Genomic DNA, 47,500 nt, shown 5'->3' with positions numbered 1-47,500 from the left:
GAGCGGTATGAACAATTATGTAAGGAGATTTTGGCATGACCATTTTAGCAATTGATACTTCTAATTATGCTTTAGGAGTCGCGCTTTTAAAAGAGACGGAAGTACTTGGCGAGTATATAACAAATTTGAAAAAGAACCATTCTGTCCGGATTATGCCTGCCATTCAGACATTAATGAAGGATTGTGAAAGGGTGCCGTCCAATTTAACGAAAATTGTAGTAGCTAAAGGCCCAGGATCTTATACCGGTGTTAGAATCGGCGTTACGATAGCAAAAACGCTGGCATGGACTTTAAACATTCCACTTGTTGGAATATCAAGCCTTGAAATTCTGGCAGCAGGGCCAGGTCGATATTTTGACGGGCTTATTTCCCCGATATTCGATGCGAGACGGGGACAGGTTTATACAGGTCTGTATCAAGTCGAGAATGGAGAGCTAAAAGTAATTGAGCCGGACCAACTAACAATGGCGGTTGACTGGGCAGGGAAGTTATCCGAATTGGACAAACCGGTTCTATTTGTCGGCAATGATTTGTCTATTCACCGTGAAAGAATAACAGAGAAACTAGGTTCTCAGGCCGTTTTTTCAAGCATAACAGAAAACAATCCCCGTCCATCCGAGCTGGCCATGCTGGGAAAAGACAAACAAGGGGAAGACGTACACACCTTTGTCCCTAATTACATTCGGTTAGCAGAAGCGGAAGCAAAGTGGTTAGAGGCGCAAGGGAAAACTTTATAAAGATAAGGATAGAGAAAGATGGAAGATTCTTATGTTTTTCGCTACATGAGGGAAGAGGATATCGATCAAGTATTAGAGGTTGAGCATGCATCATTTACAACCCCGTGGAGCAGGGAAGCATTTTATAATGAGATGCACAATAATAACTTTGCTGTTTATATCGTCCTCGAACATGAAAATAAAATTATTGGCTATTGTGGAGTCTGGGTTGTAATTGATGAAGGTCATGTGACGAATGTCGCGATTCTTCCTGAGTACCGCGGCAAAAAGCTTGGAGAGATGATGATGCGAAAGCTGATATCCGTCTGCCAGGAGAGGGGTGCAAGAAGCATGACATTAGAGGTAAGGGTAACGAATCATATCGCTCAGTCTCTTTATCGCAAACTAGGGTTTCAAAATGGCGGAATTCGGAAAAATTATTACTCAGATAATTTGGAGGATGCGCTGGTAATGTGGGTGAATTTATGAAAAATGATCAGTTGATATTAGGAATTGAAACAAGCTGTGATGAAACGGCGGTGGCAATTATCAAAAATGGCCGAGAGATAACGGCCAATGTGGTTGCCTCGCAGATCGAAAGTCATAAACGGTTTGGCGGGGTCGTACCGGAAATTGCCTCACGCCACCATGTTGAACAGATTACGATCGTGATAGAAGAGGCATTGAAGCAGGCGAATCTAACATTTACTGAAATTGATGCCGTTGCGGTAACGGAAGGGCCGGGTCTGGTGGGTGCCCTATTAATTGGCGTCAATGCCGCCAAAGCACTTGCGTTTGCTCATAATAAACCGCTTGTGCCGGTCCATCATATTGCCGGTCATATTTATGCAAACAGGCTGGTAACAGAGCTGAAATTCCCTTTGTTGGCTTTAGTGGTCTCAGGGGGCCATACGGAGCTTGTCTACATGAAAGAGCATGGACATTTTGAGGTAATTGGCGAAACAAGGGATGACGCAGCGGGTGAAGCCTATGATAAGGTAGCTAGAACATTGAATCTGCCATATCCAGGCGGTCCGCATATTGACCGTTTGGCCCATGAAGGCCGTCCTACTATTGATTTGCCCCGTGCCTGGCTGGAGGAAGGCTCCTATGATTTTAGCTTTAGCGGCTTAAAATCAGCGGTCATTAATACGGTTCATAATGCCGAGCAGCGTGGTGAGACGATTGCCCCGGAGAATCTGGCCGCGAGCTTTCAGGAAAGTGTCATTGATGTATTGGTGACGAAGACCGTAAGAGCCGTTGCAGAATATGGCGTCAACCAAATATTATTGGCAGGAGGAGTAGCAGCCAATAAGGGGCTTCGAGCAGCCCTGGAAAAGGCATTTTTAGATAAGGCGGATGTTGAATTAGTCATTCCTCCATTATCCTTATGCACAGACAACGCAGCCATGATAGCAGCTGCCGGAAGTGTCATGTTTGAAAAAGGAATTCGAGCAGACTTATCACTAAACGCGATACCTGGATTGGATATAGAAACATATAACACCTGACCTTTCCTAATAAGGAAGGGTTTTTTTAATAAAAGAATCTAATCAAACGTTTAATTGGTTTGGTTGATGAACTAATCAAACGTTTAATTGATATTGGCAATAAACTAATCAAACGTTTGATTGAAAACGGAAAATCCTTGAAATATAGGCATTTTAAGATTTAAACAAACATTTGATTGAATTTGGGCTAATATAAAAATAGCAATTTTGTGGATAAAAAATTTTTGAAAAAGTGGAAAATTCAAATGAATTGTGGATAATTCAGTGATTAATGTTGATAATGTGGATAAATAGGCGTTTTTTTGTGGATAATGTGGAAAAGTTAATTGGATAACTGAAATAATGGCATTTACAATGTGAATAATTCTGTGGAAAATTAGGCCTTTTGGATTACAAGCATAACAAATAACCGGACTCCAACAGTCCGGTTATCCACATTATTCTGCCAGCTCGGCCCATTCTTCCATTAATTCGTCAAGTTCGGCCTTAGCCTTTTCATTTTTTAAATTAATCTCTAAAACCTTTTCATGGTCCTGAAATACTTCTGGCTCGCATAATTGCTGTTCATAATTCTGAATCTGTTCTTCAAGCTCCGAAATGTGTTCCTCGATTTCTTCCAATTTACGTTTTCGCTGGCGTTCCAGTTTTTTCGTTTCTTTATCCTGTTGATAACTGTTTTTTTCAGCAGGCACAAAAGCAGAAACCTTCTTCTCGTAGGCTGCCAATGCAAGTGCCGTAAGTTCCTCCTGCTCTAGCTTTTTATCCACATAATAATCGTAGTCGCCGAGGTATTCTGTGCTGCCCTCAGGGCACAATTCTAGTACCTTGGTTGCGATTCTGTTAATAAAATAACGGTCGTGTGAAACAAACAAAATAGTACCTGGATAATCAATTAGAGCATTCTCAAGAACTTCCTTGCTGTCCAAATCCAAATGGTTGGTAGGTTCGTCCAATATTAATAAATTTGCTTTCTCGAGCATTAGCTTGGCAAGGGCTAGGCGGGCTTTTTCACCGCCGCTTAATGACAAAACGTTTTTAAGCACATCGTCACCGGAAAATAAGAAATTTCCAAGCACCGTACGGATTTCCTTTTCTGGTTTCAGTGGATATACATCCCATAGTTCGTTTAAGACGCGTTTATTGGAGGTAAGGTTGGCTTGTTCCTGATCGTAATACCCGATGGACAAATTGGTTCCGTATTGAATAGTTCCAGCCAAAGCGGGAAGCTTTTTAATAATTGTTTTTAAAAGGGTCGACTTCCCGATTCCGTTAGGGCCGACAAGGGCAATACTGTCGCCTTTATAGACACGAAAGGAAATATCCTCGGAAACCATCTCGCCATCATAGCCGACAGCAAGTGAATCAACAGTCAGTACATCATTGCCGCTTTGGCGCTCAATTTCAAATGAGAAGGAAGCGGATTTTTCATCCCCTGATGGCCGGTCCATGATTTCCATTTTTTCAAGTTTCTTCCGCCGGCTTTGCGCCCTCTTAGTAGTAGTGGCCCGTGCGATGTTGCGCTGGATGAAATCCTTTAAGGCGGCAATTTCCTCCTGCTGCTTTTCATAAAGCTTCATGTCGCGTTCATAATTGGCAGCTTTCTGCTCAAGATAAGAGCTATAATTACCGGTAAATCGCTGAATCAGACGGCGTGATAGTTCATACACCTCTGTAACCACTTTATCCAAAAAATAGCGGTCATGCGAAACAATTAAAATCGCGCCATCGTAGCCCTGCAGATATTGCTCCAGCCAGGAAAGGGTTTCGATATCCAAATGGTTGGTTGGCTCGTCCAAAATTAAAATATCAGGTCTTGTCAGCAGCAGTTTGCCTAGCGCAAGCCGTGTCTTTTGTCCGCCGCTTAGACTTGAAATCATTAATGTAGTATCAGAAAAATTTAACCCATGCAATACAGAGCGGATATCGGCTTCATATTGATAGCCGCCTTGCTCTTTAAACTTTATTTGCAATTCATCATATTCCTTTAATACCCGTTCGTATTTTCCTGGGTCCCCGAAAACAGCAGGATCGGCCATTTGCTCCTCCAGCTTCCGTAGCGTTTTTTCCATCGCCTGCAGGTTCTCAAAAACCGTCAGCATTTCCTCCCAAATGGACAAATTGGACTCCAAACCCGTATTTTGTGCCAAATAACCAACGGTAACATCCTTTGGTTTGATGATTTCGCCGCCGTCATAGCCCATTTCGCCGGCGATGATTTTCAATAACGTTGATTTCCCCGCTCCATTGCGTCCGACAAGGGCAACACGGTCACGGGTTTGTAATTCCAGTTTTATATTCGATAAAATAAGTTCAGCACCATAATATTTTTGTAGTTGGTTAACCTGTAATAAAATCATTTTTTTCACCTCTATTACCTTATGACTAGTGTACCGTATTACCCGAATGTCGGCAATGAAGTGAAATTTTTAATGGAATTATAAAAAAATATACCGATAGTTCAAAGTTTCACACACATGGACATAAAAATATTGTATTATTTTTTGTAGGAGGATTTTTTTATGGCTGAATTTACTCATTTTAATGAAGAAGGCCGGGCCAAGATGGTCGATGTCAGCGATAAGCCGGAAACGGCACGCACGGCACTTGCCCAGTCTAGCATAACAGTAAGCACTGAAATTTATGAAAAAATCACAAACCACGAAATGAAAAAGGGCGATGTCTTAGCAGTGGCCCAGGTTGCTGCGGTAATGGCGGCGAAAAAAACATGGGATATCATTCCAATGTGCCACCCGATCCCATTAACAGGTATCAATATTAGTTTTTCGTGGGAACAGGCCGGGCAGGAACAATATACACTGCATATTGCTGCATTAGTGAAAACCAAAGGCAGTACCGGAGTTGAGATGGAAGCGCTAACAGCCGCCTCTGTTTGTGCCCTGACCGTCTATGATATGTGTAAGGCAGTTGATAAAGGGATGGTGATCGGACCAACCTTTCTGGTAGAAAAAACCGGCGGCAAAAACGGTGATTTTAGAAGGAATATCTAATATATCCATTAAAATTGAAGGGTGGGAGAAATATGTCCAATGAAACGATGAAAATACCACAGGCAACAGCAAAGCGTCTGCCCTTATATTATCGATTTTTACAAAACCTTCATTCTTCTGGCAAGCAGAGGGTGTCATCTGCAGAATTGAGTGAAGCTGTAAAGGTGGACTCGGCCACGATTCGCAGGGATTTCTCTTATTTCGGAGCCCTTGGGAAAAAGGGGTACGGCTATAACGTAAACTACTTGTTATCGTTTTTCCGGAAAACTCTTGATCAAGATGAATTAACAAAGGTAGCGTTAATCGGGGTGGGTAATCTTGGCACAGCCTTTTTACACTACAATTTTTTAAAAAATAATAACACAAAAATCGCTTGCGCCTTCGATGTGGACCCTGAAAAAATTGGCGATTCAATAGGCGATGTTCCCGTTTATTCGATGGACGATATAGAACAGTATTTGATCGAGGAAAATATTTCGGTGGCGATTTTGACGGTGCCGGCTCCGGTTGCTCAGCAGATCACAGATAAACTTGTGAAAACGAACGTAAAAGGGATTTTAAACTTTACCCCAGCAAGACTGAATGTACCTTCATCGATCCGCGTGCATCATATTGACCTGGCGGTGGAGCTGCAGTCACTTGTTTACTTTTTAAAGCATTATCCAAACGACGAAGTCGAAGAATAAATAATAAATGGGCTTCTCGCCAAAATAGGTGAGAAGCCCATTTTTCGTTTGGAAACATTTTTCCTAAACAGATAACTATACAAAGGGAGTTAAAGTAAGTAAAATAAATATACAAATAAGTATCGTAATCCAATAGGAAAGATGGGGATTAAAATGGCAGAAACAGTTCGTTCAATCCCACGGCCGCTCGTGAAAACAAACCAGTGGACAATTGTTTTAAGTGTTGTGTTAACATGGTTATCCGGACAGGAATGGTTTTTGTTAGTGCCGTTTGTTGCCGGTTTGTCTGGCCTTTTATTCGGGTTTAATCCGATTATGCAAATAGCAAAACTGTTTTTAAGAAAGGACCCAAAGGCTTATATCCCTGAGGATTGGGAGCAGCAGCAATTTAATCAAAAAATTGCCGTATCGTGTTTGGGAATTGGATTTGTAGGATTCCTGCTGGGATGGAATGGTGTTGGCTATGTGTTCACAATTCTTGTCGCGGCGGCGGCCTTTGTGGCAATCCTAGGTTTTTGCATCGGATGCTTTATTCATTATCAGTGGAACCAATACCGTTATAGAAAGGCGCATCAATAAAGATAGGGGTCTGAATTTTTCAGACTCTTTTTTGTTTTTCTGCTTACATTTGACGCTAGTCCAAAGGATAAGGGGATTACAGTTGCAGTCGGAATTGTATTGACCTTGTCGCGGTTGGAAATTGGGATTGCCTGTGCTGGGTTTATGCTGCGGGCATCTCGAGAGGCAAACTTGTACAGCGATTTCCGAAGTATTATTGGGAAGAAGGTAAAAGACTATCCACTCACAGCAAGCAAGTTGAAACGGATCCAGCATGCCGCAGAGCGAACGACGGCGGGGGCATTCTTGCAGCTGGATAAGCCGCTTAATCCAGGAATTAAATTGGACCATCCAATTGAAGTTAGGAAAAATTATTTAATCTGCGTGAACTTGTCTTGCTGCAGAAAATATGTGCTACAAATGAGGGGGCGGAAATTTTACAGAAGGCTATCTCCGTGTTTGCTGGTCATGGCGTCATGGAGGAAATTTCGTCGCTGCCGCGTATCTTCCGCGATGTGGTCGTAAACGAACAGTGGGAGTGGCCGCGTGATCTGCTGCAAAAGCAAATCTCCGCGAGCAGCTGCCGAATGAGACTTATTCTGCGCTTCATTCTTTAAAGCTTACAGCTGATAGCTCTAACAGGGGTCAATTAATGGAGCGGGGCGAAACTTTATTGAAGGCATCAAGGACAATTTGAGTGAAATTGGGAGTGGAAATGTCCGTGATAGGCGGTATCAAGGACAATTTGAGTGAAATCGGGAGTGGAAATGTCCTTGATAGGCGGTATCAAGGACAATTTGAGTGAAATTGGGAGTGGAAATGTCCGTGATAGCCGGTATCAAGGACAATTTGAGTGAAATCGGGAGTGGAAATGTCCTTGATAGGCGGTATCAAGGACAATTTGAGTGAAATCGGGAGTGGAAATGTCCGTGATAGGCGGTCTCAAGGACAATTTGAGTGAAATCGGGAGTGGAAATGTCCGTGATAGGCGGTCTCAAGGACAATTTGAATGAAATCGGGAGTGGAAATGTCCGTGATAGGCGGTCTCAAGGACAATTTGAATGAAATCGGGAGTGGAAATGTCCTTGATAGGCGGAATGAAGGACAATTTGAGTGAAATCGGAAAGGAAAATGTCCTTCATAGACGGTATGAAGGACATTTTGAGTGAAAGCTGAAAGGGAAAAGTCCTTCATTAGCCGAATGAGGGACTTTTTAAGTGGATTCAGAAAGGAAAATGTCTTTCATTGGTCTTCTGTCAAGAAAGTGGACAGTAAAATTTGAGACTTTTAGAAATAAAACTACTACCGCACTTCGTTTGGTACGGTATTAGAAATGATCAGTCGAAAAGCATGACTGCTCATTTCCTAACACCAAATGGCTATATTATGAGGTATATGCAACTTCATCTTGCCGGTGGTTTCTCTCAAATTGATTCGGTGATTTGTGCCCTAAAGTAGAGTGTTTACGCTTTTCATTATAAAAACTACTAATATAATGATTAATAGCTTTTACGGCTTCAGCCCTGGTCTTAAAGCGTCTTCTGTAGATCAAATCTTTCTTGATCGTGGCATGAAAAGACTCAATACATGCATTGTCGTAAGGATCGCCCCTCCTGCTCATACTGATATGCATGTTTTTCCCTTTCAGGATGTCGATATAATCATTTGAACAATACTGGGACCCACGGTCCGAATGATGGATTAACCCTTCACTAGGCTGCCTTGTAACAATCGCCATATTCAATGCTTGTATGGATAGCTCTTTTTTCATATGTGAAGCCATACTCCAGCCTACGATTTTTCTTGAGAATAGATCCATAACGGATGATAAATAAACCCAGCCCTCAATCGTCCAAATGTACGTAATGTCAGTTACCCATGCTCGGTTGGGCTCTTCAACATTAAATTGGCGATTAAGCAGGTTAGGATAGATGTGTAAATCATGATTGGAATTAGTGGTAACGACAAACTTTTCTTTTGGTGTAGCTGTTAAACCCATCTCTTTCATCATACGGGCAACCGTCTTTTGAGAAATGGTATAACCCCACTCCACCAAGTCGGCATGGACCCTGGGACTCCCATACGTACCAAAGCTCTCGTGAAATGATTTACTTATTTTTTGCTTGATTTCTTTACGGTAAGCATCTTTCTCAGATTGAGGTTTATTCTGGATCCTTAGCCATTTATAATAGCCACTTGATGATACTTTCAGAACTTTGCACATCTTCGCCACGGCGTGCTCATCAGAGTGGGCTTGAATGAAGATATATATTACGCTTGGTTTTTCGTGAAGATGTGCATGGCCTTTTTTAGGATTTCGTTTTCCTCTTTCAATTTTTGTATCTCTTTTTCGTGTTGCTTTTTCAGTTTTTCAAGTTCTGTGGGTGTAAGATAGTTTTCTCCAGGTTTCCCAAGGGTTGTTTTCGCCCTGTAAGCTGCCACCCATCGACTAACAGTTTTAGGGGAGAGCTCGAGCTCAAAAGCTACCTGGGAGGCTTTTCTCCCCTCCTCAACGATTAACTTTGCAACATACTCTTTATACTCTTGAGAATGATGTTGACCCATGTGAACACGTCCTTTTAAATGATGATTGTATTATAAACTAAATCTCATTTTTACGTGTCCACTTTTTAGACTAACCTCATCATTGGTCCAATCAAAAATAAAAGACATCATTGTTTATTCATTTTATCCCTGTACTTAAAATGAATAGCAATCATCTTTAAGGCTGACCCAAAATCAAAGGTGGCGAGGATGACCAAAAGGTAGCTGAAGAAGCCCCAGCCATTGTTTTGGACATCATCGATTGCAAAATAGGTGAACAGTGCACCAAGTATTAAATAAATCAAACCGGAAAACAAAGGTGAACGTCTCATAGAAATCCTCCGATAAAGTTTTGAACTGCCTCTGCCTCACGCATCAGCCGCTCAATGTCATCCTTATAAACCGACTGAACAAGGACGACCATCGTGTTCATAGATACATGGGCGAAAATCGGCACCAGGATACGTTTAGTTTTTACATAAAGAAAGGCAAAGGTAAAGCCCATCGCCGAGTAAATAAGCAGATGCTCAGGCTCCATATGGACAAGCGCAAAGACCACCGAGCTGATTAGGGCAGAAATGAAGAAATTAAACCGCTTATAAAAAGCCCCAAAAATAATTTTTCGAAACACAATTTCTTCTAAAATAGGGCCGATAATACTCGTTACAAGAATGGCCAAAGGAAAGGCATTAATGATCGTGAGGATTTCCTGTGTATTTTTAGAGCCCAATTCAATCCCAATAAGGCGCTCAATGATGGCAGCCGTATATTGGGCAAATAGGGCAAGGAAAACCCCTAAAATCGCCCACTTTATTGAATGACCGATTGAAGTGTTTCTTTCACTATGGACCCCAGGCTTCATTTCTTTTCTTAGGATAACAAGAATGATGAGAAAGGCAAGGGTGAAACTTGTGATCAGCCAAACCGGTACCACAAATTCCTGCCTCCATCCAAAAAGGCGAAATCCAAACATAAATGCAGGAATCCCGGCAAAGCTGGAAAGCTGCATGGCAATATAAACAATAAGGACAATCCAGTATTCCTTTTTCAAATCAAAACTCCTTTTCCATCTATTTTTTCCAATCGAAATGTAATCAATCACTATTCTTCATTCTACCTTTAATGACAAATTAGTTTCAATTTTGAATGCCTGCTTTGAAAAGATTGAATAGAAATATGGATTTTATCCATACTTTATAAGGTGGAAAAAAAGGGTAACTTTTTTAAATAAATTTTATGCATCAGACTTGCAAAAGATTTTTAGATTGATTATTATAATAATTGTGTTAGCACTCATCATAGTCGAGTGCTAATAAATGACCGAATAACACATATTTGAGGAGGTTGTTTGAATGTTAAGACCATTAGGTGATCGCATCATCATCGAACTCGTTGAATCAGAAGAAAAAACTGCAAGCGGTATCGTATTACCGGATACAGCAAAGGAAAAGCCTCAGGAAGGAAAAGTTGTAGCTGTAGGTACTGGCCGTGTGCTTGACAATGGCGAGCGCGTAGCTGTTGAAGTTTCTGTTGGCGACCGCATTATCTTCTCAAAATACTCTGGTACTGAAGTGAAATACCAAGGTTCCGAATACTTAATTTTACGTGAAAACGATATCCTTGCTGTTGTAGGTGAGTAAATCCAACAGTTGAAAAATAAAAGTTTTTAAACATATGAGGAGGTTTTTTAACAATGGCTAAAGAGATTAAGTTTAGTGAAGACGCTCGCCGCGCGATGCTTCGCGGTGTTGATACACTTGCAGATGCAGTTAAAGTTACTCTTGGACCTAAAGGACGCAACGTGGTTCTTGAGAAAAAATTCGGTTCACCATTAATCACAAATGACGGTGTAACGATTGCAAAAGAAATCGAATTAGAAGATGCATTTGAAAACATGGGTGCAAAGCTTGTTGCTGAAGTAGCTAGCAAAACAAACGATGTTGCCGGTGACGGTACAACAACTGCAACAGTTCTTGCTCAAGCGATGATTCGCGAAGGCTTAAAGAACGTAACTGCTGGCGCTAACCCAATGGGTATCCGCAAAGGTATCGAAAAAGCAGTTACTGCCGCTGTTGCAGAACTTAAAGCTATTTCTAAACCAATTGAAGGCAAAGAATCTATCGCTCAAGTTGCCGCTATTTCTTCTGATGACAAAGAAGTTGGCCAATTAATCGCTGAAGCAATGGAGCGCGTGGGCAATGACGGCGTCATTACAATCGAAGAATCTAAAGGCTTCACTACTGAATTGGATGTAGTTGAAGGTATGCAATTTGACCGTGGCTATGCTTCTCCATACATGGTTACAAATACTGACAAAATGGAAGCTATCTTAGATAATCCATTTGTATTAATCACTGATAAGAAGATTACAAGCATTCAAGAAATCCTGCCTGTTCTTGAGCAAGTGGTACAGCAAGGCAAGCCATTATTGCTAATTGCTGAAGATGTTGAAGGTGAAGCACTTGCAACTTTAGTACTGAACAAGCTTCGTGGTACATTCAATGCTGTTGCTGTTAAAGCTCCTGGCTTTGGTGACCGCCGTAAGGCAATGCTTGAAGATATCGCTGCTCTAACTGGTGCTGAAGTCATCACTGAAGAGCTTGGCCGTGACCTTAAGTCTGCTACAATTACTTCTTTAGGACGCGCTGCTAAAATCGTTGTCACAAAAGAAAACACAACAATTGTTGAAGGTGCAGGAAGCACTGAAGCAATCCAAGCTCGCGTGAACCAAATCCGCGTTCAATTAGAAGAAACTACTTCTGAATTCGACAAGGAAAAATTACAAGAGCGCCTTGCTAAATTGGCTGGCGGTGTAGCAGTTATCAAAGTTGGTGCTGCAACTGAAACAGAATTAAAAGAGCGTAAGCTTCGTATCGAAGACGCATTAAACGCAACTCGTGCTGCAGTTGAAGAAGGTATCGTATCCGGTGGTGGTGTTGCCCTTCTAAACGTATACAGCAAAGTGGCTGAGCTTCAAGCTGAAGGCGACGAGCAAACGGGTATCAACATCGTTCTTCGTGCGATGGAAGAGCCAGTTCGCACAATCGCTACCAACGCTGGTCTTGAAGGATCTGTTATCGTTGAGCGCTTAAAGCATGAAGAAGTTGGCACAGGCTTCAACGCTGCTAGCGGCCAATGGGTAAACATGATCGACGCTGGTATCGTTGACCCAACTAAAGTTACTCGTTCTGCACTTCAAAACGCAGCCTCTGTTGCAGCTATGTTCTTAACAACTGAAGCTGTAGTTGCTGATAAGCCAGAACCAGCTGGTGCAGGCATGGGAATGCCTGACATGGGCGGTATGGGCGGTATGGGCGGCATGATGTAATATCAGCCCCAATATCTAGGGTTTGGAATAAATAACATTATCGGAAGCTTCTCGTGAGTTGAGCAAACTTATGGGGAGCTTCTTTTTCCATTTCTTGTGTTACAATGAATATATAATTATTTGTTTCAAAACATGAGAGTGGGGGAATCGGAATAAATGAACACTGTTCTTACATATGTAGTTTCCCTTTTCATGATTGTGATATCAGTATTTACAACTCTTTATATTAAGTCCGAACTTGAGCGGGTGTTACATGAAAAAACAGATACTGTCCCTTTCCATATTTGTAATATAGTAATAATTATAATGGCTTCTCTTTTGGCTCATGCTGTAATGACTAAATACGTCATGGGGAATAAAATTGATTTAATGCTGCAAATAGTCATCCACATGTTCATGATCTTCCCAATTTATATATTAGGGAACATTGCGTTTGAAAAATATAAAACAGTTTATCGAAAATACTTAACCACTGAGAACCGGAAAGTGGTAGTTCTTAACGAAAAGTACCTAAAAAAGAAAAAACGGTTTACAAAATTAAACAAGTATAATGCCGTTTCTAAGGAAAAATAAACCTTCGGAATACCAGAAGTAAGTCAAAAAAGTTCTTATTCAAATAATCAATACCAAACCACTTCCTAAAAAGTTAGGGAGTGGTTTTTTGCGGTTTCTTTAGAATTGGCTATGTTAGGCTTAGCAAAATTCCTAAAAATTTTGCAAAAACTCCTAAAATGCGTGTGTATTCTGAATATTTTACCAGTGTTAAAATATACTTGATCTTTTGAAATCGCTTGCATGCTTAAAGTAAGTTGATAGCGTGTTTTCTTGAAGGGGGGAATAGATTAAAAAAATCTTTGCTGGTTGATGAGGCTTTTAATCTTTTAAGAAACGAGGGGAAAGAGCAAGTGAGACATCTATTATCGATAGTGGGGAAAACGCTTTTAGCTTTTCTGGTTGTGTTTGCAACCATTTTACCATTTGCTGTGAAACATAGTTCCGCGGCAGAAGGAACGTCAACAGATTTTGAAGTCCTGAGGCAAAAATGGAAGTCTTATTTAGTAGGGGGTAACTTCTCGCTGGAAGACCCGGATGTGGCCAGCAAGGTGAACATTATTGCTAAGACCGCATATGACTATTGGGAACCCATGGTTAAAACCAATCCGGATAACTATATTTGGGAAGATCTAGATGACAGTGTGATCACGGTAGAAAAGAGTAAATCAAGCCCTATGACACTGGCGTATCAACGTTTAAATGCCATGGCAGTGGCTTATGAAACTAAAGGGGCAGCCATCAAAAACAGCTCTGGGGAAACAGTCACATTGTATCAAAACCCTCAATTAATAACAGATATTAAAAATGGATTAAACTGGCTATACCAAAAAAAATATAACACCAACAGATCAATTGGCAAGACAAACTGGTTTGACTGGTGTATCGGTACACCGCTTGCTCTTAATGATACAGTCGTTTTGATATATGATCAGTTGACACCGGAAGAAAGAAACAATTATATGGCAGTAATTGATAAATTTACCCCAGATCCAACGAAGGCCAATGGGGGCAAGGCAACAGGTGCAAACCTCATGTATGTTGCACAAGTTGTAGGAATTCGCTCGATTATCCTAGGTGATGGGGACAAGCTTGCCGCATCACGTGACGCGATTAGCCCGTTATTTGAATATGTTACAACTGGAGATGGATTTTATAAAGACGGCTCCTTCCTGCAGCATGGAAACCATCCGTATACTGGAGGGTATGGGAAAGCGCTGCTTGCCAATCTGGTATCCTTCGTTTATTTATTAGACGGTTCTGATTGGAAGGTTAAAGACCCTAACCTGGATAACATGTACAAATGGATATTTGATTCCTATGAGCCTGTTATTTATAAAGGCGGATTAATGGATATAATTCGCGGAAGGGAAATTTCAAGATTTAATCAGCAGGATCATTTAATGGGCCACGAAACCATCCGACCGATTCTACACCTTGCCTCGTTTGCTCCGCCTCAGTATGCAGCAAGACTAAAAAGCATGGTAAAAGAGTGGATCCAATCGGATACGTACCTGAGTTTTTATGAAACAGCTCCCATTTATCATGTCGTACTGGCCAAGCAAATTGTGAACGATTCAACGATTAAACCAAGGGGAGAACTGGTCACGAACCGCCAATTTGCTAACATGGACCGTACCGTTCATTTACGTCCGGATTTCGGCTTCGCTCTTGGCATGTCTTCCAGCCGTATCTATAACTATGAATCTATTAACGATGAAAACCTCAAAGGCTGGTATATGGGTGACGGCGCTACCTATTTGTATAATAGCGATTTGAGCCAATATAGTGATGATTATTGGGGAACCGTTAATATGTACAGAATCCCTGGCACAACAGTCGACACCCAGACAAGAAAGTCTAGCGAGGGACAAAGCAAAGCGAGTGCGGAAGATTGGGTAGGCGGTACAAACATCGCAGGGCTATACGGAGTATCCGGCATGGCATCGAACGGCTCCAAAGCCTGGAAAAACACTTTGACAGCCAAAAAATCCTGGTTCATGTTCGATGATGAGGTTGTTGCATTGGGTGCAGGCATTAATAGCACCGACAACCGTACAATTGAAACAACAATCGAAAACAGAAAAATTAAAAATGACGGCACGAATGAGCTGACAGTTAATGGAGTTGCCAAGTCAGCAAATTTAGGCTGGCAAGAGTCAATCAACGATGTTAAGACCATTCATTTACAAGGAAATACAACTGGTTCCGATATCGGTTACTACTTCCCGGAACCGACTACAATAAATGCCTTGCGTGAAGCAAGAACGGATAAATGGAGCAATAGTAACCTGTATCCTAAATTTACCGATGATTCGGATGTAACCAGAAACTTTGTAACACTCTGGAAAGATCACGGAAAAAATCCTGTCAACGATACGTATGAATATGTACTTCTGCCAAACAAAACAAGCAGCCAAACAACAGATTATGCAAATAATCCTGATATCCAAGTGCTTAAAAACTCTGGTGATGTACAAGCTGTTCAGGAAAAGAAACTGAATATCGTGGCGGCAAATTTCTGGAATGATAATAGCCAACCTTTAAAAGTTGATGGAAAAGATTTTATTTCCAGTGATAAAAAGGCTTCGGTCATGACTATGCAATCCGGAAATGAATTGGAGATCTCCGTATCGGATCCAACTCAGAAAAACGCTGGCACGATCAATCTTGAAATCAATAACCCGGCAGCGTTTGTGGTTTCGGCCGACAGTGGTGTTTCCATTTCCCACACGTACCCAACAATTAAACTGTCCATCGATGTAAAAAATGCAAAAGGGAAAACATTCAAGGTAAAACTGGCGCTGCTAAGTGTCGATTCAATTAACAAGCTTGTCGATGACTATGCGAATTCTGGAGGTGTACAAGGAGCTTTGCTGGTACAGCTAAAGGAAAATTTAACACAGGCACAAGACCAGTACAGCAAGCAGCACCTGCCTCAAGCGGTTAAGAGTTTACAAGACTTCCAAAAGCACATTAATAATAAAGGACTGCAAGACCAAATTTCCGGCAGCGCAAAGGAAGAATTAAGCACTAAGGTTGAGCAGCTGATTGAATATTGGTCCCAGCCGTAATACCCAATAAAATTTTAAAGGAGGCCCTTTCGGGACGTTTGGACCGGAGGGTTTCCTTTTTTTGAATAGCTGATTAAAAAATGAAGGAGGAATTCCATGTTCATACGAAATAGGTTCCGGAGAATCTGCAGCTTATTTATGATTATTCTTCTGGTTGCTTCGCTGTTTCAAACGGGCGCTCAGATGAAAACAGCAAAGGCTGCTGAACAGGTTAATTTGGCGCTGCATGCAGCCGCATTAAATGCTTCTAGTTCAATGACGGGAAGCAATCCATTAGCCAATATTGTAGATGGAAATACAGCAACTTTGTGGCAGCCGAATAGTTCTGACCGACCGGATGGAGTGGTTTGGTGTATTCTGGACCTTGGGTCAGTAAAGACCTTTAACAAGGCTGTCCTGCAATTCGGAACCAATATAGGTTCCGATAAAGTGAAGATTGAATATAACAATGACAATGGCTCCATATGGAATGCTGCCTATGAAAAATCAATCGAGAACAAAGCATCAAACAGTCCCAGAACAGAAACGGCTGCATTTGATCAACAAGTGCAGGGCCGGTATGTAAAAGTAACCTTTACTCTTGTGGATACTGTAAAAAATTTTAATGTATCAGAATTCGAACTATATAACGATGTTCCTGCCAAAACCGCTTCAGTCACGAATGCATTCGTGGTCAACGGTAACGGACAAGGAATCATTCATTGGCAGGACCCGGCACAGGATACTAACTATTTGGATTTCGATCAGGTCATCATAACAGACATCTCCGATCCTTCCAATCCTACCCCGGTTACGAGGATAATCGATAAAGGCGTCGGTGAGGTAACCATTGACGGTCTAGCCAATGGCAAAGAATATACCTTTGCCGTTAAGACTGCCGCAAAGGATGGAACGGAAAGTGACGCGACCATTTTATCGATAATCCCAACGGAAAAGCCAAACACGATTCTCATCAACTTCCAGCAGCTTACGAAAGTGAAAGAATCCCTAACAAGCGGCAGCAAAGAATATACTGATGCGGTAAATAAATTAATTGGAGAGGCCGATACAGCTTTAACCAAGGGTCCTTATTCTGTAACGTACAAACCGACCCCCGCTCCTAATGCCAGTATTCATGATTATTGGAGTATCGGACCATACTGGTGGCCGGACCCTACAAAACCGGATGGGATGCCGTATATTAACAGGGATGGCCAATTTAACCCTGAAGGCTATACGGAAAAATATGATAAGCAGAGCTTTATGGATTTAAGGGATGCCGTATCGTCACTGTCACTTGCCTACTATTTAACCAATAAGGAAGAGTACGCTAAACATGCGTCGCTGCTTTTAAAAACCTGGTTTATCAATCCAGAAACCAAGATGAATCCAAACATGAGGTATGCCCAGGGTGTTCCAGGCGTAACCGACGGCCGTAAGGAAGGAGTACTGGAATCGGATAAATTGCTGGATATCATTGATGACATCCAGCTCATCTCTCCTTCGAACAGCTGGACGACTAACGACACCATCGAGTTTAAGACCTGGTTATCAGAATATACGAACTGGCTGGAAACGAATTCAGTGGCTCAGGACGAGAAAAATACCGCCAATAACCATGGCACCTGGTTTGATGCCCAGTTCACAGCCTATAATCTTTATCTGGGTGCTAAAATTAAAGCCAAGAATTACTTACAAGAAACAACAATTCCGCGGATGGCGGAGCAAATTATGGACGATGGGACCATGCCTGAAGAGCTGCGGAGAACGCGGCCATTCCATTATTTCACTTTTAATTTGATCCCATTTACCATGCTGGCAGTGATAGGTGATCAAGTAGGAGTAGATGTTTGGAACGCTGGAGGGGAAATCCGGAAGGCTTATGACTTTATTACTCCTTATGTAGTTGATTTCGCAGGATGGCCATACGATGAACTCGAGGCCCAAGAGGACGAAAGGATTTTCTCTACATACTTGCGGGAAGCGGCTGCCAAGTTCGGGGAAGATTCCTACTGGAGTGCATCCGATATCATGCTAAAAGACCAGTTAACCACCCATCGGGCAAATCTGGTCGCACCGGTTCTCCCTGGGGGAAGCCCGCGGAAAGAAATCGTCACGTTTAGCTTCAGGGAATTATATACCCCTGTGGTTGGAACCATCTACGGTAATGAGATCAACGTAACGGTGCCAAAGGGGACGGAACGAAAAGGATTAGTTGCCTCCTTTATCACAACCGGGGAGCGTGTAAAAGTAGGCAAGTCCGTGCAAGTGAGCGGTGAAACGGCCAATGATTTTACGGCCCCTGTCAAGTATACAGTCGAATCGCCAAATGGTTCAACAAAGACATATACGGTAAAGGTAACAGAATCCGACAAAAAGTTTCCTGTTAAAATTTATCAATCCGGCTTCACTGAATTCAGGTCCGATCCAAGAATTGATGAAATATTATCACAGGATAGCAGTGTCAGCTTATTCGATATTATGGAAAAATTCCCACAAGTAGCAGCTGACAGTAAACCACTAACATGGTATCAAGGCTATTATGATCAAGGCCAATTCAAAGCCCCGGCGCAAATCTTTGTGAAAGATGGGAATTCAACCCATACCCGGTCGATGCCGGCAGCATTAAGGCTGTTGAAGGATTCAGCAAACGGGTCTACTGCCACGGTGAATGTAAGTACGAAAGGCTATAAGGATTTGACCATTTCATTTAACGCAAGAACACAAAATAAATCTAATGGCTATAAATTGGTCGGTGAATGGTCAGTTGATAACGGGAATACCTGGAATACATCAGGTGAGTTGCTCAGGGACAGCAGTCATTCGGAACTGACTGATACGTATGCCAAAACTCCGTTCACTTTTACGATTAGTAATCCAAATAACTTTGATAAACCGAACTTCCTTTTCAGATTCAGATTAGACAGCTCCAGTATCGGATATATGAACCTGGATGATGTTGAAGTATCTGCTATTCCGTCGGAAACGAATGCTGACTTGAGCCGGCTGATCCTTAGCGAGGGGACATTGTCTCCTTCGTTTAATGCGGATGTAACTGAGTATACAGTTAATCTGAAACGAAATATGAACAGAATTAAGATTACACCGGTTACCGCCGATGCTGCTGCAAGAGTGAAGGTAAATGGTGTGGCTGGCTCTGAGTTGCAGCCGATTCTATTAAAAATTGGCGATAATCCAATCTATATAGAAGTGACGCCGGAGAAAGGTGAACCAAAAACCTATCATATCAATGTGAAACGGGTTGACTTTCCTGGTGGCAAAGATAAGTAAATCCAGATAAATCGTGACTTGAACTAGAAAGCGGGGATTATAAATGCCCGCTTTCTGTTCAATTGGAAAAAGTGCTTGAAAGGACCTTATTTATTGTTCTAGATTAATCCACTGGGGAGAATAGTCAAAAAGTTGCATTGACAGATAATTTAAAAATAATATGATAGTATCAAAGATTTGGGATTTCATATACAAGATTGGGATTGTCTGCAAAAGATATCGATGAGCAATAAAAACTTTCCTATCATCATTCTAGCCTAATTGAATCCGATCTGGCTTAACAGCAGTATTACATCAGTTTGAAAGCGCTTCAAAAAACTAAACCTGTTTTGCGGCGATTTACAGTGGTTTAACTCGTCTGAATATTACATGGATAATATTTCGGATTACCAAATATAAGCATTCCGAAGGAGTCCTGTTGATATCAAATTGCCGTTTCCGCCCCGGTAATGAATTAGGAGGCATGAGAAATGAAAAAAATATTACTTGTAGACGATGAAAGATGGGGAAGGATCGCCATCAGACGGACTATCGAAAAGACTGGTCTGCCGGTTATGGTCTGCCACGAAAGCAGCAATGGTTCAGAAGCGCTGCACTGGCTGAAAACCAATCATGCAGACCTAATTATGGCGGATATTTGGATGCCTGTCATGGATGGCTTAACATTCTTGGAGCAATTGCGTTCGGTCAATCAAAGACAAGCAGTTGTGATGATTAGCAGTCACGATAATTTTTCCTATGCCCAGCAATCTCTAAGGGCAGGTGCATTCGATTATTTACTAAAGCCTGTAGAAGTTGAGGAAATGGCGGTCTGTTTAGAAAGATGGCTCAATCTTTGTGTGGATTTCGTTGAGCAGAGTGAAGGGAAATCGGATCCAAATCCATTGGAAAAGTCCACTGTGGAACATGTGGTAGAGTTCATCAAATCCAGGGTGCCAGGTGAAGTGACCTTGACGGAGGCAGCAAAGGAGGTCCACTTGAATCCCAGCTATTTAAGCCAGCTTTTTAAGCGCCAAATGAATCAAAATTTTTTGGATTATGTTCAGCAATTGCGTATGGACGAAGCGGAGCGGCTGCTCACACGCACATCTCTTAGAATAACAGAAATAGCCCATCGTCTCGGCTATGCGGATTTGTCATATTTCAGCAACACATTTAAAAGAATAAAAAGAAAAACACCTTCAGAATTTCGCAAATCGTTTCAACGCGGCAAGGTCAGTGTTTAGAAAGAATTGCGCAGCGGGTAATGACAACGAAACATCCAATCTCTTAAAGCCAGGAGCATGATCTGGCTTTTTCTTTTTCCAGCGCTCTCTAAGTCAGACTGATCCCACCCCCTATGTGCCATTTTACCCATTTCATTATAACAGCCAAATAATCTAAAAATTTCTAAAAAATATATAAAAACTACCCCTTATGGCACAGCGGCATCTGCTATACAATCTTTGTATACGCTCCCAAGAAGGACCGAACAATTCTATGGCTGTTTCAGGAAGGAGGATGTAAACCAAAACATAAGCGAGTGGATATCTGGTTAAATAAACAATAAGGGAGTGGAAGGATGACAAAGATAGTGAAAAAAGGATTTTCAGCAATGGCTTTTTTGGTGCTCTTATTTTCGACTGTATTAGCCTCACTCGGGGAAGGCTTTCACGCAACCGCATCTGCCGCTGAAACCCAAGAAATCAAGAATGATCAACTCGAAGGCAGTGGCAAGGTACCTGAAAAGCTATCAATTATACCATCAGAACAAGGCATAAATATTTTTGCTGTCTCCAATGATGCGATTACGCTTACTTCGGGTGATACGTTTATTTATACAGTCGATACCCCTGAAGGTCAGGGGCGCACCACGTTAGAAATCAAAACAGTGGGGGAACTATTCAATCAAATTACTTCCAAAGCAGCTGTACCCCAAACATATGCCGTGAAGGATGTAAATGGGTTAGTAAAACAACCGACAGATGGAATCAGCCAAGGTGATGTTCTAACCGTAACGGCAGGAGAGGATTCCTACGATTACCAGATTAAAGTTATCGAAGGTGCCGTCCGCGGCAAAATGGAACTCGAAGACAACGAAATTACGGAAAAGACCGAATCGGATGTTGTATTGAATTTCTTTGCAGGAATGAGAAGTCCGGCAACAGAGGTGGTTCTTAAAGTTCCAAAGGGCATAAATGCCACGATGGATAACACCACTGTCAATGTAATTGGCAGAGGGGAAGTCAAGCTTTCTGGGCTTGAGACACAGTCCATCGGCAGAGTCGGGGAAGGATATCGTTTCCAAAAAGTAGGGACGGTCAAGATTGATAACAACAAGGACGGCAGCCAAGTCATCACTTTCAAGGGTCTCGATTTAAGACCGGCAAATGGAGCGGATCTGCAAATCACCTTTAAGGATGTATCTATAAAAAAAGGCAGCTATCAGTTTGAGGCTTCCTACACGACCTCTGAACCGGAAGTATTACCAAGTCCATCATGTACTGTCAGCTTAAATGTGGTTAAAACGATAAGCAACTTTCATAGAGTTTTAGATAAGAGCCTAACATATAAGGAAAATAGCGAAACTTACACGAAGGCTAAATTCCGCTGGACTGCTCCGAAGCATGCTGCCTTCATCAAGTTGATGCAGTCAACAGATAAGGGAATAACCTGGACGGAAAGCATTGCAAAAGTGGATAAACAAAGTGGAGAAGTTGAAGTTCAGAACCTGACTCCGAATACAGAATACTTCTTTAGGCTCGACGTCACTGGCGGGGAGAACAACGGAGAATCAAATATTGCTAAATTCTATACAGGAAAATTTAACGTCAAGCTTATGGATGCAAAAGGTGACGGAACTGCTGATGATACAGAAGCCATTAATAATGCGATTGCGTACCTTAATTCGATTGGAGGCGGCACGCTGCTGTTTGAAAATGGCACCTTTAATGTAAGAACCGTACATCTGCTAAGCAATGTCTACTTATATGTCGATAAAGATGCGACGATTGCCGCATTGAAAGGTGGAGACGCCCCTGAATCAGCTTATTTTTCAGATAAAGCTTATCGCTCAGGTACTTCCCCTACAGATACAGGGCCATACCGGGATCCTGAAAATTACATGACAAAGCAGGATGTTGGCCACACATACTTTAGAAATAGTATGTTCTTCGGTGAGAGGGTCGACAATGTCAAAATTATTGGAAATGGACGAATTACCGGAAATGGTAATCTTGTGACTAGTGATGGGGTCATGAATAACGCACCGAATAATCGTACGGATAAGATGGTTACCTTAAAGCTAAGCACCAACTTTGAATTTGGCGGTTTAGATAATAGGCTTGATTTGTGGTATGAAGAGACTGATTCGCCAACCACTGACGAGCCATATTATATTAAAAGCATCGACAAAGATGGAAAAAATGAAGTGAAGCAAAAAGATATCAGTAATATGCTGAGAGTGGATAATGCCGGTCACTTTGCATTGCTGGCAACCGGTACGGACCATATCAATACACATGACTTTTATTATGATAAAGGTAAAGGCGGACAGGCTAGGGATGTTTTTGACTATATGCAAAGCAGCTATGTAACAGCAAAAAACATCTATGCTAAAGGAACTTCCGATGACATTGTCAAGCCAGGCAGCGACTCTTCCTTAGGATTTACAAGACCCGCATCAGATTTTTATGTGCGAAATATTATCGGTGACACGAATTGTAATCTATTCCAAATCGGTAGTGAAACAGCTGACGACATTAGAAATGCCTATGTCGATAACATCTATGTATTAGCAGGAAATAAAGCGGGATTCTCGATTTCAACCAATGACGGCGCAACCGTTGAAAATATTTACTTGAATTCAGGCAAAACAGGGCCAATCCACCATGAGGCTCAGATGCGGCGCACCCGGGCACCATTCTTCATTTCAATCTCCAATCGGGGCCGGGTGATTGGCGGACAAGCGCAGCGGATGAAATTTATGGAAAACGGTGTGCAACGTGATGAACTATTAAGTACAAACGTTAATATCGGACACGTGAGAAACATTTACATTAAAGATGTAAATATTGAACAGGTTTACCAAGGAAGCCAATACGGCGACCCATCCAAGCGCTGGGTTCCTTATACCAATCAAAGTAAGGCAACACCGATTATTGCTGGTTATAAGGTTGGTGAGGGCGGTCCGCAACTGCCGGATGGACGCAGTATCGGTTATATCGAGAATGTAAACTTTGAAAACGTCGATATTTTAGTAAAGGGCGGCAACAGTTATGCTGATTCACATATCAGTCCTCCTGAGCTAGGTGTTGGCAAGTACAATGTTGGTGACTTCGGTGTACAGCCTGCCTACGGATTCTGGGCAAGACATGTCGATGGACTGACGTTCAAAAATGTAACGACAAATTTTGAGAAAAATGATGATCGCTATGCTTTTGTGTTAGACGATGTTAAAAATGCGGTGCTGGACCGTTTAACAATGGTTATAGGGGAAAATAACCCAAGTGTCATACAATTAAAAAATTCCAGCAATATTACCGTGAAAAATGCTGCTTTTTACAAGAAGACTTGGGGCAATCAGCTGACGCCGCTTGAGGACTTAGTCAATGCAACTGTGACAGATGGTCAAGCGTATCCGCCAATTGTAAAGGATCCGCATAATACCTCAATTCAATTGAAACGAGACGGTCATGACAATATTACCAATCTGGACACGGAGGGAAATACCATTACGACGGTTTTGGGTACTACAGTAACTGACTTGGCCAGTCAAATTGAGTCAACTGACGGTACGGCTCAAACTTATTCTGTCACCGGCTCTTCCGGCCAGCCAAAGACTTCTGGTGCGCTTGAAACGGGAGATATTTTGGTTGTCACCGCTGAAGACGGAACGACAAAGGCAAATTACCGGATTATTGTACCGCTTGAGATATTGATTGAAGGGGAGTCGCAGCTCAATTCGGTTACGAAGAGTATCCCTGGCATTACACTCTCTACCTCATCGACAAATGGAATCTATTATTTGCAAACCAATTCGGTACCAGTTGGCGAGTGGATTCAATTCAATATCGATGTTCCAACGGCAGGCACTTTTGATGTGTCTTATCAATATAAGACCAATACATCAGGAAGGGCAACGGTTCAAGCATATGTAAATGGTGAAGCGAAAGGGGAGGCGGTCAATCAACTTAGTTCAACGGCTAATCAATATATTCCAGTCGATTTAGGAGCGGTGACATTCCCGGCTGCAGGCACCTATCCAATTCGGTTTCAAGCCACAAAAGCCGGCTCCATTGTGATTGATTATATAAAGTTAACACGAAGGTAAGCGACAGCTAAGGACTGCAGGTTGCAGGTGAACCCTTGGCGTATTACTAACATATTTTGCAATAGCAAAAACCACTTCCTATGAACCTAGGGAAGTGGTTTTTGATGTTTTTAGAGTGAATGATGGATTTTACCTGTCTTTGCCACCTTCATCGCTTCTTTAATATACTCCGCAGATTGATGCAGCCATTCCATTTCTTGGTCATCAAGTGCAATTTCTAATTGCTGCTCCACACCATTTCTGCCGACGATGCATGGCATACTTAAGGCAACATCACCGTCGTAGCCGTATTGTCCGTGTAAGGTAGTGCACACAGGATAAGCACTTCGTTCATCCAGCAAAACAGCCTTAGCTAGTGTAACTGCGGCCTGGGCAACACCAGCATTGGTCCACCCTTTACCATTTAACACATCAAAGGCTGCCTTTACTACCTGCTGCTTAACTCGCTCCCGGCTTAATGGCTCTTTTCCTTGAAAAACCTGGTCTAATTCTTTTTCGCCAAAGCCTTGCACATTTAAGCGACTTAATACTGGGAATGCTGTATGGCCGTGTTCGCCCATCATATACCCTGTCACGCTTTTTGGATCAATGTCATAATTGTCGGCAATGATTTTACGAAGGCGGGCAGAATCAAGCATCGTGCCGGTTCCAAATACACGTCCCTTCGGATAGCCGAATTCATTTTCTGCTATGTAGACCATGGTATCTAACGGATTGGTTATCAAAATAATGATGGCTTCTTTTGTATGTTTCTTGATTCCCGTCATGACTTCACGAATGACCTCAGCATTGACAGCAGCCAATTGGGCTCTGTCCGGCATCTTATCACCTTCGCTTTTCAGCATGCTCGGGCCGGCAGCGCAGATAATCACATCTGCATCGGCACATTCGGAATAATCCCCGGCACGGACCGAAGTGTTCGACATATAGGTAAGAGCGGTTGCATGCGCTTGGTCAAGCGCTTCGCCAAAAGCAACATCCTTATCGATATCAATGACTGCAATTTCCGCAAATAATCCTAATTTCATGGCATCTGCCAGAACATAAGAGCCGACATGGCCCACTCCTACTACAACTAACTTATTTCTTTTCATTGGTTTACCTCCTAAACAATCAATGTAAATATTTTATCACAATAGGGATAATATTTTTACTATTTAAAAATTTTGTTCATTCCAACGTGCCCTCCATACCTATAAATAATGACCAAGGGAAACTCCCTTGGCCTTTTTTGGCTATATTTCTTTTATCCATTCATCCAAATCTACTCTTCGACTTCCCCGCAATACTGGCTGATTAGCTTTACCGCCCGTGTTTGGCTGATGTTTAAATCCTTCGCAACTTTTCTAGAACTCTTATTTTTTTTATAAGACTGGACCACTAACGTTTTTTTGACATGTTCAATGGCATCGTCAAGCCTTGCCGGGAGGCTGTACTGAGTATGCGGCTGGATGTTTTGTGTGATGAGCTCAGGCAGGTCGCACCTCTGGATGGTCGAGTCGCTGGTGACAACGAGCCTTTCCATCACATTTTCAAGTTGCCGGATGTTTCCCGGCCAAGAGTACTCATGAAAGATATCCAAGCATTCTTGAGAGATAATCTTATTCATTTCATACTTTTTATTAAACTTATATAAAAAATTATAGGTCAGCGGTATTATGTCTTCTCTGCGTTCTCTTAACGGGGGAAGGTGGATATCGATAATATTCAGACGGTAAAATAAATCCTCGCGAAAAACTTTGTTCCCCACCATTTCGACTAAATCACGGTTTGTCGCGGCGATTATCCGGACATCCACCTTTTTCATTTCGTATCCGCCAATCGGAAGGTACTGTTTTTCCTGGATGACCTGCAATAATTTTGCCTGCAAGGATAAAGGCAGTTCACCGATTTCGTCGAGAAACAGTGTCCCTTGATCCGCTATCTCCAGAAGCCCCTTTTTGCCGTGCTTGCTGGCACCGGTAAATGCTCCTTCGGCATAACCGAAAAGTTCTGATTCGAGCAGGTCTTCTGGCAGGGCTGCACAATTAAGCTTCAGAAATGTTTTGTTTTTCCGCTTGCTTATGTCATGAATGTACTGAGCCAGTACGCCTTTTCCTGTTCCGGATTCCCCCTGAATTAATATGGTTGAATCTACCTTCGCGATTTTTTCACAGACCTTCAGAATGTCCTTCATTTTTTGGCAATTCGTGATTGGAATGGAGTGAGGAGATTCTGCTGGGTGATTTTCTCTTTCTTTTTTAATCTGCTTAAACGTTTGCATCTCTTGTGAGGTAGTGACAATTAGTTCGATTTCATTTTCCTCGTTTAATATGGGAACTGCCGTCGTTAATAGCTCAGCCCCAATATAGGTGGATTGCCTGATAGTAACTGGCTTTTTTTCCTTAAAAACCAAAGGTACAATCGAGGGCTTCCAATACCCCATTTCAAATAATTCCGCATTTTGTTTTCCGACCACATCCTCCGGCTTTAAACCATAATGCTTTTCGCAAACACTATTAACAAAAATAATCCTTTGATCCCGGTCAATAACAAATATTTCATCAGAAGAATGGTCTAAGATCTTTCTTAATGTTTCACCTGTTATTTCGGGTATTTGTATATTATCTAACATAGGAGGACAGCTCCCTACTCGGTTTGAGTTGATTGTAATTCAAGTGAGTTGAAAACGACTCTATTTTAACGCGAGAAGTGAATGAAATTGACACTTTTCCTAATTATAACGCGTTTTTAATAATTGGCACGATACTTGCATTAATAAAAGATAAGTGATTTAAATCACACTAATTCAATTTAACGAAATATTCGTTCCTTTGTAAACGGTTTATTTGTATTCAACCGTTTATTAGGAACAAGTAAGATGAATTGATTCTGACTCAATCTAGTTATCTAGAAGATTCAAAGCAGTTTATCTTGTTAATAAAAAAATTTTAAGAATAAAAGGAGAGAATTGGTATGGCAACTTATAATCCAGTAGTAAACAAGTCGAATAAAGTCTATGAAAGAACATTAACTTATGATTTATACACAGACCCAAAGGTGTATCAGCAGGAAATGAATGATGTGTTCGCTAAGTCATGGCAGTTAGTCGGTCATGTAAGCCAAGTTGAGAAAGTCGGCCAGTTCTTTACCTGTGAAGTTGCAGGCGAGCCAATTCTTGTTACCCGCGGCAAAGACGAAGTGATCCGTGCATTCTACAATGTCTGCCCGCATCGTGCAACAAAACTTGAAAAAGAAGACGCTGGAACGAAGAAAATTTTTGCCTGCGGCTACCACGGCTGGACATTCCATTTAGATGGACAGTTGAATAAGGCACCAAACTTCACTGGCGAAGATGCCCATTGTGTCAGCGACCGCTGCTTACGATCTGTAAGAATGGAAATTGGAGAGGGACTCATTTTCGTTAATCTTGATGATAATGCTTCACCTTTAGCTGAAGTGTACGGCGATTTCTTCGATCGTCTAGCAAAGTTCCCATTCTTAGGGGAACTTAAGAGAATTAACCAAAAAACACGAGTGATTAAAGCAAACTGGAAAGCGTTTATCGACAACTATTTAGAGTGTGACCACTGCCATGTTGCACACCCTAGCTTTGTAGCAACTCTTGATATGAAAAACTATCAAATTGTTACTTGCCAAAACTATTCCGTACAAGCGTCAGTGGTTAAACCGGATAAAACAATGGGTACAACAGACTTAAATGAAGCAGAATTCCAAGGCGGGGAGTTCTACTGGTTATGGCCAAACCTAATGGTAACTATCTATCCAGGACCTGCCAATATGGCAACCATTCAAATGGTTCCGATTGACCACGAAACAACTTTAGGAGTATATACTTACTATTTCAGGGATGAGAATTTATCCCAAGAAGAACAGGATCTTGTAACATTTGCGGAGCAAGTAAGACAAGAAGATGTGGAGTTAGTAGAGTTGGAGCAGATTGGATTCCGATCCCGTGCCTTTAACCAAGGGGTTTATTCTTCCTCCGAAAAGGCAATTGTACAATTCCACGACATGGTATTGGAGGCGTTAGGACGATGAGTAAGGTGGCAGCAGCTGAGAAAAAGCATTTGTTTATTAATGGAGCAGACGTAGAGGCGGCAGAATATGCCCCTCTTTACTCCCCATATTCTGGAGAACTGATTGCTGAGATTGCGATGGCAGATGAAAAACTGACAAAAGACGCCATAAAATCAGCTCAAGTCGGATTTCAAGTAATTTCCAAAACGCCGTCCTATCAGCGGGCAGCCATTTTGGAAAATGTCGTAAAACTCTTGGAAGAAAGGTTAGACCAAGCGGCGGAAGTTATTTCAAAAGAGTCTGCTAAGCCGATTTCTTTTGCAAGAGGAGAGGTTTCAAGAACAATCGAAACCTATAAATTCGCGGCGGAAGAGGCAAAAAGAATTCATGGGGAAACCCTTCCTTTTGACGCTTCTCCTGGTGGAGTAGGAAGAATCGGTTATACTCTCCGGAAGCCGATTGGGGTGATCGGTGCGATTACGCCGTTCAACTTCCCTATGAATCTAGTGGCCCATAAGGTAGGACCAGCGATTGCATCAGGCAATTCCATCGTGTTAAAGCCGGCTTCGCAAACACCATTATCCGCTCTTTACATTGCAGAGCTTTTCAAAGAGGCAGGCCTTCCGGACGGTGTATTAAATGTGGTAACGGGTTCTGGTTCGGTTGTAGGGGAAGCAATCATCCGCGATGACAGAGTAGCGATGATTACATTTACCGGCAGCCCGGCAGTTGGAATTGCGATTCGCAACAAGGCGGGATTGAAAAGAACGACTTTAGAACTTGGCTCTAATGCGGCAGTTATTTTAGATAAAGATACAAATATTGACCAAATTATCGACCGCTGTGTGATGGGGGCTTTCTCCAACCAAGGCCAAGTATGCATTTCCTTACAGCGGGTGTATGCCCATGAAGATGTGTACGATCAATTTGTTGAAAAGTTTGCGGAGGCGGCAAAACTATTAAAAATAGGTGACCCGTTAAACCCTGATACGTATATATCCGCGTTAATTTCCAAAAAAGAAACAGAGCGCGCGGCAGCCTGGATTGAAGAAGCGAAGCAAAATGGCGCAAAGATAGCAGCTGGCGGTAATCTTACAGAAGATGGAGTTTTAGAGCCGACCATTATTACCAATGTCGATCCGAAGCAAAAGGTGTCCTGCCAGGAAGTATTTGCTCCGGTTGTGATTGTGAATAAGGTAGGTTCCGTTGAAGAAGCAATTGAATATGTAAATGATTCAAGATACGGGCTGCAGGCCGGGGTTTATACAAAAAATGTTGATAAGGCTTTGCTTGCTAGCGAAACGCTAGAAGTCGGGGCTGTGATGATTAACGACATTCCGACTTTCCGGGTAGACCATATGCCATATGGCGGTGTGAAGGAAAGCGGAACTGGTCGCGAAGGGATCAAATATGCAGTTGAGGAAATGACAGAATTGAAATTAGTTGTTTGGAACCGAGGCGACAAATAATGAGCACATATAAAATTGCTGTAATACCCGGGGATGGAATCGGCCCTGAGGTATTGCAGGAAGGAATAAAGGTTTTAAATAAAATTGCAGAGTTAGATGGCAGCCTAAATTTCGAGTACACATATTTTCCATGGGGCTGTGAGTACTATTCTAAACACGGTGTCATGATGGATGAGGATGGAATCGAAAAGCTCAAGGGCTTTGATGCCATTTTTTTAGGTGCAGTCGGATTTCCGGGTGTACCTGACCATATTTCCTTATGGGACTTATTGTTGAAAATCAGAAAAAGTTTTGACCAATACATCAATATCCGTCCAATTAAGTTAATCAATGGCGCACCATGTCCTTTGAAAGATATTAATCGGAAAGATGTGGATATGCTGTTTATCCGTGAAAACAGTGAGGGAGAGTATGCCGGGGCTGGCGATTGGTTATTTAAGGGCCAAGAAAATGAAGTCGTGCTGCAAACCGGAGTGTTTTCCCGCAAAGGCACTGAACGGGTGATCCGCTACGCTTTTGAAACAGCAAGAAAAGAAGGCAAATCTCTAACTAGTATCAGTAAGGGCAATGCCTTAAACTATTCCATGGTTTTCTGGGATCAAGTATTTGAGGAAGTCAGCAAAGACTACCCGGATGTGAAAACGGCCTCCTATCTCGTTGATGCAGCTGCGATGCTGATGATAACCGACCCGAAACGGTTTGAAGTAGTGGTTACTTCTAATTTATTTGGTGATATTTTAACAGATTTAGGTGCCGCTTTAGCTGGCGGAATTGGACTAGCTGCCGGTGCGAACATTAATCCGGAAAGAGCCTATCCTTCTATGTTTGAGCCAATTCATGGCTCTGCGCCGGATATTGCCGGAAAGGGATTAGCCAATCCGTTAGCGACCATTTGGTCAGCAAGCCAGTTGCTTGACCATTTAGGTTATGAGAACTATGGAAAATTGGTTCTTGATGCCATCGAGGAACTACTTGTGGAAGGTAAGACTTTAACACCAGATATGAAGGGGACCGCCTCAACATCTGAAGTCGGGGACCGGGTGGAAGGTATTGTTAGCTTACTAGGATTATCGGTAATGGTAAAATAATCTTTAAATGCAAGGTACGAAGGCGGGAACTCATATGGAGCCGGTCCTGCCTCGTCCTATAGTTCGTTATAGTTAATAGAGTTGAAACTCAAACACATAAAGACGGTTTTATTGATTTATTTATTTGAATTTTCGATTATTTTCATCATCCTTTTTTATTATTAGAAATCGTAATCGCTTACACATTAAACTTTTTTTGTACATGAAGGGGTGTTCAGATGAGCAGCAAGAAAGCTGTTTTTCATATTTCTTTAGTTCTAAGTCTGTTGCTAATCAGTGTTGGTATTTTTGCTCCAAAACAATTGGAGAACTTCTCTAATTCATCATTAAGCTTTATTTATAACAACTTAGGCTGGTTTATTCTTGGAAGTGTGTTTGTTTTCTTTGCATTTTGTATGTATATTGCCATTTCAAAATTTGGTCATATCCGATTAGGTGATGATTCCGATCGTCCGGAATATAAAACGGCCACATGGATTGCCATGCTTTTCAGTGCATCGATTGGTATCAGCCTTGTCTTTTGGGGTGTTGCTGAACCTGTCTCCTATTATATTGATCCTCCGTTTGGAAAAGCATCTTCTGAGCAGTCGGCAAAGCTGGCTATGCAAATTGTTTATCTACACTGGGGAGTTTCCGCGTGGGCATGCTATGCAGTTGTAGGTGTTTCTTTAGCGTTTTTCCAGTTTAGAAAGAAATTGCCATCATCTTTAAGTTCTGTTTTTTATCCATTAGTTGGTGACAAGATTAAGGGCTCTTTCGGTAAATTCATTGATATTATTGTAACTTTATCAATTGTTATTGGAATTGCTACTTCCCTAGGTTTTGGAACATTGCAAGTAAACAGCGGGATGCATTATCTTTGGGGTATTCCGGTAGGTTTTTATATTCAGGTTATCATCATTGCTGTTACAACGATTCTCTATCTTTCATCATCAGTTTCTGGACTGCAGGCCGGCATTAAACACTTATCTAATCTTAATATGCTTCTAGCATTTGCTTTATTAGGATTTATGTTGATTCTTGGACCTACACAATCCATCTTAAAAATCTTTTTGCAAGGAATTGGGGATTATGCCCAAAACTTTATCGGCATGTCCTTTCGCATGGAGCCGTATAATGCCGGGAAGGGTGAATGGATTGGCAGTTGGACGCTGTTCTACTTTGGCTGGTGGATTGCATGGGCTCCGCTTGTAGGAAGTTTTGTTGCGAGGATTTCTAAAGGAAGGACCATTAAGGAATTTATGATGGGTGCTGTCTTCATCCCGGTACTCGGGTCCTTCTTATGGTTTGCTGTTATGGGAGGTTCGGCACTCGACTTAATTCAAAATCATGGTAAAACAGCAATTGCTGAAGCTGTTTCTTCAGATGTAACATCTGCCTTATTTAAGTTTTTTGATTTCTTCCCAATGAGTTCGTTCTTATCTGTCTTGGCAATGGTACTCGTGATTATTTTCTTTATTACATCTGCGGATTCAGCTATTTTTGTATTGGGAATGATCAGTGAAAACGGTAATCCCAATCCTACTCAAATTACTAAAATCATTTGGGGTGTCGTCATTGCTGCGGTTTCTGCTGTTCTAATTTTAACTGGCGGCTTAAAGGGACTGCAATCAGCGCTTGTCGCAACATCCATCCCGCTGGCCATTTTAATGTTGGTCATGTGTTATTCAACCTTCAAAGGGCTCAAAGGTGAATTAGTTCAGACACCAAGTAACAAAAAAGCTAGAAATACAGAAACTCTTGAAAAAAGGGCATTATAAAAAATAACAACCTCTCCTAATGATGAACATTCATATTAGGAGAGGCATAGTTTCTCAAAGTGTCAACCAAATTTTCTGATTATTATAAATATTATATATCGAATTTTTCGAAATTAACCTCTTCGAACTTTTGTTATACAGCAAATCAATCACCACTCCGAAAAGGCAGGAATTTAACCCTGTGCAGAAATGGATTGCTTTACTAACCATCATTCCCGCGATTGGCTCCTTAACTGTTGGTTGCCATGCTTACCGTTAGTGGTATGGCAAGCAGGTTATATTGATGCAAGAACCATTAATAAACGATATCAACTCCTAAAAATAGAGAGGGAAAAGGAGAAAAATTGAAATGGCCTCAATGCAAATTTTAGTTGAAAAAAATGTCCCCTGTACGTTAAGAGATGGCACCATTTTATATGCTGATGTTTACAGGCCGAACGATGGGAATCAATATCCTGTTTTACTTACACGTTTGCCCTATAACAAAAATGAACGATATTATTCTCATCGTTATTTGGACACGCACCGTTTAGTGGAAAATGGCTATGTAGTGATTATTCAGGATGTAAGAGGACGATTTTCTTCGGAAGGGGACTTTTATCCTTTTAAACACGAAGGAAATGATGGCTATGATGCGGTTGAATGGGCAGCGGGACTGCCATATTCTGATGGAAACGTCGGGATGTTTGGTTTGTCGTATTACGGTTATACACAATTGCTTGCTGCAGCCGAAAATCCACCCCATTTAAAAGCCATCTTTCCGGCACAAACTTTAAGTGATATTAGAGATGGCGGCTTTTTTCGAAATGGGGTTTATGAGTTAGGCCAGAATATTTCATGGGCACTTGAGTCTATTGCTGGCGATGAGCTTAAACGAAAATATGTGAACCTAGCAGAATATGAAGAAAAGATGCGAGAATTGGCTGAGTATATCGACACGGTTGAAGATTGGTATACAGCTGTACCATTGAGGGAATGGCCGCCGTTAAAAAATTTGGACATCTTAAGCTATTTTTTCGAAATGGCTGAATGGAAACCCGACGATGATGCTTGGAAACAAGTTTCATTGACAGAAGAAAAATTGAAGAAAATAAACGTGCCAGCTTACCATCTTGCCGGTTGGTACGATTGTTTCTTAGGACCTTCAATTGCTAACTTTGTAAAGTTGAAACAGAGCTCAAATCAAACTCAAATGTTAATGATTGGCCCATGGGCCCACGGAAACTTTGGTTTTTCCATCGGGGAACGCAGATTTGGGCTGCATGCTTCAGAAAACTGGATTAACTACAAAGAAGACCTAACGAATCTTCACCTTCGCTGGTTTGATCAGTGGCTGAAAGGGGTCGATACGGGCCTTCTTTCTGAGAAACCAGTTAAGATTTTTGTGATGGGAGAAAATGTGTGGCGTGAAGAGGAGGTTTGGCCATTACCTGACACCACGCATATTCCTTACTATTTTCATAGTGAAGGTGTTGCTAATACTAGATTTGGAAATGGGCAGCTTTCTACCGAACCTCCCAAAAGCGAACCCTTTGACCAGTTTATTTTCAATCCCAAATACCCGGTTCCGACAACAGGGGGCGGGACGTTACTTCACACGGGGGCATTAACTGGGCCTGCTGATCAGCGTGCAGTTGAGGAACGGGAAGATGTCCTCGTTTTTACAAGTCAAGTTTTAGAGGATGAGCTAGAGGTCACAGGACCGATTAAAGTGGTTTTATATGCTAAAACGGATGGGGTTGATACCGATTTCACCGCCAAATTAGTGGATGTACTGCCTAACGGGACCGCCTACAATTTAACGGATGGAATCGTACGGGCAAGCGATGTTTACAAGCGAATCGGTAATGAGGTAAAAGCCTATGAGATTGACCTGTGGGCAACGAGTAATGTTTTTATGCCTGGACATAGAATTAGGGTTGAAGTTTCTTCGAGCAATTTCCCAAGATTTGATGTAAATATGAATAATGGTGGAACAATGCTGACAGATCTGGAATCAAGACCTGCCATGCAAATAATTTATCACGAGGAAGACTATCCATCCCATATAATACTTCCGGTTATTCGCCGAAAGTAAAAAGTTGAGCATTCTTGTTATGAATCTGCCTGAACAAATATATTTCGGCTAAATCAGAGACTACTTCCTGATAATAAGGAGGTAGTCTTTTTGTTAGATTGATTGGAGAATTTTATGAAAGGGAGATGCAAATTGTGATTGCTAAGAAAATAATCCCAGCAGCCTTAATAGTATTAAGCTTCTTTTTAATGTTTGAAACAGAGGTAAACGCAAAATCAGCACAAAGGCCGATAGTTATCCAAGGGGCCATGCCGGTCGAGGTTGACCAGTTAATTCGGGGATTAGAAAAAGTTAAAAAAGAAAAGTATGGATCGTTTGTTTTTTATAAAGGCGAAATCAACCGCTATCCGGTTATCGTTTCAAAAACAGGGAAAGGAATGGAAAATGCCGCGGCGGCTACGGCCATTGCCCTCGTCAAATATCACCCAATTGCTATTATTAATCAAGGTACATCAGGCGGCCATGTTCCCGATATACATGTTTTTGATATTGTCGTCGGAAAAAGAGTGACCAATATCGGCTCGTTCAAAACAGAAATAAGAGGGAAAAATCAAGGGATTGCCCCGACAACGTGGATGCCTATGGACTTAACCGCTTCAGAGGAAAGTGAGGAAGAGGTGAAGGCGGGGCCAATCCGATATTTCGAAGGAGATAAGGCGTTGTTAGCGGAGGCTATGAAAATAAGGGACCAGTATCACAAAGGAAAAGTTGTCGAAGGTACGATCGGTTCAGCGGATGTATGGAATAACGAAGTGGACCGAATCAATTGGCTGAACAGCCTATTCGGCACCTCTGTGGAAGAAATGGAAGCAGCATCAGCAGCCCAAGTTGCAGAAAGCTTCCAAGTCCCTTTCTTGGGGATCCGAATTGTGACTAATAACATTGTAAACGGTGAAAAATACAACCCCGATACAGAAACAGCAGGCCAGAGTTATGTGTATAAACTTGTTAAAACGTACATTTACAATTTAACAAAAAAGTAAGAAACATTTCCTCCTTATGATCCGTCTAATAGTTGAAATATCTGTGTCTTTTTTACAGGAATTTTTCAAGAAAAAATCGAATACATAGATGGAATGTAATTATTTGGTTTTTTGAATAAGGAGGAGTAAGCCTTGGCCCATGAACAATTGAATCCCACAATAGATAAAATTCTCGCGAACATTGAAAAGGTTATGATTGGAAAAAGAAATGTCGCGGAACTAAGCCTTGTCGCGCTGCTGGCAGGAGGCCATGTTCTGCTTGAAGACGTGCCGGGTGTTGGAAAAACGATGATGGTCCGTGCCTTAGCTAAATCAGTCAATGCCAACTTCCGGAGAATCCAGTTCACCCCGGACCTGCTGCCATCAGATGTAACCGGCGTGTCCATTTACAATCCGAAGGAAATGGAATTTCAATTCCGACCGGGTCCGTTGATGGGCAATATTATCCTCGCCGATGAGATTAACCGGACTTCGCCAAAGACACAGTCTGCACTACTCGAAGGCATGGAGGAAGCAAGTGTCACGATTGACGGCGTGACCCATAAACTCCAAAAGCCGTTTTTCGTCATGGCTACGCAAAACCCAATAGAATATGAAGGTACATATCCGCTTCCGGAAGCACAGCTCGACCGCTTTTTATTAAAAATGAAAATGGGCTACCCCGACATCCATGAAGAAATTGAGGTTTTGAACCGGGCGCAAAAGGTGCCGCCAATCGAGGACCTTCAGCCTGTTATTGATCTGGAGGGCCTGCGCGCCCTGCAACAAGAAGTCAAGGAAGTGTTCGTTGATGATACGATCAAGCGCTATATCGTGGATATCGTTAACCGGACAAGAGGGTATGGAAGTGTTTACCTCGGCGCAAGCCCAAGGGGATCCATTGCCCTGATGAAAGCTGCGCAAGCCTATGCCTTTATTTTTGGACGTGACTATGTGCTGCCGGATGATATTCAATATTTAGCGCCATACGTCCTGTCGCACCGGATTATTTTAAAGTCAGAAGCGAAATTTGAAGGGATCACCTCGGAGGAAGTGGTGAATCGGGTGGTTAACAGAGTTCCTGTTCCTGTCCAAAGGCTTGTGAAATAATATGAAAAAACTAAGGAAATTCACCAAAAGGGCTTGGAAATTTATCCTGTTATTTTTCTTGATCTTCCTGACCTTCTCCTATGCAATGTTCCAAGGGGGATTTGTCAGCTGGTTTCTGTTTTACAGCTTCCTGCCGTTTGCGGTTTATTGCGTTGCACTTTCCTTCTATTCTTTGAACGAACTGGAAGTCAAAAGGGTTCTGTCCAAAACGGACTACAATGCCGGGGAACCGTTAAAAGTAACCGTCCAGATAAGAAGGTCGAAAGGCTTTCCGTTATTTTATTTAATCATCCAAGATAACCTGGACCAATCATTAGAATATGCCGATAAAGCCAGCTCCACGAAGGCCATCTTGTTTCCCGGGTTTAAAAAAGAGTTTACCTATGAATATACCATCGATAAACTGCCGCGCGGCGAGCATTTTTTTCAATCCTTCACCCTAAGGACTGGCGACCCGCTCGGCTTATTTGAAAAGGAAAAAACACACCCAGCTGAAGGGAAAGTCATTGTCTACCCGGCCTATGCCGAGCTCCTCTACCGTCCGTTTGAGCATCAGTATGATCAAGGTTTGACAGCATCCCGAGAACGGGTCCAGCGCGATACGACCATGGCGGTCGGCGTCAGGGACTATCAGCCGGGCGACCGATTTTCTTGGATTAACTGGAAGGCAACCGCCAAGCGGAATGAGATTATGACAAAAGAGTTTGAACAGAGGCAGTCTCATGATGTATTTGTGGTGATGGACTGCGTACCGGATAAACGCTTTGAAGCAGTAGTTTCGTTCACGGCCACCTTACTAAGGGCTGTTTTGAAAAAAGGGGCGCAAACCGGTCTTCTTACCATCAGCAAGGAACGAGCCTCGTTTCCAATCAGAGGCGGGGAACAGCAGATGCAGCAGCTTTTCTATCATCTCGCAAAAATCGAAGCAAAAAGCTTTTTACCGCTAGAAAAGGTCATTGAAGCAGATGGCCTATTTATTCAGCAAACCGTTTCATTCATGCTCGTAACGGCCCAGTTAACCAAGCCTTTGATTGAAAAAGCCAGCTTTCTTGGCCAAAGAAAAGGGGCGATTACCCTTTTCCTCATCAAAGCTGAACATGAAGTGCCTGACGACAATGAACGCTCGCTCATTGTAGTTGCAAACGCCCGCGGCGTCCGTGTGATATTGGTTCATGACGGTCAATTCGCATCTGCCTTCTCGGAGGTGACGTTATATTAATGAAAAGAGATTTCCCAACCTTTCTTTTATATACCTTTGGATTTTTACTGCTTTGGGAGTGGCTTAGGCCGGTAGAACAATTAACAGATACGGACCATATCGAAACGTTTATTGTTTTTTTGATTATTGCGTTTGCCTTGTCCTATCTGCAAATGAAATGGTTTTGGCAATGGCTGATTAAGATTGTTTTCGTTCTTTTTTCGATTAATCGGTTCCATTACAAGGGGGGATTTTTTCACTCCGGATGGTTAGGTTCTTTTTCTGAGGATGTAATTAATAACTTATGGTCCATTGTGGCTAGGAACTGGAATGAACTATCGAATGAATTCCGCACCCTGCTGTTTTTTATCTTGATGTGGATCATGGTCTATCTTATCCATTATTGGCTCCTGCGACAGCAGCGGATCTTTATCTTTTTCTTTATGACGATAATATATATCACGGTTCTTGATACATTTACTGTCTATGATGCCAAAATTGCCATCGTCCGTACTGTGGCGGCCGGTTTTGCCGTCATGGGCATGCTGACGTTTTTCCGCATCAACCGAAGAGAAAATAGCAACAGCAACTCCGCTTTTATAAAAAAATGGATGGTGCCGCTTGTTATTATGGTTGCCTTTAGTGTGATTGTTGGAATTGCCGCTCCGAAGGCGGCGCCTATTTGGCCCGACCCGGTTCCGTATTTAAAAGCGGCGGGTAACAAGGGTGGCAGTGACGGCATCGGCGGTATCAGCCGGATTGGCTACGGGGCGAATGACTCCCGATTGGGCGGTCCGTTTATTGGGGATGATACCACTGTTTTTACGGTTGAGTCGAATGGCAAAAACTATTGGAAGGTTGAAACGAAGGATGTGTATACCGGTAAGGGCTGGCTTGCATCGGGGTCGACAACCATTGATTTTAGACAGTCTGATTTAGTGCCGGTATTATCTATACCAAGTAATGTGGAAACAACCAATGAAACAGCTAAAGTCAATCCGGCTGGGGAGTTTGTTTCTTATGTTGCTTATCCGGCCGGAATTCAAAAGTTCATTGATTTCCAACCAAATCTGCCTGAACAATACCCGATTCAAATTGATACAAATACGGAGAAAATCAGAAATATCGGCAATGTGGATTATACGGTTGATTTTAAAGTTCCTAAATACCAAGCTGTAGATTTAAGAAAAACGACCGGCTATGACCCGGCAGTGATGAACGCGGAGTTTTACAAAAGGTATACCCAGATTCCGGAAGAGCTGCCGCCAAGAATCAAACAATTAACAGAAGAGGTCACCGCTTCCGAAACGAATTGGTTCGACAAAGCCAGGGCAGTGGAGCGGTATTTTGGAAATACAGAATACACCTATGACCAGAAAAATGTCGCTATCCCGGGGGGGAAAGACGATTATGTGGACCAATTTTTATTCGATACGAAAACAGGGTACTGCGATAATTTTTCCAGTTCAATGGCCGTCATGCTCCGCTCGATTGGCATTCCAACCCGCTGGGTAAAGGGATTTACGGGAGGAGAGTTCCTGGAATACAGCCGGGATGACGAAACGAAAGAGCTTTACACAATCACTAATAATAATGCTCATTCCTGGGTAGAGGTATTTATCCCGACTCAAGGCTGGATTCCCTTTGAACCGACAAAAGGGTTCTCAAACAGTATTAACATAGACTTTACATCAGGGCAGACTTCCACAAATACGCAAACACCTGCGCCTGCACCTGTTAAAAAACCGGAAAAGAAGCCGCTCGAAGAAACAGCAAATGTAAAGAAAGATAACTCCTTTGATATCAGGGATATCTGGAGAAATATCCAGTTGTTCTTCAAAAATGAGTGGAAATGGATTGTGTTTGGCGGCATGCTTGCTGCTGCTGTTATTGCGCTTTTGTATCGAATTCGCGGCAAATGGTTCCCGTATCTCGTCATGCTGCGGTACCGTTTTAGGAAAAAGGATGAAACCATCGGTGCAGCCTACTTGATTTTACTAAGTCAGCTCGACCGTTACGGGTTAAAACGTAAGGAAAATCAAACACTTCGTAACTATGCCCGCTATATCGACACGTTCTTCTCGACGAGGGAAATGACGCGCTTAACGCACCGCTATGAGCAGTACATATACAATCAAAACCTGCCCGAGGGAAGCTGGAAGGAAACGCGGGAATTGTGGGAAAATTTAATTAAAAAGACAATCGCTTGACCAAAAAATCAACCTATTGATACAATATGGTGTAATTTAATAGGTGATAACCTTCATATATCCTCGATAATAGGTTCGAGAGTCTCTACCGGGCTGCCGTAAATGGCCTGACTATGAAGGCAGAATTGGTTAAGTATAATCTTTTACGAGAAAACTAGAATTCTGCCTTCCTTTTTCTTATGGGCGGGAATTCTAGTTTTTTTATTATTTGTGAGAAAACGGGAAAACTAAACTAACTTTTATAAAAATAGGGGTGGGCATTTTGTCTGGAAAGCAAGATATGATTGTCGTGTTAGACTTTGGAAGTCAGTATAATCAATTAATCACACGCCGAATTCGCGAATTTGGTATCTACAGCGAACTTCATCCGCATACAATTACAGCAGATGAAATCCGCAAGATGAATCCGAAGGGAATCATTTTTTCCGGTGGCCCGAATAGCGTGTATGATGAAAATTCCTTCCGCTGTGACGAAGAAATTTTTGAAATGGGTCTGCCGATTCTTGGCATTTGCTACGGAATGCAGTTAATGACTGTTCATTTTAACGGCAAGGTTGAACAAGCGAAGCATCGTGAATATGGAAAAGCTACAATGAAGGTAGAGAACCAATCAGCTCTATTTGACGGTCTGCCGGAAGAGCAGGTTGTCTGGATGAGCCATGGTGACCTTGTTGTAGAAGCACCGGCAGGGTTTACTATTGATGCAACAAGCCCGTCCTGTCCGATTACATCGATGAGCGATGCTGACAGAAGACTTTATGCAGTTCAGTTTCATCCGGAAGTGCGCCATTCAGTTTACGGAAATGACCTTTTGAAGAATTTCGTATTCAACGTTTGCGACTGCAGCGGCGATTGGTCAATGGAGAACTTCATTGAAATGGAAATGGAAAAAATCCGCGCAACTGTCGGAGATAAAAAAGTTCTTTGCGCGCTTAGCGGCGGGGTAGACTCTTCGGTTGTAGCCGTATTAATTCATAAAGCTATTGGCGACCAGTTAACCTGTATTTTTGTCGACCACGGCTTATTAAGGAAAAACGAAGCAGACAGCGTTATGAAGACTTTCACTGAAGGTTTCCATATGAATGTTATCAAGGTTGATGCTAAAGACCGTTTCTTATCAAAGTTAGCAGGTGTTTCTGACCCTGAGAAAAAACGGAAAATTATCGGCAATGAATTTATTTATGTGTTCGATGATGAATCAGCCAAACTTGAAGGCATTGAATTTTTAGCACAGGGAACCCTTTATACCGATATAATCGAAAGTGGTACAGCCACAGCACAAACAATTAAATCCCACCATAATGTCGGCGGGCTTCCTGAGGACATGCAATTTAAATTAATCGAACCATTAAACACTTTATTTAAAGATGAGGTACGTGCGTTAGGTACCGAGCTTGGAATTCCGGATGAGATTGTCTGGAGACAGCCGTTCCCGGGACCGGGCCTTGGCATTCGTGTCCTTGGTGAAATATCGGAGGATAAATTGGAAATTGTCCGCGAATCGGATTGGATTCTCCGTGAGGAAATTAAAAAAGCCGGGCTTGACCGCGATATTTGGCAGTATTTTACCGTGCTTCCGGATATCCGCAGCGTTGGTGTCATGGGAGATACCCGTACGTATGATTATACAATCGGGATTCGCGCGGTCACTTCGATTGACGGGATGACCTCCGACTGGGCACGGATTCCGTGGGATGTCCTTGAAGTCATTTCGACAAGAATCGTAAACGAGGTTCCGCACATCAACCGCGTTGTCTATGACATTACCAGCAAACCGCCTGCAACAATTGAATGGGAATAAAAGTAAGGTAAAAAACGAACGATACTCAAAATATTTTTTAGTATCGTTCGTTTTTGTTGTTTACAAACATAAAAAACGCTGTTAAAATAAAAATGTCAAATGAAGATATTGTCGAATTGCGTCGTATAATATTGGGGATATGGCCCAAAAGTTTCTACCGAGCCACCGTAAATGGCTTGACTACGAGGCAGTGTTTAATAGAGAGGCATTTTTATTCTTTTCTCTGTTTTCACCTGCCAAGAGTCAACGTTCCGGTAGAATGCCGGAACGTTTTTTTGCATAAAATAAAGGAAAAACAGGGGGAGAAAAGAATGCATAAGTATTTTGAGTTCGAAAAAGTAGGCACAAATTACCGCCGCGAATTTATGGGCGGACTGACTACGTTTTTAGCAATGGCTTATATTTTGGTTGTAAACCCATTAACGTTGTCACTTGCATCAGTTAAAGATCTTCCTGATGCAATGAGAATGGATTATGGAGCAGTGTTTGTAGCTACAGCATTAGCATCGGCATTAGGTTCTATTATTATGGGTCTACTCGGTAAATATCCGCTTGCGTTAGCACCGGGGATGGGATTAAATGCTTTCTTCGCTTATACAGTGGTGCTGGGAAGCGGAATTCCTTGGCAGCATGCTTTGGGTGCTGTATTCATTTCGGGCGTATTCTTCTTTTTACTGACTCTGACAGGTCTTCGGGAGAAAATTATTAATGCCATTCCAATTGAATTGAAACATGCTGTTGGTGCTGGTATCGGCTTATTTATTACCTTTGTCGGATTACAAAGTGCTGGAATTATCGTGAACAACGATGCAACACTTGTTGGTTTAGGAGATTTGTCAGCCCCAGGGACATTACTGGCGATTTTTGGTATCTTAGTAACAGTTATCATGATGACAAGAGGAATTAGTGGTGCTGTATTCTACGGAATGATCATCACGGTAATCGTAGGAATGATTTTTGGCGAAATTAAAATTCCTGACAAAGTTATTGGTCATGTACCAAGTATCTCACCTACCTTTGGTGCTGCGTTTTCTTCCTTTGGAGACAGTTCGTTTTATACAACAGCTATGCTGGGTATTATCCTTACCTTCTTGTTTGTGGATTTCTTTGATAACGCGGGGACACTTGTTGCGGTTGCCGGTCAGGCAGGATTAATGAAGGACGGAAAACTTCCTAATGCAGGAAGAGCCTTGGTTTCTGACTCTGTTGCTTCAACCGTTGGTGCTGTTCTTGGAACATCGACTACCACCTCGTATATCGAATCAACAGCGGGGGTTGCTGCTGGTGCCAGAACAGGATTTGCGTCACTGGTAACTGCTGCATTATTTCTTTTATCATTGTTCTTCTTCCCGGTATTATCAGTCATTACAGCACCGGTTACTGCTCCTGCATTAATTATTGTTGGGGTACTGATGGTTTCGTCTTTAGGAAAAATTGACTGGACTAAGTTTGAAATTGCCGTTCCGGCGTTTTTAACCATTATTGCAATGCCGCTTTCCTACAGTATCGCAACTGGAATCGCGATCGGTTTCATCTTCTATCCGATTACAATGCTGGTAAAAGGCAGATCGAAAGAAATTCATCCGATTATGTACTTGTTCTTTGTTATCTTTGTTCTATATTTTATTTTCTTAAAATAGTCTTGAAAAAGGAGCTGCGATTATACAGCTCCTTTTTTTCTATCTTCAGGCACCATACTGGTCAAAGATATTGATGTCATGAAATTGTCGTTGACTTCCTGATGGGGCTCTTTTAGTATGATAATACTAATTGTTTTATTTGAAATGAGGATCAAAGGGTATGGCAAAACTTCAAATAAATAAGGCTTTAAATAATAATGTATTGATTGCTGAACACCCTGCCTACAAGGAAGTTGTCATTATCGGCAAAGGCATTGGCTTTAACCGTAAACAGGGCGATTTTATTGATACGGAAAAAGTTGAAAAGCTATTTGTTCTTAAAAATGGAAAAGAGCAGGAAAACTATATTAAACTTCTTCCTTTTATTGACCAAAATGTTCATGAAGTAATCATTTCCGCCATTGGCCTAATAAAGCAGCGTACTCGTTCAGAGTTAAATGAACATATTCATGTTGCTTTAACCGACCACTTAATGTTTGCGCTAACTCGTGTCTCACAAGGGATGGAAATGAGCAATCCATTTTTGGTCGAAACGAAAGCGCTCTATCGTCATGAATATGAGGTGGCAAAGGAAGTCGTGGAATTGATTAAAGATAGAACCGGTATTGAACTCCCAGTGGGGGAAATTGGTTTTATTGCTCTCCACATCCACAGTGCCATAACTAATAAGAATCTTTCTGAGGTTAATCAGCATTCCCAGTTGATCAGCAGATTGGTGGATATGGTGGAAGAGCAGTTACTGGTTGAAATTGATAAGGAAAGCATTGATTATATGAGGCTGGTCCGCCATCTTCGTTTTACGATAGAACGTGTCAGAAATGGGGAAAAAGTGGAAGAGCCAGAAAAAATCGCTTCCCTATTGAAGAATGAATATCCGGTGTGCTATAATCTTGCATGGAAGCTCATTAAGGTAATGCAGCAAGCTTTAAAAATGAAAGTGTTCGATGCAGAAGCTGTCTATCTGACGATGCATTTACAGCGGCTGCAAAACAAATTTAAATAGTCATCAATTTACGTGTTACTGATTCGATCAGGCATGAGTAAAAAATTGATTGAAATGAGGATGTATGGGAACTCTATACCCATATCTTCATTCAATTGGTCTTTTGCTCATGCCTTTTTTGCGTCTTTTTATAAAAAGCATTCATTTAATGAGCTAGAATACAATTTCAGGAGGTTTAAATATGTTTAAGAGAGCTTTTGGCGTCTTACAAAAAGTCGGTAAAGCATTAATGTTACCGGTTGCATTACTGCCGGCTGCAGGGATCTTGCTGGCGTTAGGTGCGGCTTTAGTTAACCCGGCATTATTAGATTTGGCACCTTTCTTAGATAACGAAGGTGTCAGAATGGTTGCGAATGTAATGAAAAACGCCGGGGATATTGTCTTTGGTAACTTACCGCTCTTATTTGCGGTCGGGGTTGCTGTAGGATTAGCTGGTGGGGAAGGAACAGCTGGACTTGCTGCTATTATTGGTTATTTAATTATGAACGTCACAATGGGCACTGTTTTAGGGATTGATACGAAGGATATTAATGGTACAAGCTATGTTAGTGTCCTGGGAATCCCAACTCTTCAAACAGGTGTATTTGGCGGTATTATCGTCGGTATTATCGCCTCAGCTTTATATAATAAGTTCTATGAAATTGAATTACCTTCCTATTTAGGGTTCTTTGCCGGAAAACGGTTTGTGCCGATTATTACGGCAGGAACAGCAATCGTTTTAGGTTTGATCATGTTAGTCATCTGGCCGCCAATCCAGCATGGCTTGAATTCATTCTCAACAAACATGGTTGATGCCAATAGAACATTAGCTGCATTTATTTTCGGGGTCATTGAACGTTCGTTAATTCCTTTTGGTTTGCATCACATTTTCTATTCGCCATTCTGGTATGAATTTGGCAGTTATACAACAAAAGCAGGCCAGGTGGTTCATGGTGACCAACGGATCTTTATGGCTCAGATTTCTGACCATGTGAAAAACCTGACAGCTGGTACATTTATGACTGGTAAATTCCCATTCATGATGTTCGGTCTTCCAGCTGCTGCATTAGCTATTTATCATGAAGCGAGGCCTGAAAAGAAAGTGATGGTTGGTGGATTAATGGCATCTGCAGCCTTAACATCATTTTTAACAGGTATTACTGAACCTATTGAATTCTCATTTCTTTTCGTAGCACCGGTTTTATTTGGAATTCATGCGATTTTTGCAGGTCTTTCTTTCATGGTGATGCACCTATTAGATGTAAAAATCGGGATGACCTTCTCTGGTGGTTTAATTGACTACATTCTGTTTGGTTTAATTAACCCGCAAACACATGCTTGGCTTGTGATTCCTGTCGGTCTTGTGTTTGCTGTGATTTATTACTTTGGATTCCGCTTCGCTATTCGCAAATTTAATTTAAAAACACCTGGCCGGGAATTGGAGGAAGAAGAAAATCAGGCGCCAACCGGCAAGGCGGGCTCTGGTGATTTAGCTGGGAATATCCTTGATGCGATGGGCGGCAAGCAAAACATTGCCCATTTAGACGCGTGTATTACCCGTCTCCGTGTATCTGTTAACGATATTAAACAAGTGGATAAAAATGAATTGAAAAAGCTTGGGGCAGCTGGTGTTCTTGAGGTAGGGAACAATATCCAGGCCATTTTTGGACCGCGATCTGAAACCATAAAGGGACAAATGAAAGATATAATGGAAGGAAAGCGTCCACGCACCACTGCTGTAGTTGCACCAGAAAAAGGTGTAGAACAGCAAATTGAAGAAATAAATCCAGAGGCGCTTCAATCAGAGCATAAAGGGGAAGATGTATTTGTTTCTCCTATTAAAGGAGAAATCAAACCAATCACTGAAGTGCCTGATCAAGTATTTGCAGGTAAAATGATGGGTGATGGCTTTGCGATTGTTCCTGAGGAAGGCATGGTTGTATCTCCTGTTGACGGTAAAATTGTTAACCTGTTCCCAACAAAGCACGCCTTAGGCATTCTTTCTGATAACGGCCGTGAAATTCTTGTTCACGTAGGTATCGACACAGTTAACCTGAAGGGTGAAGGCTTTGAAACATTGGTGTCTGAAAATGACCGTGTTACAAAAGGCCAGCCGCTGTTAAAGTTTGATATTTCCTATATTAAAGAGCATGCCAAATCAACGATTACACCGATTGTCTTTACCAACTTAACTGAGGGTGAAAAGGTAGTTATTGAAAAGCAAGGGCTTGTAGACATTAAGCAAGAAGGCATTATTAAAATAACAAAGTAATGTATTAAGTTGCCGGCTCTTTATAAGGGCCGGTTATTTTTTTTGAAAAAAATCTTTATAATGTGTTGACGAATCTAATCCAGGGTGATAGTATATTAAAGCAGTCGTTACTGGCGAATTAACAACAATTTGATAGTGAATACTTCAAAAAAGTTGTTGACTTTGAGAAAACGATGTGATATATTAATAGAGTTGCTTCTGATGAAGTGATTTTAAAAAAATAGTTCTTTGAAAACTAAACAAACAAAAACGTCAACAAACAATAATATTCGTTTCGTTTGAAACGAAGCCAACGTAACATTTTTGAGCTAATCAACTCAACTTTATTGGAGAGTTTGATCCTGGCTCAGGAC

34 protein-coding genes and 2 riboswitches (1 of these 36 cut by a window edge) are annotated in these 47,500 nt (G+C 41.9%); of the genes, 27 read left to right on the top strand and 7 right to left on the bottom strand.

Annotated elements, in window-relative coordinates:
- The 4 genes in view from tsaE to tsaD are tightly spaced (at most 18 nt apart) and all read left to right on the top strand, a layout consistent with a single transcriptional unit that may run on beyond the window.
- Positions 1–39, top strand: partial view of a tRNA (adenosine(37)-N6)-threonylcarbamoyltransferase complex ATPase subunit type 1 TsaE gene (tsaE, locus tag KHA99_RS30255; RefSeq protein WP_213121197.1) — the 3' portion only. The gene continues 417 nt to the left of window position 1, outside the view; the window shows 39 of its 456 coding nt (coding positions 418–456); its start codon lies beyond the left edge, outside the window; its stop codon occupies positions 37–39.
- Positions 36–737, top strand: coding sequence for a tRNA (adenosine(37)-N6)-threonylcarbamoyltransferase complex dimerization subunit type 1 TsaB (tsaB, locus tag KHA99_RS30250; protein WP_213121196.1), 702 nt, complete (start codon positions 36–38; stop codon positions 735–737). Before tsaE ends, tsaB begins: the two co-directional genes overlap by 4 nt.
- An 18-nt stretch (positions 738–755) precedes the next feature.
- A complete protein-coding gene (rimI, locus tag KHA99_RS30245; RefSeq protein ID WP_213121195.1) occupies positions 756–1,205 on the top strand; it encodes a ribosomal protein S18-alanine N-acetyltransferase in 450 nt (149 codons plus the stop codon).
- On the top strand, positions 1,202–2,227 hold the full coding sequence (gene tsaD, locus KHA99_RS30240) for a tRNA (adenosine(37)-N6)-threonylcarbamoyltransferase complex transferase subunit TsaD (RefSeq protein ID WP_213121194.1): 1,026 nt from the start codon (positions 1,202–1,204) through the stop codon (positions 2,225–2,227). Before rimI ends, tsaD begins: the two co-directional genes overlap by 4 nt.
- Positions 2,228–2,664: 437 nt before the next feature.
- Here the strand turns inward: tsaD and KHA99_RS30235 are convergent, their stop codons facing one another.
- A complete protein-coding gene (locus tag KHA99_RS30235) occupies positions 2,665–4,584 on the bottom strand; it encodes an ABC-F family ATP-binding cassette domain-containing protein (RefSeq protein WP_213121193.1) in 1,920 nt (639 codons plus the stop codon).
- Between the two features lie 162 nt (positions 4,585–4,746).
- Between KHA99_RS30235 and moaC the strand changes: the two genes are divergently transcribed.
- The 3 genes from moaC (at position 4,747) to KHA99_RS30220 (ending at position 6,500) form a co-directional block, all read left to right on the top strand.
- Positions 4,747–5,235 carry a cyclic pyranopterin monophosphate synthase MoaC gene (gene moaC / locus KHA99_RS30230; protein WP_213121192.1) on the top strand — a complete coding sequence of 163 codons (489 nt, stop codon included), beginning with the start codon at positions 4,747–4,749 and terminating at the stop codon, positions 5,233–5,235.
- 32 nt (positions 5,236–5,267) lie between these two features.
- Complete coding sequence (locus KHA99_RS30225; protein ID WP_213121191.1) at positions 5,268–5,921, top strand: redox-sensing transcriptional repressor Rex; 654 nt, start codon at positions 5,268–5,270, stop codon at positions 5,919–5,921.
- A gap of 153 nt (positions 5,922–6,074) precedes the next feature.
- A complete protein-coding gene (locus tag KHA99_RS30220; RefSeq protein WP_213121190.1) occupies positions 6,075–6,500 on the top strand; it encodes a DUF4395 domain-containing protein in 426 nt (141 codons plus the stop codon).
- A gap of 1,363 nt (positions 6,501–7,863) precedes the next feature.
- Here the strand turns inward: KHA99_RS30220 and KHA99_RS30215 are convergent.
- The 4 genes from KHA99_RS30215 to KHA99_RS30200 all read right to left on the bottom strand — a co-directional run bounded on the left by KHA99_RS30215 (position 7,864) and on the right by KHA99_RS30200 (position 10,074).
- On the bottom strand, positions 7,864–8,739 hold the full coding sequence (locus KHA99_RS30215; protein ID WP_307852136.1) for an IS3 family transposase: 876 nt from the start codon (positions 8,737–8,739) through the stop codon (positions 7,864–7,866).
- Positions 8,740–8,750: 11 nt separating this feature from the next.
- Positions 8,751–9,044 (bottom strand): transposase, encoded by a 294-nt coding sequence (locus KHA99_RS30210; RefSeq protein WP_213118966.1) that lies wholly within the window; start codon positions 9,042–9,044, stop codon positions 8,751–8,753.
- A gap of 107 nt (positions 9,045–9,151) precedes the next feature.
- The gene (locus tag KHA99_RS30205) at positions 9,152–9,355 is read right to left on the bottom strand and encodes a YdiK family protein (protein WP_213121189.1); all 204 of its coding nucleotides are present in this window, start codon (positions 9,353–9,355) and stop codon (positions 9,152–9,154) included.
- The gene (locus tag KHA99_RS30200; protein WP_213121188.1) at positions 9,352–10,074 is read right to left on the bottom strand and encodes a CPBP family intramembrane glutamic endopeptidase; all 723 of its coding nucleotides are present in this window, start codon (positions 10,072–10,074) and stop codon (positions 9,352–9,354) included. The genes KHA99_RS30205 and KHA99_RS30200 overlap by 4 nt, the downstream gene beginning before the upstream one ends.
- A 301-nt stretch (positions 10,075–10,375) precedes the next feature.
- Here KHA99_RS30200 and groES point away from each other — a divergent pair, with 301 nt between their 5' ends.
- The 7 genes from groES to KHA99_RS30165 all read left to right on the top strand — a co-directional run bounded on the left by groES (position 10,376) and on the right by KHA99_RS30165 (position 24,558).
- Positions 10,376–10,663 carry a co-chaperone GroES gene (groES, locus tag KHA99_RS30195; RefSeq protein ID WP_213121187.1) on the top strand — a complete coding sequence of 96 codons (288 nt, stop codon included), beginning with the start codon at positions 10,376–10,378 and terminating at the stop codon, positions 10,661–10,663.
- A 53-nt stretch (positions 10,664–10,716) separates the two neighbouring features.
- The gene (groL, locus tag KHA99_RS30190) at positions 10,717–12,351 is read left to right on the top strand and encodes a chaperonin GroEL (RefSeq protein WP_213121186.1); all 1,635 of its coding nucleotides are present in this window, start codon (positions 10,717–10,719) and stop codon (positions 12,349–12,351) included.
- A 156-nt stretch (positions 12,352–12,507) separates the two neighbouring features.
- Positions 12,508–12,924 (top strand): hypothetical protein, encoded by a 417-nt coding sequence (locus KHA99_RS30185; protein ID WP_213121185.1) that lies wholly within the window; start codon positions 12,508–12,510, stop codon positions 12,922–12,924.
- A 332-nt stretch (positions 12,925–13,256) separates the two neighbouring features.
- Positions 13,257–15,977, top strand: a complete 2,721-nt coding sequence (locus tag KHA99_RS30180; RefSeq protein ID WP_213121184.1) for a polysaccharide lyase 8 family protein — start codon at positions 13,257–13,259, stop codon at positions 15,975–15,977.
- A 96-nt stretch (positions 15,978–16,073) separates the two neighbouring features.
- Positions 16,074–19,247: an alginate lyase family protein gene (locus KHA99_RS30175; protein WP_213121183.1), complete on the top strand. Its 3,174-nt coding sequence runs from the start codon at positions 16,074–16,076 to the stop codon at positions 19,245–19,247.
- A gap of 470 nt (positions 19,248–19,717) precedes the next feature.
- Positions 19,718–20,473, top strand: a complete 756-nt coding sequence (locus KHA99_RS30170; RefSeq protein ID WP_213121182.1) for a response regulator transcription factor — start codon at positions 19,718–19,720, stop codon at positions 20,471–20,473.
- 335 nt (positions 20,474–20,808) lie between these two features.
- A complete protein-coding gene (locus tag KHA99_RS30165) occupies positions 20,809–24,558 on the top strand; it encodes a carbohydrate-binding domain-containing protein (RefSeq protein ID WP_213121181.1) in 3,750 nt (1,249 codons plus the stop codon).
- Positions 24,559–24,668: 110 nt separating this feature from the next.
- Here KHA99_RS30165 and KHA99_RS30160 read toward each other — a convergent pair whose 3' ends face one another.
- Positions 24,669–25,652: an L-lactate dehydrogenase gene (locus KHA99_RS30160; protein ID WP_213121180.1), complete on the bottom strand. Its 984-nt coding sequence runs from the start codon at positions 25,650–25,652 to the stop codon at positions 24,669–24,671.
- A gap of 170 nt (positions 25,653–25,822) precedes the next feature.
- Positions 25,823–27,172, bottom strand: a complete 1,350-nt coding sequence (locus tag KHA99_RS30155) for a sigma-54 interaction domain-containing protein (protein WP_213121179.1) — start codon at positions 27,170–27,172, stop codon at positions 25,823–25,825.
- A 341-nt stretch (positions 27,173–27,513) separates the two neighbouring features.
- On the opposite strand from KHA99_RS30155, the gene KHA99_RS30150 reads away from it, so the two are divergent.
- From KHA99_RS30150 to ptsG, 13 genes are all read left to right on the top strand, one after another.
- The gene (locus KHA99_RS30150; protein ID WP_213121178.1) at positions 27,514–28,599 is read left to right on the top strand and encodes an aromatic ring-hydroxylating oxygenase subunit alpha; all 1,086 of its coding nucleotides are present in this window, start codon (positions 27,514–27,516) and stop codon (positions 28,597–28,599) included.
- Positions 28,596–30,047, top strand: coding sequence for an aldehyde dehydrogenase family protein (locus tag KHA99_RS30145; RefSeq protein ID WP_213121177.1), 1,452 nt, complete (start codon positions 28,596–28,598; stop codon positions 30,045–30,047). Before KHA99_RS30150 ends, KHA99_RS30145 begins: the two co-directional genes overlap by 4 nt.
- Positions 30,047–31,135, top strand: coding sequence for a tartrate dehydrogenase (locus KHA99_RS30140; protein WP_249367028.1), 1,089 nt, complete (start codon positions 30,047–30,049; stop codon positions 31,133–31,135). Before KHA99_RS30145 ends, KHA99_RS30140 begins: the two co-directional genes overlap by 1 nt.
- Positions 31,136–31,353: 218 nt before the next feature.
- Positions 31,354–32,895 (top strand): BCCT family transporter, encoded by a 1,542-nt coding sequence (locus tag KHA99_RS30135; protein ID WP_213121176.1) that lies wholly within the window; start codon positions 31,354–31,356, stop codon positions 32,893–32,895.
- Between the two features lie 349 nt (positions 32,896–33,244).
- Positions 33,245–34,972, top strand: a complete 1,728-nt coding sequence (locus tag KHA99_RS30130) for a CocE/NonD family hydrolase (RefSeq protein WP_213121175.1) — start codon at positions 33,245–33,247, stop codon at positions 34,970–34,972.
- 125 nt (positions 34,973–35,097) lie between these two features.
- Positions 35,098–35,955: a 5'-methylthioadenosine/S-adenosylhomocysteine nucleosidase gene (locus KHA99_RS30125; protein WP_213121199.1), complete on the top strand. Its 858-nt coding sequence runs from the start codon at positions 35,098–35,100 to the stop codon at positions 35,953–35,955.
- A 132-nt stretch (positions 35,956–36,087) separates the two neighbouring features.
- Positions 36,088–37,044 carry an AAA family ATPase gene (locus tag KHA99_RS30120; protein ID WP_213121174.1) on the top strand — a complete coding sequence of 319 codons (957 nt, stop codon included), beginning with the start codon at positions 36,088–36,090 and terminating at the stop codon, positions 37,042–37,044.
- 1 nt (position 37,045) lies between these two features.
- Entirely contained in the window at positions 37,046–38,263 is a 1,218-nt protein-coding gene (locus tag KHA99_RS30115; protein WP_213121173.1) for a DUF58 domain-containing protein, read from the top strand.
- The gene (locus KHA99_RS30110; protein WP_213121172.1) at positions 38,263–40,452 is read left to right on the top strand and encodes a transglutaminase TgpA family protein; all 2,190 of its coding nucleotides are present in this window, start codon (positions 38,263–38,265) and stop codon (positions 40,450–40,452) included. The genes KHA99_RS30115 and KHA99_RS30110 overlap by 1 nt, the downstream gene beginning before the upstream one ends.
- Before the next feature lie 33 nt (positions 40,453–40,485).
- A riboswitch (purine riboswitch) is annotated at positions 40,486–40,586 on the top strand.
- 146 nt (positions 40,587–40,732) lie between these two features.
- Complete coding sequence (gene guaA, locus KHA99_RS30105) at positions 40,733–42,253, top strand: glutamine-hydrolyzing GMP synthase (protein ID WP_213121198.1); 1,521 nt, start codon at positions 40,733–40,735, stop codon at positions 42,251–42,253.
- Between the two features lie 101 nt (positions 42,254–42,354).
- A riboswitch (purine riboswitch) is annotated at positions 42,355–42,456 on the top strand.
- Between the two features lie 108 nt (positions 42,457–42,564).
- Positions 42,565–43,893 (top strand): NCS2 family permease, encoded by a 1,329-nt coding sequence (locus KHA99_RS30100; protein WP_213121171.1) that lies wholly within the window; start codon positions 42,565–42,567, stop codon positions 43,891–43,893.
- Positions 43,894–44,053: 160 nt separating this feature from the next.
- Complete coding sequence (gene glcT, locus KHA99_RS30095) at positions 44,054–44,896, top strand: glucose PTS transporter transcription antiterminator GlcT (protein ID WP_213121170.1); 843 nt, start codon at positions 44,054–44,056, stop codon at positions 44,894–44,896.
- 181 nt (positions 44,897–45,077) lie between these two features.
- Positions 45,078–47,147 (top strand): glucose-specific PTS transporter subunit IIBC, encoded by a 2,070-nt coding sequence (ptsG, locus tag KHA99_RS30090; protein WP_213121169.1) that lies wholly within the window; start codon positions 45,078–45,080, stop codon positions 47,145–47,147.
- Positions 47,148–47,500 lie beyond the last annotated feature (353 nt).

The organism is Neobacillus rhizophilus (assembly GCF_018343535.1).
GTDB classification, from domain to species: domain Bacteria; phylum Bacillota; class Bacilli; order Bacillales; family Cytobacillaceae; genus Neobacillus; species Neobacillus rhizophilus.
Note: the sequence above shows the minus strand (reverse complement) of the source record. Positions and strands in the feature narration are given on the sequence as shown.

Coding starts and splice junctions, on each gene's coding strand:
- tsaB (WP_213121196.1), top strand. CDS start 36: ATGACCATTTTAGCAATTGATACTTCTAATTATGCTTTAGGAGTCGCG.
- rimI (WP_213121195.1), top strand. CDS start 756: ATGGAAGATTCTTATGTTTTTCGCTACATGAGGGAAGAGGATATCGAT.
- tsaD (WP_213121194.1), top strand. CDS start 1,202: ATGAAAAATGATCAGTTGATATTAGGAATTGAAACAAGCTGTGATGAA.
- KHA99_RS30235 (WP_213121193.1), bottom strand. CDS start 4,584: ATGATTTTATTACAGGTTAACCAACTACAAAAATATTATGGTGCTGAA.
- moaC (WP_213121192.1), top strand. CDS start 4,747: ATGGCTGAATTTACTCATTTTAATGAAGAAGGCCGGGCCAAGATGGTC.
- KHA99_RS30225 (WP_213121191.1), top strand. CDS start 5,268: ATGTCCAATGAAACGATGAAAATACCACAGGCAACAGCAAAGCGTCTG.
- KHA99_RS30220 (WP_213121190.1), top strand. CDS start 6,075: ATGGCAGAAACAGTTCGTTCAATCCCACGGCCGCTCGTGAAAACAAAC.
- KHA99_RS30210 (WP_213118966.1), bottom strand. CDS start 9,044: ATGGGTCAACATCATTCTCAAGAGTATAAAGAGTATGTTGCAAAGTTA.
- KHA99_RS30205 (WP_213121189.1), bottom strand. CDS start 9,355: ATGAGACGTTCACCTTTGTTTTCCGGTTTGATTTATTTAATACTTGGT.
- groES (WP_213121187.1), top strand. CDS start 10,376: ATGTTAAGACCATTAGGTGATCGCATCATCATCGAACTCGTTGAATCA.
- groL (WP_213121186.1), top strand. CDS start 10,717: ATGGCTAAAGAGATTAAGTTTAGTGAAGACGCTCGCCGCGCGATGCTT.
- KHA99_RS30185 (WP_213121185.1), top strand. CDS start 12,508: ATGAACACTGTTCTTACATATGTAGTTTCCCTTTTCATGATTGTGATA.
- KHA99_RS30175 (WP_213121183.1), top strand. CDS start 16,074: ATGTTCATACGAAATAGGTTCCGGAGAATCTGCAGCTTATTTATGATT.
- KHA99_RS30170 (WP_213121182.1), top strand. CDS start 19,718: ATGAAAAAAATATTACTTGTAGACGATGAAAGATGGGGAAGGATCGCC.
- KHA99_RS30165 (WP_213121181.1), top strand. CDS start 20,809: ATGACAAAGATAGTGAAAAAAGGATTTTCAGCAATGGCTTTTTTGGTG.
- KHA99_RS30160 (WP_213121180.1), bottom strand. CDS start 25,652: ATGAAAAGAAATAAGTTAGTTGTAGTAGGAGTGGGCCATGTCGGCTCT.
- KHA99_RS30155 (WP_213121179.1), bottom strand. CDS start 27,172: ATGTTAGATAATATACAAATACCCGAAATAACAGGTGAAACATTAAGA.
- KHA99_RS30150 (WP_213121178.1), top strand. CDS start 27,514: ATGGCAACTTATAATCCAGTAGTAAACAAGTCGAATAAAGTCTATGAA.
- KHA99_RS30145 (WP_213121177.1), top strand. CDS start 28,596: ATGAGTAAGGTGGCAGCAGCTGAGAAAAAGCATTTGTTTATTAATGGA.
- KHA99_RS30140 (WP_249367028.1), top strand. CDS start 30,047: ATGAGCACATATAAAATTGCTGTAATACCCGGGGATGGAATCGGCCCT.
- KHA99_RS30135 (WP_213121176.1), top strand. CDS start 31,354: ATGAGCAGCAAGAAAGCTGTTTTTCATATTTCTTTAGTTCTAAGTCTG.
- KHA99_RS30130 (WP_213121175.1), top strand. CDS start 33,245: ATGGCCTCAATGCAAATTTTAGTTGAAAAAAATGTCCCCTGTACGTTA.
- KHA99_RS30125 (WP_213121199.1), top strand. CDS start 35,098: ATGCAAATTGTGATTGCTAAGAAAATAATCCCAGCAGCCTTAATAGTA.
- KHA99_RS30115 (WP_213121173.1), top strand. CDS start 37,046: ATGAAAAAACTAAGGAAATTCACCAAAAGGGCTTGGAAATTTATCCTG.
- KHA99_RS30110 (WP_213121172.1), top strand. CDS start 38,263: ATGAAAAGAGATTTCCCAACCTTTCTTTTATATACCTTTGGATTTTTA.
- guaA (WP_213121198.1), top strand. CDS start 40,733: ATGATTGTCGTGTTAGACTTTGGAAGTCAGTATAATCAATTAATCACA.
- KHA99_RS30100 (WP_213121171.1), top strand. CDS start 42,565: ATGCATAAGTATTTTGAGTTCGAAAAAGTAGGCACAAATTACCGCCGC.
- glcT (WP_213121170.1), top strand. CDS start 44,054: ATGGCAAAACTTCAAATAAATAAGGCTTTAAATAATAATGTATTGATT.
- ptsG (WP_213121169.1), top strand. CDS start 45,078: ATGTTTAAGAGAGCTTTTGGCGTCTTACAAAAAGTCGGTAAAGCATTA.